Genomic DNA, 56,912 nt, shown 5'->3' on the forward strand with positions numbered 1-56,912 from the left:
CCCGCAGCAGAGCCACCTCGACGTGAAGGTCGACGACCTCGACGTGGGCGAGGCGGCCGTCCTGGCGATCGGCGCGACGGCGACGGGTTCGGGGACGGACACCTTCCGGGTGTACCTCGACCCGGCAGGGCACCCCTTCTGCCTCATCCGCCCGAACGACTGACCGGGTCGGTCGCGAGCCGGGCGTAGACGCAGAGGTCGTGGCGGACGCCGTCGATCGGGTACGCCTCTCGCAGGGTGCCCTCGAGGGTGAACCCGAGCCGTTCGGCAACAGCGCGGCTCGGCTGGTTGTCCGCAGCGGTCCGGATCTCGACACGGTGGACCCCGTCCGCGAACAGCTCCGCGACCAGCGCCCGGACGGCCCGGGTCATCACTCCGCGACCTCCCGCGCTCGACGCCAGCCAGTAGCCGACCTCGGCCTTCGCCGACGCGGGCGTGCACCGGGCGGCGAGCGCACCGACGACCGCCCCGTCGAGCACGATCGCCGTCGGGACACCGGAACCCTCGGCCCAGCCGGTGAGGCCCGGGGTGAGGTACGCACGGACGTCGTCGACCGTGAGACTCGGTCGAGCAAGCTCCTCCCACGGCCGCAGGTGGTCGAGGTCGTCCAGCACGAGGTCGCGGTAGGTCTCGGCCACGGAGTCGTCGGCGAGGACGAGCGTCACGTGCTCGTCGACGACGATCGGCAGCCGGACGGTCACGCTCCGGACTCCGACGGCGCCGTCGGTTCGGTGGCCGCCGTCGGCTCGGTGGCCAGACCGTCGACGACCTGGACGTGCGGTAGCCCCGCGAGGACGGCGCCGGGCAGGAACAGCTTCGCGCCACGGACTCCGGCGCCGATGACGACCTCGGGAGCGTGCTGCACGCGGGCGTCCACGAAGACCGGCCACGACGACGGGAGACCGATCGGGGTGATGCCGCCGTACTCCATCCCGGTCAGTTCGACGGCCTGGTCCATCGGGGCGAAGCTCGCCTTGCGGACGTCGAGGAGCTTCTTGACGACGCGGTTCACGTCGAGCCGGGTGTGCGCGAGCACGATGCACGCGGCGTAGCGGACGTCGTCCCCGCGCTTGCCCGCGACGACGATGCAGTTCGCGCCGCCTTCGACCGGGAAGCCGTAGGCCTCCGAGAACGCTGCCGTGTCCGCGAGGTCCGGGTCGATCGGGGCTGCTTCGATCCGCCCGAGGACGTCGGCGGGCAGCGCCACGAGGGCCTCGGCGACCGGGATCGCCAGCTGGCCGGAGGCGACGAGGGCCGGGACGCGCTGCAGTGTCGGCATGGCTCCACCCTAGGGACCGGGGCCAGACTGGCACCCATGACCGCGCTCCGCCCCGTCGACCTCGCCACCTGGCCCCGCCGCGAGCACTTCGAGCACTACCGCGACCGGGTGCCGTGCACGTGGGAGATGACGGTCGAGCTCGACGTCACCGACTTCGCGGAGACGGTCAGGCGGACCGACCGTCGCACGTACGCCTCACAGCTGTGGGCGATCGCGTCGGTGGTGAACCGGCACGCCGAGTTCCGCATGCAGCTCCTCGAGGACGGCTCCCCCGCGGTCTGGGACGTCGTGCACCCGATGTTCACTGTGTTCCACCCGGACACCGAGACGTTCTCCGTGTTGTTCGTGCCGTACGACGACGACCCGGCACGGTTCCACGAGGCCGCCGTCACGACGATGGAGCGGTACCGGGACGACCACCGGATGTTCCCCCAGGTGGACCGTCCGGAGAACGTGTTCGACGTCTCGACGTTGCCCGGGGCGTCCTTCACCGGGTTCGCGCTGCACGTCAAGGACGGCTTCGACCACCTGCTGCCGATCTTCACGATCGGCCGGTACCGGTACGTCGAGGGGCGGACCCTCATGCCGATCGCGGTGCAGGTCAACCACGCGGCCGTGGACGGGTTCCACGGGTCGCGCCTGTTCGCCGAGCTCCAGACGACCTTCGCCGAGGCCGGCTGGCTCCGCGGCTGAGGGCCGAGCAGCAGCACCGGCGCACGGGTGCAGGCCGACGCGCCACGCGCCTCCCGTCCGGACGTCGCGCCGACCGGCCGTTGCCCGGCGCGCCGTCCGGGCGTCGCGTCGACCGGCCGTTGCCCCGGCGCGCCGACGTGCCGACGGGCCGACACGCCTCCGGGCCGACGCGCCCGCGGTCGCGAAACCCCGTCGGCAGCGCATCGTCCGGTCACGAGACGTCGCTCCACGTCGCCGCGCGCGACAGTACGTGACCGGCCCCGGACAACCGCGCGGGGAGTCGTGACCGCCCTCGCATCACCAAGAGCGGCCCACATCACCGAGACACGACCCGCATCACCGAGACGCGGACCGCACCAGCGAGCAGCAGCCGCCGCTCAGGCCCGCTCGTCGATCGACCGCGCTCCCGGCACGGGCGGCGCCGGGTCGTCGGCGGCCTCGGCGTCGTCCGCCCGAGCCCACTTCACCGTCCACCGCACCAGCGGCTGCACCCGCTCCCAGGCGTCGACGATGTCCGAGAGCGGACTCGTGAGGGGCAGGTGCGTGAGCGCTGCGTAGTGCTGCATCCGGAGCAGGTCGATGCGCGGGTGGTCGGCGTCGTAGCCGCGCGGGGCGGTCTTGAGCGGCGGACCGGCGAGCTCGAACCCGGCGTCGACGAGGTCGTCGAGCACCCGCTGCAGCGCGGCGGCGGCCTGCGGGTGCTCGTCGATCGCGGTGCGCGCGGCGGTGAGCTGGGCACGGGAGGGGGTGTAGAGCCCGCCGCCGGCCTGGATACCGTCCGCACCGGCGCTGAGGTAGACCCCGCCCGCGGTCAGGCCGGTGTCCTCCCGGTAGGGCCGCTTGTCCGGGGTGAACCGGAGATCCCGGTGTTGCCGGAGCACGCGTCCGGAACCGTAGCGCTGTTCGGCTTCCTCGAGCAGGGACTCCATCGGCGCCTCGACGTGGCGCTCCCACTCCTCGCGGTGGTCCTCGAACCAGGACTTCTCGTTGTGCTCGGCGAGTCCGCGGAAGAACGTGGCGAGCGCTGGGGTGAAGGGCCGGTCGGTCATGCCGGCCAGTGAACCGCCGCCGGCTGCGTCCGACCTCGCCTCCCGGGGTACGCGGGCGCCCACCGCCCGGGCAGCCGTTCGGAGGACCGTTAACCGATGCACCATGACGAATCCACGCCACCGACCGACTTCACCGCCCTGGCGGTCTCCCGCGCCCTCGACAACGTCGCCGACGGCGGCAAGCCCTTCGCCTGTCTCATCGTCCGTGACGGCGAGGTCGTCGTCGAGGCCGTGAACCACGTCGCCCAGACCGGCGACCCCACCGCCCACGCCGAGATCCGCGCGATCCGCGCCGCGGCCGAGCAGGGCATCACCGACCTCGGCGGGTACGAGGTCGTCGTCACCGCGTACCCGTGCCCGATGTGTCTCGGCGCCCTCTACTACGCACAGCCCGACCGCGTGGTCTACGCGGCCTCGCGGGAGCAGGAGGGCGAACACTACGAGGACGGCAACCGCCTGATGACCCTCGCGACCTTCTACGACGAGTACGCCAAGCCCGTCGAGGAGCGCGCGCTGCGCGCCGAGCAGGGCAGCGTCGAGGACCCGACCGCGCCGTTCCGCGCATGGAGCGCCCGGCACGCGGACTGACGCTCCGGACGCGACCGTGTGACGGTCTGGAGGCTCGGGGCGGGCTCGCACCGTGCCTCCCGTCCGGCGGTGCCAAGGTGGGTCCATGACCTCCGAGCAGCACGCGCGCTCCTTCGGCAGCGCGGTCGACGCCTACGAGCACGGGCGGCCGGGGTACCCGGCCGCAGTGGCCGACTGGCTGGTCCCGACGGGTGCGGAGCGACTCGTCGACGTGGGTGCGGGCACCGGCAAGTTCACCCGCACGCTGCTCGGACGCGGCGCCGAGGTGGTCGCCGTCGAGCCGGACCCGGCGATGCGGGCGCGTCTGGCCGCGCTGCTGCCCGACGTCCGCGCGGTGGACGGCACGGGCGAGGCGATGCCCCTGCCGGACCGCACGGCGGACGCGGTGACCTTCGCGCAGTCGTGGCACTGGGTCGACCCGGAGGGCGGTGTCGCGGAGGCGACCCGGGTCCTCCGTCCCGGTGGTGTGCTCGGACTGGTCTGGAACGTGCGGGACGAGTCCTCGGACTGGGCGCAGCGGCTCGGGGACGTCATCACCCGGCCCGAGGCCCAGCGGATGGCGTACGACGACGAGTCGGCCGTCGGAGGCCCGTTCCGCACCCGGGAGCACCGCGTGTTCGAGTGGGTGCACGAACAGGACCGGTCGGCGTTCCTCGACATGGTCCTGTCGCGCAGCTACGTCATCGTGTTGCCGGACGCCGAACGGGCCGAGCTGCGCCGGGCCGTCGAGGAGCTGCTCGACAGCCACCCGGAGACCGCCGGCAACGAGACCGTCCGGGTGCCGTACCGCACGCACGTGCACCGCTACGGGCTCCGGACGTAGCGAGGCCGACCCGGGCGGTACGCTCGGACGATGCGCGCGACCGTGCGGGAGGTGGCCGCCCTCGCCGGGGTGTCACCGAAGACCGTCTCCAACGTCGTCAACGGTGGGGTTCCCGTACGTCCGGCGACCCGTGCGCGCGTGGAGCAGGCGGTCGCCGAGCTCGGGTACGTCCCGAACCTCTCCGCGCGTGGGCTGCGGAACGGCCGCTCCGGCGTCATCGCGCTGACGCTGCCGGAGATGCGGAACCCCTACGCCGCCGAGCTCACCGAGTGGTTCGTCGAACTCGCGCGCGACCACGGCTGGGTGGTGCAGCTCGACCAGACCGCGAACGACCCGGACCGCGAGCGCGACCTCGTGTCCCGGGCGCGGGCGCACCTCGTCGACGGCCTCGTCCTCAACCCGGTCACCCTGAGCGCGAGCGTGCTGGCGTCGACCGAGGGCCTCCCGCCGACCGTCGTGATCGGGGAGGTCGAGCCCGAGCACGTCGACCAGGTGCACGTGGCGAGCCGTGCCGCGGCCGAGGAGGCGACGGCGTACCTCATCGCGTCCGGACACCGGCGGATCGCGATCGTCGGTGCCGCTGCGGAGGTCCGTGCGACCGCGACGAGCGAGCTCCGGGAACGCGGGTACGGCGACGCACTCGAGGCCGCGGGGCTGCCGGTCGAAGCGGCGCTCCGCGTGCCCCTCGACGACTGGTCCACGGCGACCGCGGCCCGGACGTTCGCCGCCTGGCTGGACCGCCACGACCTGCCCGACGCGGTGTTCGCGTTCACCGACTCGATCGCGTTCGGCGTGCTGCACGTGCTCGCGGCGCGTGGTGTCCGCGTGCCGGAGGACGTCAGCGTCATGGGGTTCGACGACATCGCCGCGGCGGCGTTCGCGATCCCCGCGCTCACGACGGTGGCGTTCGACCGCAAGACCCTGGCGGGGGCGGCGCTGCGGCTGCTCGCCCGGCGGATCGACGACCGGTCGGCACCGCCGGAGACGTTCGTGGTTCCGCACGAGATCGTCGAGCGCGCGAGCGTCGCCCCACGCTGACGGCCGCTGACCGGTCGCTGACGGCCGCTGACCGGTCGCTGACCGGTCGCGGGACCGGTCGCTGACCGGTCGCGGGACCGGTCGCTGGTCGGTCGCGGGACCGGAGCCGCGTACGCTCCGCCGCATGACGAGCGACGACGCGACGATGCCGACCTTCGTGGCCACCGTGCTGCAGTCCCCGGAACCCCTGCGGCTCGCCCGGTTCTCCGGCGCGCTCACGGGCTGGACCGTGCCCGAGGACGACCCGACCTGGGCGCGGGTGTGGCCGGCGGACGGGGCCGGGCTGTCGGTGCAGTACGACCCCGAGTACGTCGCCCCGGTGTGGCCGAGCGAGTCCGGCACGCAGAACATGCAGCTGCACCTGGACTTCCAGGTGGAGGACCTGCCCGGCGCCGTCGAGCGTGCCGTCGGCCTCGGTGCGCGCGAGGCTGCGTACCAGCCGCAGGACGACGTGCGGGTGCTGCTCGATCTCGACGGACACCCGTTCTGCCTGTTCCTGCCCGGCGTCTGACGCGCCACCGTGCCGACGCGCCACCGTGTCGGCGCGCCACCGTGTCGGCGCGCCACCGTGTCGGCGCGCCACCGTGCCGGCGCGCCACCGTGCCACCGTGCCGACGCGCCGCCGCGCCAACGCGCCGCCGCGTGGCCGGCCCGGGCGGCCAGGGCGGCTCAGTCCGTCGCGGCGAGCACGGCCTCACGCGTCCGCGGGTCGCCGAGGATCCGGAAGTGTCCACCGACCGGGAGCCGGACGTTGGTGGCCCCGGGGAGCTCGCTGCCCTCCGGGATGAGCGTGTCGAAGACGCCGTACACGGACGTGATCCGCGCGTTCACCTCGAGCTCCCGCCCCATCGCGGCGAGCACCGGGTCCGCGGCGCGGAACGCCCGGAGGTGCGGCACCGGCGCCAACCGGGCGAGCGAGGACCCGCCGAACGGCGTCGAGACGGCGACCATCCGGTCGATGCGGCGGTCGGGGTCGAGCGACGCCATCGCGTACTTCCCGATCAGCCCGCCCTTGCTGTGCGTGACGAGCAGCACCCCGCGGAGGTCGTGCTCGTCGAGGTGTGCCACGACCTCCCGTGCGGACGCCGGCACCGGGCGCACGTTGTGGCGCAGGACGGGCAGGACGTGCACGGGGTGTCCACGGTCGTGCAGCGCGTCCATGAGCGGCCGCATGAAGTGCCACGTCTCGTACACCCCGGGGATCACCACGACGGGTGGCCGGTCGCCGTCGCGGTAGTCGTCCGCCGTGGTCGGACCGAGGCTCTGCACCTGCCAGCGCACCGCGTAGAGCCAGTCCCGCGCGGCCCACGCTGCGCGTGTGGCCAGTCCGACGGGAGGCACGGCGCCCGCGGTCGACGTCGGTCCGGCTCCCGGGGTGGTCGCGTCGGTCACCGCGTCCCCTCCGCTCCCCCGAGGCGTTCCAGGGTCTCGACGCGACGGAACTCGGTCACGAGGTCGGCGAACGCGACGGGCTGGTGTTCCTGGACGTGGTGGCCGCCGGGGAGTTCGACGAGTGCGCCCCGGTCGGCGTGCGCGGCGACCCGGGCAGACCACCCGTGGCGGGCGATCGGGTCCCGCGTGCCACGGACGACGAGGGCCGGGACCGCGAGGGCGGCGACGCGCTCGAGCATCGGGTAGCGGAGCATCGGGTCGAGCTCCCGGAGGTACTGGCGCACGCTGCGGAGGTAGTCGGTCAGCACGACGGCGTTCATCCGCGGTCCCTCGACGAGGCAGTCCCGGCCGAGGCAGAGCGCCTGGTGCGGGAGCGTGCGGCGGCGGTCGTCCACCACCGGCCCGACGAGCACGACGGAGGACACGACGTCCGGGTGACGGAGCGCAGCCTCGACGGCGACCTGCGTCCCCATCGACTGCCCGGCGACGACCAGCTCCCCCGCTCCCCGCGACCGCACGGCCTCGACCACGAGGTCGGCGAGGACCTCCGCGTCGAGCGCACGACCGGCGGCCGGCAGCCCGCCGAAGCCCGGCAGGTCCACCGACACGGTGCGGTGGACCCGGGCGAGGGCGCGCTGCGAGCGGTCGAACGAGCGGTGCGACATGCCGATGCCGTGCACGAGGACCACGGTCGGCGCGACCGGGTCGTGCAACCGCCCGGCGGGGGCCAGCGTCCGGAGCCGCACGGGCAGCCCACCGACCGACACCGTCTCGACCCGCGCACGCACGGGATGGACGCTACCCGCGGCTCCACAGTGCGGCTCCAGCCTCGTCATCACCCACGCATAGCCACGCGGTGTGCACTCGTCCCCATGAACGACACCACCCCGACGACCCCGTCGACCACGGCGCACCTGCCGACGCAGCAGGCAGCGCAGCCGCCGGCGCAGTACCCCGCCGCTCCGGGCGGCTGGGGTGCCGCCCCCGCCGCGGCCCCGAGCGGCTGGGACGACGCACCGGCCGCGGACCACACCCCCGCCACGGACCCCTCCGCCGCCGGTGGCCGCGGGGCTGCCGCGGACCCGTACGCCGCCGAGTGGAACACCGCGCAGCAGACGCCGACGCCCTGGTACGGCACGGCTGCCGGCCCCGGCGCGACGAAGCCCCGTCCGCCGTGGTTCTGGCCGGTCGTGGCCGGCGCGGTCGGGGTCGCCGCGCTCCTCGCGGGCGGCGGCATCGGGTACGCGATCGGCCACGGCATCAGCGGCCAGCAGACCCAGGGCACCTCGCAGTTCCCCGGCCGCGGCTCGAACGGCTTCCCCGGGTACGGCAGCGGCTCCGGCCAGTACCCCGGCGGCAGCACCCAGGGCGGGACCGGCACCCAGGGCGGGACCGGCACCGACGGCGGGTCTGGTAGCTGAGCCGCAGTCCCGCTACGCTCCGGCCATGCGGAAGGTCACCTCGGGTCTCCTCACCTCGGTCGACGGCGTCGTCGACGAGCCCTACAAGTTCCAGCACGACAGCTTCGACGAGGAACTCGGCGCGGGCATGACGGCGTTCATGTCCCGCACCGACACCGTGCTGCTCGGCCGGAACAGCTACCTGGAGTGGGCGGAGTGGTGGCCGGCGCACGCCGACGACCCGTTCGGCCAGTGGATCAACCCGATGCCGAAGTACGTGGCCTCGACCAGCCTCGTGGACGACCTGGCGTGGGAGAACAGCACCAGGATCACCGGCGACCTCGACGACTTCGTCCGCGACCTCAAGCAGCAGGACGGCGGCGACATCGCGGTCACGGGCAGCATCTCGGTCGTCCGACACCTGCTCTTCGCCGGGCTGCTCGACGAACTCCAGCTCATGATCCACCCCGTGATCGCCGGACCCGGTCGGCGGCTCTTCGAGACGACCGACCCGCCCACGCGGCTGACGCTGGTCAGCAGCACCGTGACGAGCAAGGGGAACGTCCTGAACACCTACGCGCGGCGAGACGCCTGACGGGGTCGACCCGCGCCTCCAGGCCGTGACGGTCAGCGGAGGGTGCGGAGCGCGCGTACCCTCGGAGGCGACCATCCGCCGTCCGAGGAAACCAGGGAGCACATGCCGCAGGACACCCGCCCACACGTCGTCATCGTCGGTGGAGGCTTCGCCGGCATCGCGGCCATGCGGGAGCTCGCGGACACCGACGTCCGGGTCACGCTCGTCGACCGCCACGTCTACAACATGTTCCAGCCCCTCATGTACCAGGTGGCGACCGGCGGGCTGAACGCCGGGGACGTGACGTACTTCCTGCGCAGCCTCCGGGCGAAGCAGTCCAACGCGGACTTCCGGCACGGCCTGCTCACGGGCATCCGTACCGACGAGCGCATCGCCGAGATGAGCGACGGGGAGCACCTGCACTACGACTGGCTCGTCCTCGCGAACGGCGTGAACACGAGCTACTTCGGCACCCCCGGCGCGTACGAGTACGCGTACTCGATGTACTCGCGGTCCCAGGCCCTGCGGATCCGGGACGAGCTGTTCACCCGGCTCGAGGAAGCAGCAGCCAACCAGGGCCCGGACGAGATCAAGATCGTGATCGTCGGCGGCGGGGCGACCGGCGTCGAGATGGCCGGCGCGCTCGCCGAGCTGCGGGACCAGGCGCTCGTCGGCGCCTACCCCGAGATCGAACGCGGCAACATCTCGATCACGCTCGTGCACCGGAGCGGGGAGCTCCTCAAGCCGTTCGCGCCCCGCCTGCGCCGGTACGCCGCGCGGATCCTCCGGAAGCGCGGGGTCGTGCTGCGGCTGAACACCGGCGTCGCCGAGGTCCGGCCGGACGGCGTCGTGACCGCCGACGGCGAGTTCATCCCGGCCTCGCAGGTCATCTGGGCCACCGGCGTCGCCGCACACAAGGAGGTCTCGGGCTGGGGCCTGCCGCAGACCCACGGCGGACGCATCCAGGTGAACGACGACCTCAGCGTGAAGGGGGTCGACCGGATCTTCTCCGCCGGCGACATCGCTGCGCAGGACGACGCGCTCGCCCAGCTCGCGCAGCCCGCGCTGCAGGGCGGTCGGCACGTGGCGAAGCAGATCAAGCGCCTGCTCCACGGGAAGTCGACCGAGCACTTCACGTACTTCGACAAGGGCACGATGGCGACGATCGGCACGAACGCCGCGGTCGCCCAGCTCCGCGGCGGGATCACGATGGTCGGCCCCGTGGCGTGGGCCGCGTGGGTGGCCGTGCACATCGCGTCGCTGCTCGGCAACGGCAACCGGCTGTCGACGCTGTCGCACTTCTTCGTGCGGTACCTGTGGTTCATGCGGAAGCGGGCGATCCCGATCGTCGGCGACGTCCGGCCCGTGCGGCCGAACGGGGACCGCGAGCCCGAGCCCTGGCAGATGCAGAAGGCCGAGTAGGCGGGCGCGGCGGGCGCGGTGTCGGCCGGTCGGCGTTGGCCGTCGCTGGCCGTCGCTGGCCGTCGCTGGCCGTCGCTGGCCGTCGCGATACGACCCTGCCGCTGTCGTACGACAGCGGCAGGGTCGTTCCGTGCCCGCCGGGACGGCCCGCGCGTGCAACTGACGACAGGGCCGTCGTCGTACGACGACGGCCCTGACGTCCCGCAGCGGCGCACCCGCCCGACGGTCCGCCAGCGGCGCGACCCCACACCGGACGGGAGGCACGGTGCCGACCCGCCCCGCGCCTCCCGTCCGGGCAGGACGACTTCCTCGCCATGTTCGCCGTGCCGATCGAACGGGCCCCGGCCGACACCGCCCCGTTCGACCTGGTGCGCTCGGCACTCCACGCCGCGGGCACGTACTTCGACCGTGACGAGCGACCGTTCTCGCGGGCCCGACAGACGATCATCGAGGCCGACCCCGCCCTCCAGGAACGGGAACTCGGCAAGCTCGCGACCCTGAAGATCCACCTGGGTGCCCTGCTACGCGACCGCGGCGTGCCCGAACCCGCCGCGACGATCGCGGCCGAGACCGCCGTGACGGTCTTCCACCTGACGTTCCAGCGGTGGATCGCGCCGGGCGAGGAGCGCTCGTTCGAGGACATCGCCGCCGAGCGGCTCGACGCCCTGGCATCCCTCGTGCACCCCGTTCGTTGAGCGTCCTCATACCTCGGGCGAGCATCCTGTAACGATCAGGTCACGGTCCGCGCGCGGTCCGGGCAGCAGAACGATCTCGCAGGAGGCGACGTGGCGACCACCACGATCTCGCCGGAGCGGACCCGCAGCACCTCCGCACCGGCCAGCACCGACGGCAGCCACGTAGGCACCGAGCAGCGCGGCATGCGTGGCGGCGGCACGACCCCACCGCCGCCGCTGACGAACCGCGCCCCGGCGCTCGACGGCCTCCGCACGATCGCGATCCTCGCCGTGATCCTCTACCACCTGCACGTCGCCCACTTCGACGGGGGCTTCATCGGTGTGACGGTGTTCTTCGTGCTCTCCGGCTTCCTCATCACGACGCTGCTGCTCGGCGAGCACCGGAACACCGGACGCATCCGCCTCGGCGCGTTCTGGGGCAAGCGCGTGCTGCGGCTCTACCCGGCGCTCATCGCGTTCGTGCTCGTGGGCCTCGCGCTCTGGAACTGGGTCGGCGACTACAAGGGCGCCACGTTCTCCGCGGGTGAGGCCGCGTTCATCGCGCTGAGCTACACGGGCAACCTGTTCCGTTCGTTCTGGGACACCACGCAGGGCGTCTTCGCGCACACGTGGAGCCTGTCGATGGAGGAGCAGTTCTACCTCGTCTGGCCGCCCGTGCTCGTGCTCCTCTTCGCGATCCGCTCGCGTCGCCGCTGGCTGATGGCCGGCCTCGGTGTCGTCATCGTCGGCGCGGCCGTCGCGTCGTACCTGAGCTACGAGAAGCCGAACGGCGGCGCGACACCCGACGTGTACTTCTCCCCCGTCCTCGGTGTCGTCCCCCTGGCCACCGGCTGCCTCCTCGCCCTGCTGCTCGACGACGGGCGGGTCCGCCGCGTCGCCGCGGGCATCGCCGGACGCGTCGCCACGTGGGCCGGTCTCGCGCTCCTCGTCGGCATCCTCCTCTGGATCGACGGCGACTGGACGCAGCACGCGTCGACCTTCGGCGTGGTCCTCCCGGTGACCGGCCTCGTGTCGGCCGTGCTGATCGGCGGGCTCGTGTCCGTCCGCACCCCGGTGTCGGCGACGCTCGCGTGGACGCCGGTGTCGTGGTTCGGCCGACGCGTGTCGTACTCGGCGTACCTCTGGCACCCGCTCGTCATCGCGCTCCTCGGCACCTTCGCGGTCGGCGCGTGGGGCAACGTCTGGCTCGTCGGCGCAGCACTCCTCGTGGCGGTCGGTGCCGCCTACGCCGTCGAGGTCCCGGTCGAGAAGGCCCGGAAGCGCATCCGCGAGGCCAAGCGGCTCGTCGCCGCCGACCGCGCCGCGCGCGAGCACGCGACGACCTAGGGACCGCACAGCGGCCGTCGGCCGTGACCGCGCACCGGACGGGAGGCCCGTGGCGGACCCGCCACGGGCCTCCCGTCCGTGTCGTGGTTGCGTCCGCGTCGCGGTTGCGTCCGGGTCGCGCGCGTTCCGCTGACCCGGTGCCCGCGGGGTCGACGATCCGTAGGCTCGCACCGTGACCACGGAGCGTGTCGACGTCCTCGTCGTCGGCGGCGGCCCCGTCGGCCTGTTCGTCGCGGCCCTGCTCGCCGACCGCGGGCTCGACGTCGTGGTCTGGGAACGCCGGACGGACCAGCCGAACGGATCGCGGGCGATCGGCATCCACCCGCCGTCCCTCGACGCCTTCGCGGCGATCGGCCTCGACCGGGCGGTCCTCGCGGAGGCCGTGCTCGTCCGGACGGGAGTCGCCCGGAGTCGCGGCCGGGTCCTCGGCTCGCTGTCCTTCGCCGGTGCGTCCCCCACGCACCCGTACGTGGCGACGCTCGACCAGCACCGCACGGAGGCACTGCTCCGCGACCGCCTGCCGACCGGGGTGCTGCGGACCGGCACGGAGCTGACCGGGCTGCGACAGGACGCGTCGGGCGTGCTCGCCGTGGGCACGGACGCGGACGGCAGCGCACGGTCTGTCGAGGCCGGGTTCGTCATCGGAGCCGACGGCGGCCGGAGCGTCGTCCGGTCGCTGCTCGGGATCGCGACGCACGGCCGGGACTACCGCCACCGGTACGTCATGGGCGACTTCGCCGATCCGGAGGACCCCACCGCACGATCGGCGGCGCTCGTCGACGTCGGGCCGGACGGGGTCGTCGAGTCGTTCCCGCTGCCGGGAGGACGACGGCGGTACGTGGCGTTCGTCCCGGCAGCGGACGGCGACGCCGTGGAGTGGTCGCCCGCCGACGCACTCGCGGCCCGACTCGCCACGATCGTCACCGAGCGGACCGGGGCGACGCCGGACCCGGCGACCTGCACGATGACGAGCGCGTTCGGGGTCCGCCGTCGCGAGGCGGCGCGGACCGGGGTCGGACGCGTCGTGCTCGTCGGGGACGCGGCGCACGAGATCAGTCCGATCGGCGGTCAGGGGATGAACCTCGGGTGGCTCGACGCGGTCGGGCTCGTCCCCGTCCTCGCGGACGCGCTGGCCGGCGGACGAGGGACCCAGGGGTCGCGGACGGCATGGGCACGGCACCGTGTGGCAGCGGCACGGCGGGCGGCCCGGCAGGCGGAGGTCAACATGGCGCTCGGCCTCCCGGCCGGGCGGCTCGCGTCGGCCGGCCGGGAGACGTTGCTCCGGACAGCGTTGGCGCTCCCCACGGCATCGGCGCTCGCGCGGCTCTACGCGATGCGGTGGGCCTGAGCGGCTGCTCGCGGTGCGGGGCCGGGGCCACGAGCGGGGCCGGAGCCGCTGGTGCGGCCGGCGCGACCGCGACTGGCGCGACCCGGGCGGCCGGCGCGACCAGGGCGGCCCGCGCGACCGTGACCGGCGCGGCCCGCGCGACCGCCGCTCCCTCGGGTCATGCGACGAGCCGGGTGCCCGCGACGGCGAGCTCGACGACGAGCACGAGCGATGCCGCGATGACGAGCCGGAAGAGCGTCCGGGTGGGACGACCGGCGAACACGAGCCGCACGCCGACCACAGCCGACACCGCCACGACGACCGTCCCCGCCACGGCCAGCACGACCGCGGACCCGCGTGCAGGACCTGGCCCGCCGAGCTGCCCGCCGAGCACGAGCGCCGCCGCGACGACGAGCGCCCCGAAGGCGAGGACCCCGGCCCCGCGCAGCCCCAGTCGGTGCGGGAAGCCCCGGACACCGGTCGCCGCGTCGTCGAGGAGGTCCGGCAGGACGTTCGTGCAGTGGATCGCGACGCCGAACACCGCGCCGGTCGCGATCGCCCACCACGCCGGCCACCACCCCGCACCCCCGGCCGACACCGCGACGACGGGCAGCAGCCCGAACGCGACGACGAACGGCACCACCGACCACACCGTCCGCTTCAGTCCCGCGTCGTACGCCCACCCGGCGCCGACGAGCACCACGTGCGCGATGCCGGCGACCGGTCCGAGCGGGACCGACAGGGCGACGGCCGCCGCCGCGGTGACCAGCGCCGCGCACCGGACGGTGCCGACGGCGATCCGCCCCTGCGCGACCGGCTTGTCCGTGCGGCCGACGGCACGGTCGCGGTCGGCGTCGATCCAGTCGTTGGCGAGTCCGATCGAGAGCTGCCCGACGACGACGGCGAGCGCGACGAGGACGACGAGCCACACCGGGTGCCCGACGGCCGCGGCGATCACGGTCGCGAGGACCGTCACCGTCACGGTCGGGCCGGGGTGCGACGACGCGAACAGCAGCCGCGCGGTCGAGGGGTGGCTCACCCCGCCGAGCGTACCGAGGGTCGACTGCGCGCCGCGCTACGACGACCGCGGAGCGCCCCGGACGCGAGCGCGATCCCGAGCAGGACGACGAGCCCGCCGACCGGTTCGTTCCACCGCAGCGGCTCGCCGAGCACGACGACCCCGAGCGCCACGCCGACGACCGGCGTCAGGTAGGTCACCGTCGAGGCCCGACCGGCGCCCCACGCCCCGACCAGTCGGGTGTTCCACGCGTAGGCGAGCCCGGTGCCCACCGCGCCGAGCGCGACCATCGCGGCCACGATCCTCCAGTCCAGCCGCACCGGACCGGTCGCGATGACCGGCGCGACCAGGAGCATGAGGACGGCGGCCAGCGTCAGCTGGACGGTGGCCACGGTCGTCGGGTCCTGTCCGCTGCCCACACCGAACCGGCGCAGCCAGGCGAGCCCGATGCCGTAGGACGCGGTCATGCCCAGCAGTGCGACCTGGCCGGGGACGGTGGCGAGGACGGCCGGGTCGCCGACGAGGTCCCACGGCCCGACGAGCACGAGGACGCCCACGATCCCGAGCGCGACGCCACCGAGCTGCCGACGGCTGAGGCGTTCCGACGGCACGAGGACCGCGAGGGCGAGGAGCGTCATGATCGGGGTCGTCGCGTTGTAGATGCTCGCGAGACCCGACGGCACCGTCTGCTCCGCCCAGGCCATGAGCGAGGACGGCACCGCGTTGAGGAACACCGCCACGACGAGCAGGTGTCCCCAGACCCGCGGCTCGCGGGGCCACTCCCGACGCGTCACGAGCAGCACCACGACGAGCGTCACCGCGCCGAGGACTGTGCGGACGGTGGCGACCTGCTGCGGCGCGAGACCCTCGAGTCCGATCTTCGCGAAGAAGAAGCTCGAGCCCCAGGTGAGGGCGACCAGGACGTAGAGGAGGGCGTTCACGAGGGCTAGCATCGACCACCACCGCACATGTGTCGAACGCATGTGCCTCATGCCGACATGAGGAGGACACATGACCGTCTCGATCCCCCAACTCCGGGCGTTCACCGCCACGGTCGACGCCGGTTCGTTCACCGGCGCGGCGGCCGTGCTCGGGATCGGGCAGTCCGCGGTGTCCCACGCGGTCGCGGGGCTCGAGCGCGAGGTCGGTGGCGCCGTCGTGCACCGGGGTGGCTCCGCCACCGCCACCCCGCTCGGGGAACGCCTGCTCGCGCACGCCCGCAGCGCGGTCGCCTCGATCGACGCCCTGGAGGCCGTGGTCACCCCCGCCACGGCGCGCGGCACCGTGCGACTCGCGGCGGTCCCCACCGTGTGCCAGGGGCTGCTCCCGCGGCTCCGCGAGCTCTGGGCCGTGACGCTGCCGGACGTCGACGTCCAGGTCTACGAGGGCGACGACGACGAGATGCCGGAGTGGCTCGAGGGCGGCACCGTCGACGCCGCCGTGCTCGTGGACCCGACGCCGGTGCCGACCGGGGCGGTCGTCGTCGCCCGGGACGAGATGGCCGCGGTCGTCCGGCGCGACCACCCGCTCGCGAGCCAGGAGGCGCTCACGCTCGACGACCTGCACGAGGACGGACTGGTCGCCGGCGGCGGCGGGTGCGAGGTGCAGATCCAGCGGCTGCACGAGCTCGACGGCCAGCCCTTCCGATGGGCACACCGCGTGCGCGAGATGAACACGATGTTCGGGATGATCCAGCGCGGCGAGGGCGTCTCGATCGTCCCGACCCTCGGGCGTGGGATGCTGCCGGACGACCTCGTGATGCTGCCGCTCGAACGACGGTTGACCCGGACGCTCGTGCTGAGCGGGCCGTCCTCGCGGCCGTGGCACCCGTTGGCGCAGGCGCTCGTCGACGCGGTGGGGTGACCGGGAGCACAGCCCGCGCGCTGTGACCGGAACCACGGTCGAGCGGCAGGATGGACCGATGGCCGAGACGTTCGTGAAGACCTTCACCGACCCCGACGAGGCGACCGCCGAGGCCGCCGGGCTCGCGTGGCTCGCCGAGGCCGAGGTCACCGGCGGCACCCGCACCGCCCGCGTCCTCGCGCACCCGGAGCCGCGGGTGCTGCACCTCGAGCAGATCAGCGACGGCGCCCCGACGACCGCGCAGGCCGAGCGCTTCGGCCGCTCGCTCGCCCACACGCACGCGGCCGGTGCGGCGCACTGGGGTGCACCCTCGCCGGGGTTCCCGTCCCCGGGCGCGCTGCGGATGGGACGGTCGCGGACCGCGTTCGTGTCGGCGGCGGACGCGCCCGACACCTGGGGCGAGTTCTTCGCGGAGTACCGGATCCGCGACTACGTGCACCGGATCGTCGACGCGGGCGGCTTCGACGGGTCCGAGGCGGCGGTCTTCGAGCGTGTGGCCGAGCGGCTCGAGGACGGCGAGTTCGGCTCGCCACAGCCCGGACTCGTCGGGGACGGCCCCGCGCGGCTGCACGGGGACCTCTGGGCGGGGAACGTCCTGTGGCCGACGCCCGGGCAGCCGGTGGACGGGACGACCCCGACCGGCGCGGTGCTCATCGACGCGAACCCGCACGGCGGACACGCGGAGACGGACCTGGCGCTGCTCGGACTCTTCGGGCTGCCGCGGCTCGAGACCGTCCTCGCGGCCTACGACGAGGAGTCGCCGCTCGCGGACGGCTGGCAGGAGCGGGTCGAGCTCCACCAGCTCGCGCCGCTGCTGCTGCACGTGTTCCTGTTCGGCGGCTCGTACACGGGCGCCGCGCTCCGGGCGGCCCGCCGGTACGCCTGACCGGACCTCGCAGCGGGGCTGCCGCGCGCACAACCAAAGTCGGCTCGCACCACGGAAGATCGCGGTGCGGATCGACTTTGGTTGTGCGACACCGCGTCGCCCGCGCCGGTCCGCGTTCGGCGCGCCCGCCCGACCTCGCGGCGGAGGTCTTAGGGAGCACCAAGGCAGCGCATCGGTCCGTTCGGGGAACGCCCGGGAACCTCATCGTCATGACCACGTTCCCGACCCCCGTGACCGACCGTCGCGAGCGCGCACACCCGGAGGGGGCCACCGCCTCCCGGGACCGCCGCCCGCCCCTCGCCCGACTCTTCCTGGGCGAGCGCGAGGACGCCCGCTGGCTCCGGCCGGCGTTCTGGGCGCTCCTCGCCCTGACCGCCGTCGTGTACCTCTGGGACCTCAGCATCTCCGGGTACGCGAACAGCTTCTACGCCGCCGCTGTGCAGGCCGGCACGAAGTCGTGGGAGGCGTTCTTCTTCGGCTCCCTCGACTCGTCGAACTTCATCACGGTCGACAAGCCGCCGGCCTCGCTGTGGGTGATGGTGCTGTCCGCGCGGCTGTTCGGCTTCTCGTCGTTCAGCCTGCTCCTGCCCCAGGCGCTCATGGCCGTCGGGTCGGTCGCGCTCGTGTGGGGCACCGTCCGCCGCACCCTCGCCCGGCTCGGCGCCACGACCGCGAACGTCGGAGCGCTGCTGGCGGGCTTCGTCGTGGCGGCCACCCCGGCGGCCGCGCTCATGTTCCGCTTCGACAACCCGGACGCGCTGCTCGTGCTGCTCATGACCGCCGGTGCGTACTGCACCGTGCGGGCGCTCCCGCGCGGCAGCTGGAAGTGGATCGCGCTCGCAGGGGTCGCCCTCGGGTTCGCGTTCCTGACGAAGATGCTGCAGGGACTCCTCGTCCTGCCGGCGTTCGGCCTCGTGTACCTCGTCGCCGCGCGGACGAGCTGGGGGAAGCGGGCGATCGGCCTCGGCATCGCGGCGGTGTCGCTCGTGGTCTCCGCCGGGTGGTGGGTCGTCGCCGTGTGGCTCTGGCCCGCGGAGTCGCGCCCGTACATCGGCGGCTCGACGAACAACACCGTGCTCGACCTCGTGTTCGGCTACAACGGCCTCGGCCGGATCTTCGGCGGCTCGGGCAACGGCGGCGGCGGGATGGGCGGCGGGACCGCCGGGTCGTCGTTCGGCGGCTCGACCGGACTGGACCGGCTCTTCTCCTCCGAGATGGGCCTCGAGATCTCGTGGCTCCTGCCCGCGGCGCTGCTCGCGCTCGTCCTCGGCCTCGTGCTCGTCGGACGCCGGCACCTCGGCGACCCGGTCCGTGTCGGCCTCGTGCTGTGGGGCGGGTGGCTCGTCGTCACCGGGCTCGTCTTCTCGTACATGTCCGGCACGATCCACCCGTACTACACGGTCGCCCTCGCCCCGGCGATCGCGGGACTCGTCGGCACCGGCGGTGCCCTGATGTGGAGCGAGCGAGGGCGCGTCACCGCACGGCTCGGCCTCGCGGGCATGATCGGCATCACCGCCTCCTGGGGCTTCTGCCTCCTCAACGAGAACCCGACGTGGCTCCCCTGGCTCCGGTGGGTCGTGCTGATCGGCGGACTCCTGTCCACCGCGGCGATCCTCGTCGGCAACGTGCCCACGCTCCGGAAGCTCGTCACCGTGGGCGTCCTCGCCGGCACGCTCTTCGGACTGACCGGGACGACCGCATACGCCCTCGCCACGACGACCGTCGCGCACTCCGGTTCGATCCCGAGCGTCGGCCCGTCCGGGAGCAGCTCCGGCGGGATGGGTGGCGGTACCGGCGGCGGTCAGCCGGGAGGCACGGGAGGCCCCGGCGGATCGGCCTCCGGTTCCGAGAGCGACAGCTCCGACTCCTCGGACAGCTCCCAGCAGGGCCCCGGCGGCACGCCGCCCGGCGGCACCTCGGGCGAGGCCCCCGAGGGCACGACGGGCGAGGCCCCGTCGATCCCGGACGGCACGTCCGGCGACCAGGACGGCACCGGCACCCAGGAGGGATCCGACGGGGCGACCTCCGACGGCGAGTCGGGGACGGGCCTCCGGGCCGGTGGCGGCGCGATGGGCGGCGGAGGCGCGTCGACGTCGTCGGCACTGCAGAAGCTGCTCGAAGCGACCGACACCACCTGGGCAGCCGCGGTCGACGGTTCGCAGTCCGCCGCGCAGCTCGAACTGGACACCGACACGACCGTGATGGCGATCGGTGGCTGGTCGAGCGACCCGACGCCGACGCTCGCCGAGTTCAAGGCGTACGTCGCCGAGGGCAAGATCGCGTACTACATCTCCTCCGGGACCGGAGGCGGGATGGGCGGCGGCTCCTCCACCGCCTCGGCGATCCAGGAGTGGGTCGCGGCGAACTACAGCAGCACGACGGTCGGCGGGTCGACGGTCTACGACCTGAGCGCCACGAAGTGATGCACGACGAGGGCGCGGATAGGCTCGCCGACATGGCCGGCACCCCGCTGCAGCGCACGGACGGCACCCCCGTCCGCGTCCTCGTCGTCGACGACGAACACGCCCTCGCGGACGCCGTCGCCCTCGCGTTCGAGGGCGACGGCTGGGCCGTGCGCGCCGTGCACCGCGGACGGGACGTGCTCTTCGCCGCGCGGGAGTTCCAGCCGGACGTCATCGTGCTCGACGTGATGCTGCCGGACATCGACGGCTTCGAGGTGCTCGAGCGCCTCCGGGACGCCCGGGACGACGTCCGCGTGCTCTTCCTCACCGCGCGGGACGCTCCGGAGGACCGACTCGCCGGACTCACGGGCGGCGGCGACGACTACCTGACGAAGCCCTTCGGGATCGCGGAGCTGCTCGTGCGGGCACGCATCCTGGCCCGGACCTCGGCTCGGGTCGCGGCAGCCGGACCCGCGGGGCTGGTCGTCGGCGACCTCCACCTCGACGAGGACGCCCGCACGGTCGTCCGGGGCGGTGCGGCGCTCGACCTCACCCCGACCGAGTACGAGCTGCTGCGGTACCTGGCGCGGAACGCGAACCGGGTACTGTCGCGGGAGCACATCCTCGCCAGTGTCTGGGGCATGGACTTCGGGGCGTCGTCGAACCTCGTCGACATGTACGTGTCGTACCTGCGGAAGAAGCTCGACGCCGGCCGCGAGCCGATGCTGCAGACCGTGCGCGGGGCCGGGTACGTGCTCCGCCCGACGTCGTGAGGCGGGTGGGGTCCGGGCGGGGCCGGGCAGGGGCCGAGGCCGGGGCCCGGGCGGGGGCCGAGGCCGGGGCCGGTCGGGTCGGGAGCGGCCGGGCGCCGTCGCTCCGGTGGCGGATCGTCGGGGCGGTGGCGCTGCTGCTCGTCGTGACCAACGTCGTGGTGGGGGCCGTGACCGTGGTGGCGTTCCGGGAGTACCTGGTCGGGCGGTTGGACGCGGAGCTGGCGACCGCCGCCGGTCGGGTGGTCGGCGACGGAGGCGCGCCGCCGTCCGGGTCGTCGGGGTCCGGGTCGTCGGGGTCCGGGTCGTCGGGGTCCGGGTCGTCGGGGTCCGGGTCGTCGGGGTCCGGGTCCGGGTCGTCGGGGTCCGGGTCGTCGGGGTCCGGGTCGTCGTCCGACGGGCCGGACCCGGACAACCGGTTCATCGGGGTGCCCGGGCAGGCGGCGGGCACCGTCGTGGCCGTGTTCCGGTCCGGGTCCACGGCGCTCGCCGGGTACACCGACAGCGAGGGCCGGCAACACGGCCTCACGACCGCCCAGCGACGCACCCTGGCCGCCATCGACCACGACGGCAGCCCGGTGACGGTCCGACTCGGTTCGCTCGGCAGCTACCGGGCGCAGGCGGTGGGCAACGGCGACGACGTGTACGTCACCGCGTTGCCGCTGGGATCCCTCGACGCGACGATCGTGCGACTCGCGGTCGTGTTCGGCGGCGTCACGCTGCTCGGGCTCGCGGTCGCGGCCTGGGCCCTCGCCCTGACGGTCCGCCGCGCGCTCCGACCGCTCGAGCGCGTCGCCGGGGTGGCGTCCGACGTCGCCGCCCTCGACCTCGAACGCGGGGACACCGACATCACCGCCCGGGTCGCGACGTCGGACCTCACCGCGAACCGTGAGGTCGGGCAGGTCGGCACCGCTCTGAACCGACTCCTCGGGCACGTCGGCCGCGCCCTGACCGTCCGACGGGAGGTCGAGGCGGGCATGCGCACCTTCGTCGCGGACGCCTCGCACGAGCTCCGCACGCCGATCGCCACCGTCCGCGCCTACGCCGAGCTCTCCGCGTCCTCGCACGACCTCCGAGCGGTGCACGCGAACGTCGATCGGATCGCGACCGAGGCCGTCCGGATGGGCGACCTCGTCGAGGAGCTCCTGCTGCTCGCGCGGCTCGACGCGCGGACCCTGGCCGGATCGGCGCCGCTCGTGGTCGAGGCGCTCGACCTGACCTCGATCGTGGTCGAGGCGACGATGGACGCACGCACCACGGCTCCCGGGCACCGCTGGACGCTCGAGGTCGACACCGAGCCGGTCACCGTCGACGGAGACGCCGGACAGCTGCGTCGCCTCGTGCGGAACCTCCTCGCCAACGCCGCCAGCCACACCCCGGACGGGACGGCCGTCGTGGTGTCCCTGCAGCGTGTCCGCGGGGACGGGCAGCAGATCGTGCGGCTGGTCGTCGCGAACGACGGGCCGCCCATCGACCCCGCGCTGCTGCCGACGCTCTTCGACCGCTTCACCCGGGGCGAGGCCTCGCGATCGCGGGAGCACGGCACGAGCGGCCTCGGGCTGGCGATCGTCCAGGCGGTCGCACAGGCGCACGGCGGGAGCGTCCGCGTGGTGTCCGGTCCGGGCCGGACGGCGTTCACGGTCGACCTCACGCACACCGCCCCGTCGGGTCCCTCGCCCGCGCAGTAGTCTGCCTGGACGAGGGAGGGCACCGTGCCGAACGACTACCGTCAGCTGCCGGGGCAGCCACGCGCCGAGGACTTCGTCGTCGAGGTCCCGGCGTTCGAGGACGACCGACCCCAGCCCGAGCCCGAGCCGCCCGCGGCAGCGCCGGAGCTCGTCGCCGCGACCCGGTTCGCCCAGTCGTCGCACGCGGCCCCGACGATCCGGCGGACGCAGTTGCGCGCCGGTCTGTGGATCGCGGGGGTGCCCATCGCCGTGCTCGTCGTGATCGGCGTGGTCCAGGTGGTCCTCGGCGCCACGGGTTGACCGTGGTCCTCGGCACCACGGGTTGACCTCGGGGCAGGCCGGTGCACCGATGCTCGGGCGCGGTCGCTCCAGGGGGCTTCGCGGCGGAGTGTCCCAGATGGGAGTGCACTGCGGCCGAGCGTCAGACGATCGTCCAACGTCGCGCCCGATCGCGTGCATCGGCACCGAGGCCGACGCAGGCTGGTTCCTGTCCGAGCAACACGACCTCCGGGTCACCGATGCGGAAGATGGGAAACGATCATGAACTCGTTCAAGCGCACGTCCCTCAAGCTCGCCACCGGCACCGCCATCACCGGCGCGGTCATCGCGGGCGCGTTCGTCGCCGCCCCGGCGCAGGCCGCGGAACCGGCGCCGAGCTCCTCGACGGCCGACGTCGGCGGGAGCGTGAACGTCAACCTCGACCCGGTCGCGATCGTCAACGCGATCGCCGACGCGGTCAACGACCAGAGCGACCGCGGCGGTGCCGTGCAGGCCGCGCTCGACGTCGGGTACTGGAACGCGGGGAACCCGGACCGCCTCACGGTCGCGGTCGTCAATAAGAACCAGGACATCACCGTCGAGGGCGACGTGGCCGACGCCCAGTCGATCGACATCAAGGGTGGCAACTACGTCATCTACTGGTTCAAGGGTGCCGGCAAGATCACCAACAACGGCGACGGCGGCTGGCTGAACTGGGGTGCGTTCGGGAACATCGAACGCATCGACAACGTCATCCACGTCAACGGCGGCTGACCCTCAGCCCCTGACGAGCACCCCCTGCGACCTCGGTCTCAGGGGGTGTCGTCGTCCGTGCGGGCAGCTGCGCCGAGCTCGGGCGGTCGTCGCGATCCCCCGGGGCCGTGGGCACGAGCGCGGATCCACCCCCGCACGAAGGCGACCGACACCAGGGCCGTCCGGTTCGGCGCCCTCCAGGTGCGCATCAGTCGCCCGAGGTGCCACGCGACGGCCTGACGGCTGTAGGACGTCTCGCTGGCGATCTGGTCGTTCGAGAGTCCCTGTGCGGCGAGCGCCAGCATCCGTTCCTCGGATTCGTCGAGCCCGGGCGCCCGAGCCACGAGCTCGATCTCGCCCGCATCGACCTCCGCCGGGGTGGTGCCCGCCACCCGTCCACGCTCCTGCGACCACGCCTCCGCCCAGCACGAGCCGAGCTCGTGGGCGACGAGGGACGCCCGGCTCATCGCGAGCATCGTGCGCGCCGCGCGGTCCGCCGGCCCCGCGTGGTCACGGACAGCCGTGTGCATCACGAGGGCGAAGACCCGGATCGCCGGCAGCGCCCCGCGGAGCACGACCGAGAGGTCCACCCGGGGGTCCTCGGCGCGGGCAGCAGCCACCCGCCGGAGCCGATCGAGGCTCCCCGGGTCGACCGGCTCACCACGTTCGACCGCGCGCAGGGCAGCGGGCAGGACGATCGGCACGATCTCGGTGTACCGCTCCCGGAGCCAGTCGTGCCCCTGGCGGCGGATGCCGTGCAGCGGGGGCTCGAGCAGGAGCGCCTCGAACTCCGCGCACCGCTCGTCGAGCGACAGACCCAACCGCTCACCGGGGAGCAGCATGGCCGGCCGCTGGGCGTCGTCGCGCTCGGTCGTCATCGTGGCTCGACCGTATCCGGACGACACCTGTCGTGTCCGGTCGTTCACCGGGAGTTCGTTCTTAGGGCCGCCACAGGGTCCTGCTGCGGTGCGCATGACCCCGCTGCCGAGTCTGATCGGCATGACGGAGACGAACCAGACCCTCGACATCGACATCGTCGTCCCCTGCTACAACGAGCAGGACACGCTCGCGACGCACGTCCGACGGCTGCACACCTTCTGCCGCACCTCGCTGCACCACACGTGGCGGATCACGATCGCGGACAACGCGTCGACCGACGACACCGCTCGCATCGCCGACGACCTGGCGGCCATGCTCCCGGAGGTCCGGGCGGTGCACCTGCCGCTCAAGGGACGCGGGCGGGCGCTCAAAGCGGTCTGGGGCGCGTCGGAGGCGCAGGTGCTCGTGTACGTGGACGAGGACCTGTCCACGGACCTCGCCGCCCTCGAACCGCTCGTCGCACCCCTGCTGTCGGGGCACTCCGACCTCGCGATCGGCACCCGACTCGCGGGCTCGTCGCGGGTGGTCCGCGGCGGGAAGCGCGAGTTCATCTCCCGCTCGTACAACCTGCTGCTCCGCACGACGATGGGGGTCGACTTCTCCGACGCGCAGTGCGGGTTCAAGGCCGTCACCCGCGAGGCCGCGCAGCACCTCCTGCCGCTCTGCGAGGACGACGCGTGGTTCTTCGACACCGAACTGCTCGTCCTGGCCGAGCACGCCGGACTCCGCGTGCACGAGGTCCCGGTCGACTGGGTCGACGACGTCAACTCGTCGGTGCACATCGCCTCGACCGCGACGGAGGACCTCAAGGGCATGTGGCGGGTGTCACGCGGGCTCGCCACCGGCCGCATCCCGATCGCGCCGGTCTACGACGCGATCGGCCGGCGCCCCTTCACCCCGCCGCACGTCGGGATCGTCGGGCAGGTCCTGCGCTTCGGCGCGATCGGGGTCCTGTCCACGATCGCGTTCGCGGTCCTGTACGCCCTGTTCCGGCCGGCGATCGGCGCGCAGACGGCGGACTTCCTCGCGCTCCTGCTCACCGCGATCGGGAACACCGCGCTCAACCGGCGCTTCACCTTCGGCGTGAAGGGCCGTGCGGGGGCGGGGATGCACCACGTGCAGGGGCTCGTCGTGTTCGGCATCGCGTGGGCGATCACGGCGGGGTCGCTCGTCGTCCTCCACGCCGCCACCCCGGGCGCCTCGCACGGCACGGAGATCGTCGTGCTCACGGGGGCGAACCTGCTCGCGACCCTGGTCCGGTTCGTGCTCTTCAAGGCCTGGGTGTTCCGCTCCCGGCGGCGTCCGGAGCTCATCCGGCCCGGCACGACCCCGGCGGCCGACGCGAGCACGGCCGCGGACACCGAGCCGATCCCGGTCGAGGAGCACCGCGCCGCCTGACGTCCCCGGTCCCACGCCCGAGCCCCTCGCACGGTGCGAGGGGCTCGCTCGACGGTGCGAGGTTCCACACACGGTGGGACGGTGACACCGTCCCACCGTGTGTGGAACCTCGCACCGTGCGGAGAACGCCGCGCGCCCACGCGCCACGCGCCGCGCGCCCACGCGCCGGGCCGGGCACGCCCGCCGGACCCGCGCCGCGCCTCCCGTCCGGCCGGTCTGTTGCGCCCGCGGTATACCAAGCCGTAGCATCGCCTCACCGCACCATCACCCCACAGGGCCCGGCCGTCACCCGACGGCATGCCCGCGGCGAGCGCTCCGAGGAAGCAGCGTGGCCGTCCGCTGCCTGTCGGCACACGCTCCACTGGACCCGCACGTGAACCACTCCCCCTTCGGTCTCCACGACCCTGCCCGCGAATCGAGCGACTGCGGCGTCGGCTTCATCACCCGCCTCGACGGGGTGCCGACGCACGACGTGATCCGCAAGGGCGACGCAGCGCTCTGCTCGATCCCCCACCGCGGCGGCAAGTCCGCCGAGGGTGTCGGGGACGGCGCCGGCGTGAGCATCGACCTGTCGGTGGAGTTCTTCAGCGCGATCACCGGCGAGACCCTGCGCGCCGGGCACTTCGGCGTCGCGAACTGCTTCGTGCCGCGCGACACCACCCCGTCCGGCGCCGACGCGCGGGCAGCCGCCCAGCAGGTCGTCACCGACGCGATCACGCACGAGGGCTTCGAGCTCCTCGTCGTCCGGGACGTCCCCGTGGACCACTCGGTGACGCGCCCCGAGGCCGAGCAGTACCAGCTGCCGATCGTGCAGTGGGTGTTCCGCGCGCCGTCGTCCTGGGAGCGCTCGGAGGTCGACGCCGCCGCGAACCGTGCGCTCCTCGCCGTCGAGCGCGTCTCCTACACCCAGGCCGCCGAGGCGCACGCGCCGCACGCCGCCCTGTACCCGCTGTCGCTCAGCGCCCGGACGCAGATCCTCAAGGGCCGGCTGAACTCGGGCGAGGTCATCTCGTACTTCCGCGACCTCACGGACCCGCGGCACTCGGTGCGGACGCTCTACTTCCACACGCGCTTCTCGACGAACACCGAGCCGCACCCGACGATGGCGCAGCCGTTCCGTCTCATGGCGCACAACGGCGAGCTCAACACGGACCGGAAGAACCGCCTCTCGGACGAAGCGCTGGCGCGCGCCCGCACCCGGAGCATCGTCCGGCCCCCGGGGCAGTCGGACTCGAGCCGTCTCGACCAGACCCTGCAGAGCCGCGTGTTCGACGACGGCCTGGACATCGTCGAGGCCGTGGTGTCGCTCATGCCGCCGGCGTGGGAGAACGACCGCACGCTCACGCCGGACGTCCGGGCCATGCTCGAGTTCTTCTCGCTCTACGAGGAGAAGAACGACGGCCCCGCGGCCGTGATCTTCAGCGACGGCGACGTCGTGGGTGCCCGACTCGACCGGCTCGGGCTCCGCCCGCTGCGCACCGTGCAGACGGACGAGTACCTCGTCGTGGCGTCCGAGGCCGGGCAGGTCGAGTTCGACGCCGCCGACGTCGTGCACCGCGGGCGGATCGAGGCCGGCGGCATGCTCGTCGTCGACCACCGCTCCGGCTCCCTCATGCGGACGCGCGAGGTGCTCGACGTGCTCGCGGAGCGCAAGCCCTACGCGGAGCTCCTCGAGGCCGCACGTGTCGACCTGGACGACCTGCCCGTGCCGGACTACCAGCGCGGCACGACGACCCTCGGCTACGACGGCGACCTGTCGCTGGCGGGCCGGTACGTGGCCTACTCGCTGAACCAGGAGAGCTTCCGGTTCATGCTCGACCCGATGCTCCAGAACGGGTCGGAGCGCATCTCGGCGATGGGCTACGGCAACGCCATCAACGCCCTCAGCGACACCGAGGGCGGCATGGCGAAGTACTTCTCGCAGCGCTTCGCGCAGGTGACGAACCCGCCGCTCGACTCGATCCGCGAGGCCGACGGCATGTCGATGCGTGTCGCCCTCGGCAGCAAGCCCGACGGGACCGGCAGCGGGGACGGTGCGCCGAGCCGGCAGATCGTGGTGCAGTCCCCCGTCCTCGGGCACCTCGACATGGTGCGCCTGCGGGACCAGGACATCGTGCCGCTCGAGCGCTTCGACATGCTCTACGTGCCGGTGCTCGGCGACGAGCAGGCGAACGCCGACGCGGTGCGGGCGGCGACCGAGCAGCTCGCCGACGCCGTCGCCGCGTTCGCCGAGCGTTCCGGCGGCATCGCGGTCCTCACCGACCGCAGCGTGTCCTCGACGCACGCCGCGCTGCCCGTCATCCTGGCGGTGGCCGCCGTCAACCAGCGGCTCATCGAGACCGGGCTGCGGCTGCGGGTCTCCGTCGTCGCCGAGTCCGGCCAGCTGCCGTCGTCCCACCACGTCGCCACGGCGCTCGGCTTCGGTGCCTCGGCCGTCTACAGCCTGAGCGCCCGCCTCCGCGCGGAGGAGAAGTACCCCGCCGAGGCTGCCCCGGCCGGTGAGCACACCGCGACCGACCTCGCCCTCAAGCGCTTCCGGAAGGCCGCTGAGAAGGCCCTCGCGAAGACGATGGGCCGCGTGGGCCTGTGCACGGCGGAGAGCTACATCGGCGGTGAGTTCTTCGAGCCGAACTACCTCGACACGAGCGACGACCTGTTCGCGCGGGTCTTCCCGCACATGGACGCCCCGGTCGGCGGCGTCGGATTCACCCGCATCGCACAGGCGGCGACGGACTGGCACGAGCGTGCCCGCAGCGTCGCGACCGAGGGCCAGGTGCCGCTCCTCGGCCTGTTCAAGGAGCGCTCGGACGGCGCCGGGCACTCGTTCGGTGTCGCGAGCGTCCGCGGCTTCGGCGGCATGACCGAGGAGCGCCCGGCCTTCGAGCGCTCCGGTGACTCGGACGCGCTGCGGCTGCTCACCCTCGGGCAGCTCGACGACTCGTTCGGCATCTCCGACGCGGCGTACCGGAACACCGGCTACGACCGGCTGAGCGACGCCGAGATCGACGGGCACCGCATCACGCCCGGCTACGTCTCGTTCCTGCAGACGACGCACGACGAGCGGTCGCGCCGTCCCGCCGCGCTCCGCGACGTGCTCGCGTTGCCCGCGGACGTCACCGGCATCGACGAGGCGGAGGACTTCGCGCGCGAACTCGGCCGCTTCGCGACCGTCGGCAACGCCAGCGTCACCGTGCGTGGGCTCTCCGGCTCGCGCGCGTCCTCCGAGGGAATGCCGGGAGGCACGGTGCGGTTCCGTCTGGAGCTCACCTCGACCGGTCCCACGGGTGCGCAGCGCCACCGTGCCCTCGCGGACGGGCTCGCCCTCCTGCACCCGGGCCTGGTCGACGTCGACTCCGTCGCCGACGACCGGGTGACGCTCCGCGCCACCGGCGCCGCAGCCGACCTGCTCGGCATCCTGCAGCAGGCACCGGCGAGCGTGGACGTGGCCGAGGTCCAGCCGGCGCACGAGATCACCCGCACGCTGGCCTCCGGCGCGATGAGCCACGGCGCCCTCGTCGCCACGGCGCACGAGGCCGTCGCGCACGGCACGAACATGGTCGGGGGCATGTCGAACTCCGGCGAGGGCGGCGAACACCACTCCCGCTACGGCACCATCCGCGGTTCGCGCATCAAGCAGTTCGCCTCGGGGCGCTTCGGCATCTGGGCGGGCTACCTCGCCGACCCGATGCTCGAGGAGCTCGAGATCAAGATCGGTCAGGGCGCGAAGCCCGGCGAGGGCGGTCAGCTGCCCGCGCCGAAGGTCACCGTCGACATCGCGGCGGCCCGCGGCGGCACGCCGGGCGTCGAGCTCATCTCGCCGCCGCCGCACCACGACACGTACTCGATCGAGGACCTCGCGCAGCTCATCCACGACTGCAAGGCCGCCCGGGTGCGGGTGGTCGTGAAGCTCGTGTCCTCCGAGGGCATCGGCACGATCGCGGTCGGTGTGGCCAAGGCCGGCGCCGACGTCATCAACGTCGCCGGGAACACCGGCGGCACGGGCGCCGCGGCCGTCACCAGCCTGAAGTACGCCGGGCGGTCGGCGGAGATCGGTGTGGCCGAGGTGCACCAGGCCCTCGTCGCGAACGGCCTGCGCCAGAAGGTCACGCTCCGCTGCTCGGGTGCGCACCAGACCGGGTCGGACGTCGTCACGAGCGCGCTGCTCGGCGGGGACTCGTTCGAGTTCGGCACGACCGCGCTCATGATGCTCGGCTGCGTGATGGCGAAGAACTGCAACGTGAAGTGCCCGGCGGGCCTCACCACGAACGCCGAGGCGTTCGAGGGCGACCCGCGTGCGCTCGCGCAGTACCTGCTCAACATCGCCCACGACGTGCGCCAGATCCTCGCCCGCCTCGGTCTGCGCTCCCTCCGCGAGGCCCGCGGTCGCACCGACCTGCTGCAGCTCCTCGACCACCCGGCGAGCGTCGGGCGGCTGGACGTCCGGAACCTGCTCGCGCAGGTGCCGGAGAAGGTCGTGACGGACCCGGAGTACCTCGAGAAGGACTTCCGGACCGACGACGCGCTCATCGACCAGGTCCGCACGGCCCTGGTCGAGGGCCACGAGCACGCCCTGACCGTCGACGGCGTCGTGCTCGGCAACGCCGACAAGTCGGTCGGCGGCCAGCTGGGCATCGACGTCGAGCGCCTGCTCAACCACGAGCTGCGCGGGGTCGACCTGTCCGCGCACCCGGCGATCGCGACGGACGACCGCGGTCGGCGTCGCCTCGTCGACGGTGCCGTGACGATCCGCACGAGCGGCTCCGCCGGCCAGTCCTACGGGGTCTTCACGAACGACGGCATCACGCTCGAGCACGTCGGGACCGCGAACGACGGTGTCGGCAAGAGCCAGTCCGGTGGCCGGATCGTCGTCCGGGCACCCGGCGGCGGCAGCGTCGAGCGGGGCGGCAACGTCCTCGTCGGCAACTTCGCACTGTTCGGCGCCACCGGTGGTCGCACGTTCGTCGAGGGCGAGGCGGGTGACCGGTTCGCCGTCCGCAACTCGGGCGCGACCGCCGTCGTCGAGGGCATCGGCGACTTCGGGTGCGAGTACATGACCGGCGGCGCGGTGTTCAACCTCGGCGCGTACGGCAAGGGGCTCGGCAACGGCATGTCCGGCGGGTTCCTGTACCAGTACGACCCGTCGGGCGCGGTCACCGAGCGCGCGAGCACCGACTCGCTCCTGGTCTTCCCGGTCACCGAGACCGACCGGGGCGCGTTCCACGAGGCCGCGGCCCGACTCCTGCTCGAGTGGCACCTCGAGGCCACGGGATCACCCCTCGCCGAGCGACTGCTCGCCGAGTGGGAGACCACCCGCCAGCACGTGTACGTCGGCATGCCGCGCGCGCTGCTGCTCAGCCAGGACGCCGACGAGATCCTCGCGGCCGCGACCCGGGCGGAGCTCCTCGACGAGCTCGCGAACTCGGTGGCGACCGACAAGCTGCGTGCGTTCAAGGTCGACTACCGCGACCAGCGCACCGTGCTCGGCGGCCGTGCCCCCGCGCTCGGCGACCAGGGCGAGGACATGTTCTCGCTGCTGTCGTCCTACACGGTGCTCGGGGTCGCGCAGGACGTGGCGCAGGGGCGTGTCCCGGGCGCCGGCTCCTCGGACCCGCGGGTGACGGAGGCGGTCCGGAACCTCATCCTGACCGAGGACTTCCAGGTCAAGCAGCGCGTCGTCAAGTACCTCCGCGGCACCTTCGACCGGTTCGCGGACGACGAGCTCGCGACCCTCATCGCCGTCAAGCGGCTCGACGACTCGAAGCGTGCGCTCGCGCAGCGGAACAACCGCAGCACGGACATGCCGGGCACCACGGGGTGGATCATGCACCAGAACGCCAAGAACGCCGGTCGTGTCCGGGCTGCCCGCTTCGACGAGCTGCTCGCGAACGCCGCGCTCGAGGACATCGCCGGCCGCGCACCGCAGGCCCCGACCGAGGTGGTGTCGGCATGAGCACGCTTCCCCCGACCGGTGCCCTGATCCCGGTCGACGCACCGTTCTCGGCGGCCCAGGAGTCCTGGCTCGCCGGGTTCATCGCGGGCATCGCCGCAGCGGGCAAGCGCGCCTCCGGTGGTGCCCCGACGACCACGGTCGACGTGCTCTTCGGCACGCAGACCGGCAACGCCGAGTTCCTCGCCGACGAGCTCGTCGTCGGTGCGAAGGCCCGGGGCCTCGGCGGCCGTGCGACGCCGCTCGACGCGGTCACGCCGGAGCAGCTCGCGGCGATGTCGAACGTGCTCGTCGTCACCTCGACCTACGGCGAGGGCGAGATGCCCGACAACGCCGGACTGTTCTGGGACGCGATCCAGGCGTCGACGGTGCCGCGGCTCGAGGGGCTGCACTACGCCGTCCTCGGCCTCGGGGACACCAGCTACGACGAGTTCTGCCAGGCCGGCAAGCTCCTCGACACCCGCTTCGAGCAGCTCGGCGCGACGCGCATCCACGAGCGCGTCGACTGCGACGTCGACTTCGAGGACCCCGCGGCGCTGTGGAGCGCGGCCGTGCTCGACCGGCTCGCCGCCGAGGCCGGAGCCCAGCCCGGTGCGGGCGGCCCAACCGCCGGGGTGACCGCCTCCGGGTCCGCAGCCGGCGGGGCGGGCGTGAGCCGTGCCTCCCGGCCGGGATCGCAGTGGAACAAGCGCAACCCGTACCGGGCCCCGCTCGTCGCGAACCGGCTGCTCTCCTCGCCGCGCAGCGCGAAGGAGATCCGTCACTTCGAGTTCGACCTCGGGGACTCGGGCATCGAGTACGCGGCCGGGGACGCCCTCGCCGTGGTGCCCCACAACGACCCGGCGCTCGTCGACCAGCTGCTGACGCACCTCGGCGCGGACGGCGGCACGGACGTCGACGGCCGGCCCCTCGGTGAGGTCCTGCGCCTCGACCGCGAGATCCGCACGCCGTCGAAGGACCTCGTGGCGGACCTCGTCCAGCGTGCTCCCGGGTCGGAGCTCGCGGCCGTCGTGTCGCACGGCGACAAGCACGAGCTCGACCGGTGGCTGTGGGGACGTGACGTCCTCGACCTGCTCCGCGACGCCGGGACCGCGGCACCGACGATGGAGCAGCTGCTGCCGAACCTCCGCGGACTGCAGGCGCGGCAGTACTCGATCTCGTCGAGCCCGCTCGCGCACGCCGGTCGCGTCCACCTCACGGTCGCGTCCGTCCGCTACGGCGACGTCCACCGGTCCCACGCCGGTGTCGCCTCGACGTACCTGGCCGACCGGGTGCAGGCCGACGGTGAGGTCGACGTGTACCTCCAGCCGAACGCCGCGTTCGGGGTGCCGGCCGACGGGGACGCGCCGATCGTGATGATCGGCCCGGGCACCGGCATCGCGCCGTTCCGCGGGTTCCTCCACGAGCGGGCCGCCGCCGGGGCGACCGGCCGCAACTGGCTGTTCTTCGGCGACCAGCACCGCGACACGGACTTCGTGTACGAGGACGAGCTGACCGACCTGCAGGACCGCGGTGTGCTGACCCGGCTCGACCTCGCGTTCTCGCGGGACCAGGCCGAGAAGGTGTACGTGCAGACCCGGATGCGGGAGCAGGCGGCCGAGCTGTACCGGTGGCTCGAGGACGGCGCGTTCGTGTACGTGTGCGGCGATGCCTCGCGGATGGCGAAGGACGTCGAGCAGGCGCTGCTCGACGTCATCGCCGGGCAGCTCGGGCGCGGGGCGGAGGACGCGGACGCGTACCTGGCCGACCTGCGGCGCGCGAAGCGGTACGTCCGCGACGTGTACTGAGGCGCGGGCGGTCACGGGTCGCGGCAGAGCCGAGTCTCGGCCACCCGGACACTTCTCGTGCTCCGCAGCGCGAGATCTGTCCGCCTGCCCGAGACTCGTGCTGCGGCCCGGACCTTGCGCCTGCGTCGCGCGCGGCGTAACGTACAACCAAATGGTTGTACGAACAGCACTCAGCGACGCCGAGGTCGACCGCGTGTTCCACGCGCTCGCCGACGCGACGCGACGCGACATCGTCCGGCGGACCCTCGCCGACGGTGCCACCGTCTCCGGACTCGCGGAGGCGTACGACATGTCGTTCGCCGCCGTGCAGAAGCACGTCACCGTCCTCGAGGGAGCAGGACTCGTGACCAAGGAACCACGCGGACGCGTCCGCATCGTGCGCGCCGATCCCGAGCAGCTCGACCGCGTGCGCGGGCTGCTCGAGGAGTACGGCCGGCTCTGGCGTGGCCGCATCGACCGACTCGACAGCCTGCTCGCCGGCGACGACGAGCACTGACGAACACCATCGAGACCACGAACACCACCGAGACCACGACCACCGAGACGACCACCACCACCAAGACGACCACCACCACCGAGACCACGACCACCGACCCGACGAGGGAGCGACCATGCCCGTCACCAGCGTCCACACCGACCCGGAAGCCCTGACGACCACGCTCGTCGCGGACTTCCCCGTCCCCGTCGAACGACTCTGGGGAGCCTTCACCGACCCCCGCCGTCTCGAACGGTTCTGGGGACCGCCGAGCTACCCGGCGACGTTCTCGGAGTTCGACCTCCGCCCCGGCGGCCGAGCCCGCTACGACATGACCGGCCCGGACGGGGAGGTCTACCGGTCCGTCTGGCTCGTGATCGCGGTGGACGCCCCCACCCGACTCGCGTTCGACGACTTGTTCGCGACCGAGGACGGCGAGGTCGACGCAGCGCAGCCGCCGAGCACGAGCGTCCTCGACTTCGAGCCGACCGAGTCCGGCTCCCGGGTGCGCATCACCACGACGTTCCCGACGGCCGAGGCGCTCGAGACCCTCCTCGCGATGGGCATGGAGCAGGGCTACGCCGAGGCGTTCGGCCAGCTCGACCGGGTGCTCGCCGACCTCCGCGAGTACGCGCTCGGCAGGGGTGTCGTCACCGAGGTCCTCGACGACACCCACGTGCGGTTCACCCGCGCGTTCGACGCCCCGCGGCACGCCGTCTGGCGGGCCCACACCGAGCCGGACCTGATGCGCCGGTGGCTGCTCGGCCCGGACGGCTGGGAGATGACCGTCTGCGAGAACGACCTCGTGGTGGGCGGACGCTTCCGGCAGGCCTGGGCCCCGGTCGGTGACACCGCCGGCGAGCCGTTCGGCTTCGAGGGCGAGAACACCCTCGTGCAGCCCGAGCGCCGGATCGTCAGCACCGAGGCGATGACCGGTGCCCCGTACCCGCCGAACACGAACGACCTGCAGCTCGCGGACGTCGACGGTGCGACGCTCCTGACCCTGCTCGTCACCTACCCGAGCGTCGAGCAGCGAGACGCGATCCTCGCCACCGGGATGACCGACGGCATGGAGGCGAGCTACCGGCGACTGGAGCGCGAGGTGCTCGCGACCGCCTGACCGGTCGCGTCACGGCGTGACCAGCAGACGGCCGGGAGGCCCGTGGCGGCGCCGTCACGCGCCTCCCGGCCGCCGTTGGGGTCGCGCTGGGCGCGGGCGCCGCCACGAGATTCGCCCTGAGCGACGACTCTCGCGCTCATCGGTACGAGATCAGTCGCTGATCACGAGACTCGGCGGCTCCGCCACGAGACGCGGCGCGCGGCGCGCGGCGCGCGTCAGTCCTGCGCGGTCGGCTCGTAGCGGCGGGCACCGCCGCGCACCCCGGCGAACCGGTACGGCGCCGTGGTGACCCGCGGTCGGTCGGTGTCCTCGCTCGTCGCGGCACCGGCGGCGTGGAGCTCCCGGTAGGCGTCCACCGTCAGCGGGACCCGGGCGTCGAGCACCGCGCGGACGCGGCCCTCCCGGCGGTGCGTGCGGTACCCCGCCCGGACGATGCCGGTGAGGAGCTCCCCGACGCTGCCGGACCCGTAGCTGAACATCGCGAGCCGCTGCCCGTCGAGCTCGTCGTCGAGGTCGAGCAGGGCCGCGAGCGCGATCCAGATCGACGCCGTGTAGGTGTTGCCGGTCTGCTTGTTGTACGTAAACCCGACGGCGAGCTCCGACTCGTCGAACGGCTGCCCGACGTGCTGGGCGAGCTTCCGGTGCGCCTTGATCGCCATCTTCGTGAAGGGCTGGTGGTGGACCCAGCGCGCGATGTCCTCGTAGCCGGGGCCGCCCTGCGCGACGAGGTCGTCCCACGCCCCGACGAACGCGTCGACGTACGCCGTGACCGACAGCCGCCCGTCGACGAGCGCGGTCGAGCGGTCGTTCGGCCGCCAGAAGTCGTCGACGTCGGCGGTGAAGACGCCGGCGGCCGGCTCGATCTCGATGAGGTCGGGGTCGGCGCTGATGAGGAGCGCCGCCGCTCCGGCACCCTGCGTGGGCTCGGCCGCGGTGTCGACGTCGTACCGCGCGACGTCCGCCGCGATGACGAGCACGCGCTCCTGCGGCGACCGGGCGACGATCCCGAGGGCGAGCTGCACGGCAGCAGTGCCGCCGTAGCAGGCCTGCTTCAGCTCGACCACCCGGACCGACTGCGGCAGCCCGAGCAGCCCGTGCACGAACACGCCGGCGGCCTTGGACTGGTCGACGCCGGACTCGGTGGCGAACAGCACGGTCCGGATGCCGTCGACGCCGTGGCGGTCGATGACCTCCTTCGCGGCTGCGGCGCCCATCGTGACGATGTCCTCGTCCGGCGCCGGCACGCTGAAGGCGTCCTGTCCGATGCCGACGTGGTACTTCGCGGGGTCCACGCCGAGGCGCTCTGCCAGGTCGTCGAGCTCGAGGACGTGGTGTCCGGTCGCGATCGCGATGTCGTGGATGCCGATGGCGGTCATGCTGCACCTCCTGCTGCCGCGCCACGTCGTTCCATCGCGACGTGCGCTGCCATGAGTTCTCCCGGGTTCGTCTGCGCCGCGAGCAGCGACAGCTCGCCGCACAGCACCGTCGCGGCGCACAGGGCTGCCAGGCGGCGGGCGTTCTCGCCGGGCGCGCGGTCCTCGCGGCAGCCGAGGCGGACGAGGGCGTCCTCGACGACGGGCAGGTCGCCGCCCTTGCCGTTGCCGACCGTGCCGACGATGAGGTGCGGGAGCGCGGTCGAGAAGTACAGGTCGTCGCCGCGCACCGAGGCCGTGGTGATGCCCTGGGAGCCCTCGACGATGTTCGCGGCGTCCTGGCCGGTGGCGAGGTAGAACCCGAGGAGCATGTTCGCGTAGTGCGCGTTCGCGGAGCGCAGCGCCCCGGCGATGGTGGAGCCGATGAGGTTCTTGGCGACGTTGAGCTCGGCGATCCGCTCGGGGGTGGACCGCAGGCGCTTCTCGACGACCTCGCCCGGGATCACGATCTCGGCGACGGTGTTCCGACCGCGACCGCGGATGCCGTTCACCGCGGTGGCCTTCTTGTCGGTGCAGAAGTTGCCCGAGATGCTGACGTACTGCAGACCCGGCTCCCACGCGAGGATCGCCGGCAGGAGCGTGTCCGCCGCCTGGGTGACCATGTTGTGCCCCGAGGCGTCGCCCGTGGTGAACGCGAAGCGCAGGAACAGCAGGTCGCCCACGATCTCGGGGTGCACCTCGATGAGCTTCGCGAACCGGCTCTGCCCGGCGACGAGCGCCTCGAGTTCGGCCTGCCGCGCGAGGATGCGTCCGGTGGCGGCGTGCGCGGCCGCTGCGCTCTCGGCGCGGACCACGACGGACCGGGTCATGCGTTCGTCGACGACGGTCGCGACGATGCCGCCCTCGACCATGCGCGAGATCCGGGCGCCACGGCCCACGGACGGCCAGAGCGGCGACTCGTACGTCGCGAGCGGCACCTCGTGCTCGCCCTCGACCGCGTTGCCGCTCACGCGGATCGGACCGACCCACTTGGTCGGGATCGGGGTGGTCAGGTCAGTCATCGAGGTCTCCTTCGGGCGCCTGCACCGCGACGCTGAGGTGCCTGATGTCGTGCGCCTCCCAGGCGCGGTGGATGGCGGTGAGGTCGGTGTCCGCCGGGACGAGCGCGATGCCGCAGTCACCGCCGCCGGCACCGGAGGGCTTGGCCGCGCCGCCGGCGGCCTCGACCACGTCGCACAGGGTGGCGAGCCGGTCGGTCTCGATCTGCGACCCGACGGACGCGCCGAGGCGCTGCAGCAGGACGCGGGCGCGACGGAGCGCGTCGAGCGTGCGCTCGGCGTCGCCGGTCTGGAGGCCCGTGGTGAGGTCGTCGACGCAGGCCCGGCTCTCGTCGAGGAACGCCTGGTACCCGCCGTTCCGGTGCTCGCGCACGACGCTGACGAGCTTCGTCGTCGACGCCGGCGAACCGGTCCAGCCGACGAGGAGCCGCAGGTCCGCGGGCGCCGGGAGGCGCTGCACGTCGAAGCCCGTCCACGCGTCGGTGTCGTCGAGGATGCCCGAGACGCTGCCGTCACCGCGGTCTGGCGAGGGCTGCAGCAGCGCGGCGAGTAGTTCGCGGTCCGGGGCGCTGTAGCGGAGCCAGCCGCCGAAGGTGCTCGCGGCGAGGTCGCCCCCGGAGGCCCGGGGGTTCACCCGGATGGTCGCCAGGAGCGCCACCCGGAAGCGGTCGCGCTGGCTGAGGCCGAGGCCGTAGAAGCGGTCGAGGGCGCCGACGGTCGCGACCGTGACGGCGGCGGAGGACCCCAGGCCGAACTTCCGGCCGCTCGCGTCGTCGAGCTGGCTCTGGATGCGGAGGTCGTGGAACCGCGGTGCGATCCCCCGTTCGGCCCGGAGCTTCTCGACGAGGTCGATGGTCGCCATCACGTAGTCGTACGGGTGGTGCTCCCGGTCGAGCGCGAGGCCGTCCTCGGCCCGGGTCCACGTCAGCGGCAGGTGGCCGTACTCCTCGGAGTGCACGCTGCCGGCGCCGCGGCCCTCGCTCACCCGGGCCGTGATGGCGCGGTCGAGCGCGATGAGCACGGACGGCTGCCCGGGCTCGACGACGGCGTACTCCCCCGCGACGAACAGCTTGCCGTGGGCGCGGAACTCGATCACTCGGCGGACTCCTCGGGTCGGACGACGCCCGGCCCGGGCGCCTCCGTGTCTTCGGAGCGGAGCAGGTGCGCGCCTGGTCCGGTGCCGGACTCGATGACGTCCCCGTACCCGGCGAGGGCGGCGGCCACCGCCCCGCGGTCCTCGGGCGTGGTGAGGACGACGACGTTCGGACCGGCGTCCGCGGTGGCCCACGCCTGCAGTCCGTCGGCCCGGAGTCCGGCGACGGCGTCGAACACCGCGACGCTGCGGGCGGTGAGGTACCGGATCGGCGGGAACGCGCCCTCGATCGTGGCGTGCATGCGGAGCGCGTTGCTCTCGGTGAGCTCGCCGATGCGGGTGAAGTCGCCCGCCGCACAGGCGGTCAGCACGTCGGTGACCGTCTCGGTCGTCGACGTCACCCACGCAGGGTAGAACGGCGACGTCGCGATGGTGCGGCGCATGGCCTCGCGGGAGCCGATCGGCTTCGGTCCGGCGTCGATCGTGACGACCACCATCGCCATCGGCGGCGCGGGCACGGGTTCCGCGTAGGAGCCCTGGTCGTCGCCGGCGTGCCAGACCGCGACGCCACCGGGGATCGACCGCGTGGCCGATCCGGAACCACGTCGGGCGAGCCGCGAGAGGTCGCGCGGGGAGAGGTCGAGTCCGTAGGCAGCGGCCGCGGCGGTGGCGAGCGCGGCGAAGCCGGAGGCGCTCGAGGCGAGGCCGGCGCCGGTCGGCACGGTGTTGTCACTGACGACGGCGGCGCGGTCGGTGGAGCCGGCGAGGTCGCGCACGAGGTCGAGGAACTGCGTGACCCGGACCAGCGCGCCGTCGGTCGTCGCGGCGCCGTTGAGCGTCAGGGTGTCCTCGGCGGCGCCGACCGTGACCGTCGTCGTCGTGGGGAAGACGTCGAGACCCATCGACACGCTGCCGGTCGCGGGCAGCGCGAGCGACGCGTCCGCCTTGCCCCAGTACTTGACGAGGGCGATGTTGGGGTGCGCGACGGCCGTTGCGGTGGTCATGCGCGGTCTCCGATCGTGGTGGTCCAGGTGGCTGCGGCGCCGGCGCCGCGGAGTGCGGCCGCGATCCGGTCCGCGTGGTCGTCGTCGGCGGCGAGGGCCAGGACGCAGCCGCCGCGACCGCCGCCCGTGAGCTTGGCGCCGAGTGCGTCCGCGGCGCGGGCCGCCTCGACGAGCCGGTCGAGGTCGCCGCTCGACACCCCGAGGTCGTCGAGCAGCCCGTGGGCGGCGTCCATGCTCGCACCGAGCGCCCGGGCGTCGCCGCGCTCGAGGGCGGCGCGGGCGGCGTGCGCGAGGACACCGATCCCGTCGATCGTCCCGCGGACGCCGACGGGGTCGCGCTCGAGGCGGTCCCGGACCGACGCGACGGCTTCCCGGGTGTGGCCGGGGACGCCGGTGTCGGCGACGACGAAGGTGAACCGGGCCCCGAGCGCGACGGGCTCGATCCGCCCGCCGTCGAACCAGACCGGCGCGTCGGCGACCACGCCGCGTGCGTCGAGTCCGGAGGGTCGTCCGTGGGCGATGCGCTCGCACTCCTGGACGAGCTCGTGGTGCGTGTCGGCGTCGAGGGTGTGGCCGAGGGCGTCGGCGACCGCGGCGGTGACCGCGGCGGCCACGGCGGCGCTCGACCCCATGCCCCGCGCGGTCGGGACGTCGCTCTCGACCCGGACGTGGAACCGTCGGTCGGTGACCCCGAAGTGGCGCAGCGTGGCGGTCACCGCGGTGACGGTCGGCAGGACCGCGGCGGGGGCGGTGTCGAGCGGACCCGTGTGGACCGCGGACTCGAGCAGGTGACCGGTCGCCGGGTCGGCGTCGGGGTGCGGCACGGCGGGTGCGGTGTCGATCGGCGTGACCGTCGCGACCACCCGGGCGTCGAGGACCGGCAGGACGAGTGCGGGTGCGCCGTGGACCACGGCGTGCTCCCCGATGAGGATCGTCTTGCCGTGGGAGGCGGCGCGTCCCGTGCGGCGGGTGTCGCCGGCTGCGGGTGCCGCGGAGTGGTCGAGGTGGTTGCTGGTCATCGTGGGTCACGTCAGCCTAACCGTCCGTGCCCATGCGCGTGCTCGACGCCCGCCGTACCCCGGCGGTGAGCGGGCTCCACGTCACGGCGCGAGCAGGCGTACGGTGACGATCAGCATGCTGACGATCTCAGGAGGCACCGCATGGTCACCCCGTCCACCACACCGACCCCGAGCCCCGACCGTCGCCGCTGGGCCGGTCTCGTCGTGATCAGCGTCGCCGTGTCGCTGATCATCGTCGACTCGACGATCGTGAACGTCGCGATCCCGAGCATCGTCCGCGACCTGGACATCGGCTCGACGGCCGTGCAGTGGGTGCAGGAGAGCTACACGCTCGTGTTCGCGGCACTCCTGCTCGTCTTCGGCTCGCTCGCCGACCGGCTCGGCCGACGACTGCTCATGGTGGTCGGGGTCACGGTGTTCGCCGCGGCCTCGGTCCTCGCCGCACTGGCCCCGAGCGGCGAGCTGCTCGTGCTGGCCCGGATCGTCCAGGGCGTCGGCGGTGCGATGGTCCTGCCGACGACGCTCTCACTCGTCAACGCCACCTTCACCGGACGGGAGCGCGGCATCGCGTTCGCGGTGTGGGGTTCGACGATCGGCGGCATGGTGGCCGTCGGTCCGCTGCTGGGCGGCTGGCTCACGACCGCGTTCTCGTGGCGCTGGGCCTTCGGCATCAACATCCCGCTCGGTGTCGCGATCGTCGCGTGCGCGCTCGTGTTCGTCCGGGAGTCCCGCGACGAGGTGCACGCCGGCCGGATCGACGTCGTCGGCGCCGTGCTCAGCGTGCTCGCGAGCGCGTCGCTCGTGTTCGGCCTCATCGAGGGCCGGACCTACGGCTGGTGGACCAACGCCGAGCGCCTGCGTGTCGGGGACTGGTCCTGGCCGGGCGCCCTCTCGCCGATCCCGTACGCGTTCGCCCTCACCGTCGTCGCGGGCCTGCTCTTCGTGGTGTGGACGCGGCGGCGGCAGCGTGCGGGACGGTCGACGCTCATCGCCCTCGACCTGTTCGGCATCGCGTCCTTCCGCGGCGGCTCCGTCGCAGCGCTGATCGTCTCGCTCGGCGAGTTCGGCATCATCCTGTCGCTCCCGCTCTGGCTGCAGAACGTCCTCGGCTACTCCGCACTGCAGACCGGCTTCGTCCTGCTCGCCCTCGCCGTCGGGTCCTTCGTCGCGAGCGGGTTCGCCGCCACCGCCGGCCAGCGGATCGGCGCGCTGCCCATCGTCCGGCTCGGCATCGCCGCCGAGATCGTCGGGGTCGCCGCGGTCGGGTTCGTGGTGTCGTCGTCGACCCCGTGGTGGGCGATCGTGCCGTGCCTGTTCGTGTACGGCTTCGGCGTCGGGCTCGCCACCGCGCAGCTCACCGGCGTCGTCCTGCAGGACGTCCCCGTCGAACGGAGCGGGGAGGCCTCCGGCGCCCAGAGCACCGCCCGGCAGATCGGGTCCGCCCTGGGGATCGCGGTGCTCGGCACGGTGCTGTTCACGTCGACGAGCGCGCTCGTGGAGCACCGCCTCGAGGACACCGGCACCCCCGCGGCGACCGCCTCCCGGGTGGCCGACGCCGTCGTGACGTCCTCCGGCGGCGCCATCGCCGGGCTCCGCGCGCAGGACCCGGCGGTCGCGGACACCGCGGCGGAGGCGTTCAGCGACGGCACCCGGGCGGCAGCGTTCTCGGCGGCCGGGTTCCTCGTGCTCGGCCTGGCCGCGACGCTCCGACTCCGGCGCCCGGAGTCCGAGACGTCGGCCACGCCGACGACGGACCGGCCGGTCGCGGCCGGCTGACCGGCCCGCGGCTCCGGACGCTGAGACGGGGCGGACGGGAGGCACGGGGCCGGCCCGCACCGTGCCTCCCGTCCGCCCCGTGCAGATGTCGGTTCCCGCTGCAGCCGTTCGCAACTCGGTTGTGCACAACGTTGTTGTGTGCAACACTCGGAGCATGCCGGTGACCGACGAGATGGTGTGCTTCTCGCTCTACGCGGCGTCCCGGGCGACGACCCAGGCGTACCGCGCCCTGCTCGAACCGTGGGGACTGACCTACCCGCAGTACCTGGTGCTCGTCACCCTCTGGATCGAGGGCGACCAGACCGTGTCGTCCCTCGGCGACCACCTCCGACTCGACTCGGGCACCCTCTCGCCGCTGTTGCGCCGGATGGAGCAGACCGACCTCGTGCGTCGTGAGCGCCGGAGCACCGACGAGCGCGTCGTCAGCGTGACGCTCGGCGAGCGGGGCCGCTCGATCCGGCCCGAGCTGGCGCACGTCCCGGCCCGCATCGCCCAGGGCATGGGCCTGTCCGACGAGCAGGCCGCACTCGAGCTCATCTCCACGCTCCAGCGCCTCACCGCCACCATGCACGCTGCCGCGGAGCCCCAGCAGGCCGCCGCGCAGCACCACTGACCCCACGAAGGAAGGAACCACATGGAAGCCCTCTACACCGCCGAGGCCCTCTCCACCGGTGCCGGCCGCGACGGCCGCGTCGCGACCAGCGACGGCTCGTTCGCGCTCGACCTCGCGATCCCGAAGGAGATGGGCGGCTCCGGAGCCGGCACGAACCCCGAGCAGCTCTTCGCCGCCGGGTACGCCGCCTGCTTCCACTCCGCGCTCCAGGGCGTCGCCCGCGCGCAGAAGGTGAAGATCGCCGACTCGTCCGTCGGCGGCCGCGTCCAGATCGGCCCGAACGGCAACGGCGGCTACCAGCTCGCCGTCCTGCTCGAGGTCGTGCTGCCCGGGCTCGAGCACGACCAGGCCCAGGCTCTCGCGGACGCCGCGCACCAGGTCTGCCCGTACTCGAACGCGACCCGCGGCAACATCGACGTCACCATCACCGTCTCGGAGGACTGAGCATGACCGACACCATCCCCACCACCATGCGCGCCGTCGTCCACCACGAGTTCGGCGAGCCCGCCGACGTGCTGACCACCGAGGAGCGCCCGGTCCCGACCCCCGGCGCCGGCGAGGTCCTCGTCCGCACCGTCCTCTCCCCCATCCACAACCACGACCTGTGGACGATCCGCGGCACCTACGGCTTCAAGCCCGAGCTGCCCGCAGCCTCCGGCACCGAGGCACTCGGCGTCGTCGAGGCCCTCGGCGACGGCGTCACGAACCTGTCCGTCGGCCAGCGCGTCGCCGGCGGCACCTTCGGCGTGTGGGCCGAGCACTACACCGCGAACGCGGCCGGCCTCGTGCCGGTGCCGGACGCCATGTCCGACGAGGCCGCGGCACAGCTCGTGTCGATGCCGTTCAGCGCGATCAGCCTGCTGCACTCGCTCGACCTGCACGAGGGCGACTGGCTCATCCAGAACGCCGCGAACGGCGCCGTCGGGCGCATGGTCGCGCAGCTCGGCAAGGCCCGGGGCATCAACGTGATCGGGCTCGTCCGCCGCGCTGCCGGTGTCGAGGAGCTCCGCGAGCAGGGCATCGACCGCATCGTGGCCACCGACGCCGACGACTGGCAGGACCAGGTCCGCGCGATCACGGGCGGCGCACCGATCATCGCGGGCGTGGAGTCCGTCGGTGGCAAGGCCGCCGGTGACCTCGCCTCCGTCATGGGCGAGAACGGCACCCTCGTCGTGTTCGGCGCGATGGCCTCCCCCACGCTCGAGATCCCGTCGGGCAAGGTCATCTTCGGCCAGCTCACGGTCAAGGGCTTCTGGGGCGCCGTCGTCAGCAAGACGATGGACGCGCCGCTCAAGCAGCAGCTCTTCGGCGAGCTCATCACCCGCGTACTCGACGGGTCGCTGACGCTCCCCGTCTCCGAGGTCTTCCCGTTCGAGGAGGCCCGCGCGGCTGCGCGCGCCAGCGACACCGCGGGCCGCGTCGGCAAGGTGCTCCTGCGCCCGTAGCGGGCCCAGCAGACGGACTGGAGGCTCGTGGCGGATCCGCCACGAGCCTCCAGTCCGTCACCGAGCGGGAACCAGAGCCCGCAGCGCGTCCGCCTGCCCGAGCCACCCGACCGGGCGGCCGTCCTCGTCGACGACCGGGAGTCCGGCGGTGTCCGACGCGTCCACCACGTCCTGCACGACGGTGTCGAGCCCGGCGTCGCTGCGGACCGGGACGACGTCGGACAGCACGTCCGTCACCGGGCGGGCCGCGAACTCCACGTCCGTGAGCACCGCGTCCCCGGCGGACCGCGCGGACACGACTCCGGCGAAGCGTCCGTCGGCGTCCAGGACGACGACGGGCGCGCCGCCCCCGGACTCCAGGGCTGCGAGCGCGTCGGCCGCGCTCGCAGCCCTGGACACCACCGGGCCGAGCGGCCGTGCTGCTCCTCCGGCGGTCCGGCCGGAGGGACGTCGGACCGCGAGCGCGGAGTCGGTCAGGTCGACGCCGCGGCGACTGAGCTTGAGCGTGTAGACGGTGTCGCGTGAGAGGACCTTCGACACCGCGGTCGCGATGACGACCGCCACGACGACGGGCAGCACCAGGGCGTAGTCCCCGGTCAGCTCGAAGAGCATGATGCCCGCCGTGATCGGTGCCCTCGTCGACCCGGCGAAGACGGCCCCCATCCCCACGACCGCGAACGCCCCGACCTGCCCGTGCAGGGCCGGGTCGACCGTCGCCGCGACCTCGCCGAACGCTGCACCGACCATCGCGCCGATGAACAGCGACGGCGCGAAGACCCCGCCGGAGCCGCCGATGCCGAGGGTCAGCGACGTGGCGAGGACCTTGCCGACGACGAGCACGGCGAGGAAGGCGAGCGCGTACTGCCCGGCCACGCCGTGCTCCAACACCGGGTAGCCGACGCCGTACATCTGCGGCAGCGCGAGCAGGAGCAGACCGAGGAGCACACCGCCGACCGCGGGCCGGAGCCACTCGGGGCCACGGGTCGCCTTCCAGAGCAGGTCGCAGGCGTCCTCGACGAGGTACAGCACCCGCGTGAAGCCGATGCCCACCGCCCCGGCGACGAGCCCGAGCAACGCGAACAGGAGGTACTCCGGCGGCGTGACCCCAGCGATGGCGGGCAGGTGCAGGAACGCCGAGTCGCCGAAGACCGCGCGCCCGACGAGCGCGGCCGTCACGCTCGCGATCGCCACCGCGCCGAAGGACGTCGGGGTGAAGTCGCGGAGGAGCAGTTCGAGGGCGAAGAAGATCCCCGCGACCGGGGCGTTGAACGTCGCCGAGATGCCGCCGGCCGCACCGCACGCGACGAGCGTCTTCACACGGACCTCGGGCATCCGGGCCCACCGGCCGATCGTCGAGCCCAGCGCCGAGCCGATCTGGATGATGGGTCCCTCACGGCCGACCGAGCCGCCGGCGCCGATGCAGATCGCGCTCGCGAGGGCCTTCACGACGGCGACGCTGCCACGGATCCGGCCGCCGTTCCGGTCCAGCGCGAACATCACCTCGGGGACGCCGTGGCCGCGGGCCTCACGGGCGAAGCGGTGGATGAGCGGGCCGTAGAGGAGCCCGCCGACGACCGGCGCGACGACCACGAAGCCGGCGCCGAGCCACGGGACCCACGGGTTCGCCGGGTGCCCGGTGGTGGCGGAGTAGTCCGCGTGCCCGCTGAAGACCCGGGTGGCGTGCATGATGAGCCATCGGAAGACGACGGCGGCGACCCCGGCTCCGGCGCCGACGACGAGTGCCGGGAGCGCCAGGCGGACGGCGGCTCCGCCGAAGCGGGTCCCGGCGACGCGGACGTGGGAACGGGCAGGAGCGGATGTCGACACGGTCCTCCATCAGTTGTACGGACACAACGATTGTACGCGTACAACTCTGCGGCGTCGAGTGACGGAGATCAGCCCCCGAACGCGGAGACCTCCTCGGGCAGCGGCTCGTCCATCGCCCTGCGGAGCGCCCGCATGCCCGCGATCACCGCCGGTCGGTCCGGTTCGGGCACCCGCTCGAGGACCTGGGCGAGCTCCCGACTGCGCCGCTCGCTGACCTCGTCGACGAGCGCCCGACCCTGCTCGGTCGCGGCGATGAGCACCTCGCGCCGGTTCGTCGAGCCCGGTCGACGCTCCACCCAGCCGCCGGACACCAGTCGGTCAACGTTCCGCGTGAGCGTCGACGGGCCCACCGCCAGACGTTCGGCAAGGTCACCGGCACGAGTCGGGCCGAGCGTCGTGACGAGGACGATGAGGCGGAACTGCGGCACCGTGACGTGCTCCAGCGCCGACGTCAGCGACCTCGCGACGACGCCGAGCAGTCCACGGGATGCTGCGAGGACTTCATCGAGGTCGGCCATGCTGCCCATCCTCGCAGCCCGTCACATCGCATCCTTGATGCCGCGGCGGACCAGCCAGGCGTTCACCGGGTACGCGCACACGAAGCCGGCCACCATCGCGAGCTGCATCGCCACCCAGAACTCCGGGGAGAAGACACTCGCCCGGCCGCCGAACAGCGCCGGGAACACGGCGAGCTGCCAGACCGCCATGAGCCCGTACATGCCGATCTGCCACGCGACGATGCTGAGCGTGTCGGCCTTCAGGGCCGCGACGAGTCCGGCGCGGACGCCGAGGCCGCGCATCGGGGCGATGGCGAAGTACTGGAAGCCGATGCCGAGCAGGTACGCGAGCACGAAGTCCACGACCCACCCGGCGACCATGCGGTCCTGGTACAGCGAGCCGAGCCCGACCAGGGTCCCGATCGCGGGGAACCAGGCGAGGCCGAACTCGCCGAGCAGGTCACCGAGTGCACAGCCGGCGCCGCAGTGGCTGGTGTCGATCGCGGTGCCCGCCCAACGCCCGTGGTCGGCCGCTGTGGCCCGGCCCCGGCGGAGGTAGAAGACGAGCCAGACGACACTGCCGAACAGCATCGTGAGCGGCCACACGAGCGCCATGACCCGCATCTGCGGCGGGTGCCGGACGACGTCGAACGCGACGAACACCGCGCAGGCGACCGCGACGGCCAGGAGCACCGCGCAGAGCGCGGTGAGCGGGGACGGGAAGGCAGGCGCACCCAGCTCGACCACGCGACACCTCCGGACTTGTACGGCTACAACGACGGACCGAGCCTACGGTCGGGCCGATCCGCCGTTCCCAGCCGGGTGGGCGACGGACGGGAGGCGCGGTGCCAGCTGGCACCGCGCCTCCCGTCGGTGGGTTGCTCCGTCGAGCGGGATCAGGCGCGCGCCCGCTTCTTGTCGACCACGAAGATGTTGCCGGTGGTGACGCCCTCCTCGACCTCCTCGAGGGTGCGACCGCGGCTCTCGGGCACGAACTTCCAGATGAAGAGCAGGGCGAGGAGCCCGACGACCGCGAAGCCGAAGAAGGTGCCGGTGATCCCGGTCGCGGCGACGATCGAGGGGAAGTACAGCCCGAGGAACGCGTTCGCGATCCAGAGGCAGAACACCGCGATGCCCATGCCGAGCGCCCTGATCTGCGTCGGGAAGATCTCGGACAGGATCACCCAGGTGGCGATGTTGAGGAAGGTCTGCATCGACCCGACGAACGCGACGACGAGGAACAGGATCACCCACGGACGCGCCGGGTTGCCCTCGACCAGGGTCATCGACGCGATGCCGATGAGGAAGTGGCAGAGCGTGGTCAGCGAGTACCCGAGGATGAGCGTCGTGCGCCGGTTGATGCGCTCCATGTTGCGGATGGCGATGAAGCCGCCGATCACCGCGATGACCCCGGGAGCGATGTTGGCGATGAGGGCCGCCTGCTCCTGGAAGCCCGACTCGACGAGCACGGTCTGGCCGTAGTACATGATCGAGTTGATCCCGGTGAGCTGCTGGGCGACGCCGATGCCCGCGCCGACGAGCACGATCCGGACGAGCCACTTGTTGCCGAGGAGGACGCGCCAGCCACTCTCGCGCTGCACCTCGGCCTCGACGGCGTTCGTCCGCTCGATGTCCGCGAGCTCGGCCCTCGCGCGCTCCTCGGACCGGATCTGCCGGAGCACCTCGAGGGCCTCGTCGCCCCGCCCCGCCGAGGCCAGCCACCGCGGCGACTCCGGGACCCGGAGCATGCCGACGAAGAGCGCGATCGCGGGCAGCGCACAGACGGCGAGCATGACGCGCCAGACGCCGTCGCCCTCACCCCAGAGGCTGCCGATGGCCGCGTTCACGACGAAGGCCGCGAGCTGCCCGATGACGATCATGAGCTCGTTGCGGCCGGACAGCGACCCGCGGATCTCGTAGGGCGCGAGTTCGGCGAGGAACACCGGCACCACGGTCGAGGCGCCACCGACCGCCAGGCCGAGGAGCACCCGTCCGACGACCATGACGCCGAAGCTCGGTGCCGCGACGCACACGACCGTGCCGACGAAGAAGGTCACGGCGAGCAGGATGATCGTCTTCCGACGTCCCCATCCGTCGGCGATGCGACCGCCGAGCATCGCCCCGATCGCCGCGCCGAACAGGAGCGAGCTCGTGACGACGCCCTCGGTGAGGTTCGTCAGACCGAGCTCGGTCCGCATGGGGCGCAGCGCACCGTTGATCACGCCGGTGTCGTAGCCGAAGAGCAGGCCGCCGAAGGTGGCGACGAGTGCCAGCACGCCCAGGCGGCGGCGGTGCGGACCCGTCCCGACCGGGGGCAGGGTGGCGTTCGGTGCGGTCTGCTCGATGTCGACCATCCGGTGACTCCTTCGTCCGTGATCGCGCTTCATCGCGTGCAGCGATCGTAACTCCGATCCATGTCCTGTCAATCGGTCATGGTGTCATCATCGAGGACGTCGCCCAGCGAGGCCATCCCCGCGCCGTGGTCCGTGTACCGACGAACCGTCCGGCGTGCCGCAGCGCTCGCAGCGCCGGCGAGCTTCGGGTCACGACGGGCTGCGTCGGCGACCCGCCCGGCGTGCCCGGCGGTGGAGAGCAACACGTTCGCGAGGGCCCGCGTCCCGCCCTGCTCCGGCACGCCGGCGATCGACCAAGCGGAGCGGACCTGCTCGTCCGGGGTGACCCCGCGACGGGTGCCCATCCGGTGCCAGTCGGACAGTGCGCCCTCGGTGCGGTCGGCGGCCCGGTCGGCCTCGCCCGCGCGGCGGCGAGCGGCGTCACGGGCGGCGTCGTCGGTCAGGGCATCGCGCCCGGCGATCGACTCGGCACGGGCGCGCGCGGCAGCGTCGTCACCGCCGGACTCCGCGATGCGGGCGGCGTGGGCAGCCGCGGCGGCGGCGAGGATCTCCGAACGGTCCATGCCGACGACGCTAACGCCTGCGGGCGACAGCGCACGACCGGTTCGCGTGCACGGACTCCCCCGAATAGCATCGCGCGGGAGGGGGAACACGATGGGGACTGCACCGAGGACCGTCGCCACACTGGGGCTCGTGACGATCGGGATCGTCGCGCTGAGCGGCTGCAGCCTGCTCCGCAGCCCGGACCCGGTACCGCCGCCGACGCGATCGGATCGGTCCGGGAGCCCTTCAGCGACCCCGACGCCCACTCCCGACGAGTCGTCGGCCGAGGCACTGCTCGAGGCATCGGCGCACCCACGCACGCCGACCCCCGTACCGACCGAGGCGGCCGCGCCCGCACCGACGCTGAGCCGCATCGCCGCCGGGACGGTCGTCGCGGAAGGGGACGTCGCGTCACCGCTCGGCAGCGTCCACTTCCACTTCCGCATGGTGTCCGACGGCGACGACACGTTCTCGGCGCAGTACTCCGGCTTCACGTCGACGCTGCCGGTCCCGGTGTCGGTGTCCCTGTTCGAGCGGCCGCGGGCGGTCGGCGACGGGCTCACCTACACGGGCGTGGGCGATCACCCACTCGGCAGCGCGACCGCGGCCCCGGGAACCTCGGCGACCGTGCCGCTCGACGGCTCCGGTGTCGATCCGTCCGGGCTCACCACCCTCGTGACGTACTCCTCCGCGGGGCCCGACTCCGCGGAGCCGATCGAGCTCGGCCCCGGCAAGGTCCTCGCGGTGACGACGGTCCGCTGGTCGGTCCCGGCGCGGACGACCAACGTGCGCCCGGTCGACGGCGGCGCACGGGCGAACGCCGCCGGGCAGGTCACGGCGACGACGCCGAGCGGTGTGCCGACGTCGTACGTCGTGGCGCCGGACGACCTCATCGGGGACGTCGCGGCACGCTTCAGCATCAGCGTCCGCGCGCTCGTCTGGCTGAACGAGGGCGTGCAGGTGTTCGGCGACGACCAGTACCTCTACGAGGGCACGACCCTCAACCTCGACCCCCTCGCGCGCTGACGCGCGGCCGTCACGGCGCCCGAGGCTCAGATCGCAGGGCCCGAGACTCGTGCCCAGCGACACTCCTCGGCACGCGCGCCCAGAGAACTGTCGCTCACCCCGAGTCTCGGTCCAGGTCCGACCCGCTTGCGCCCGCGCGCGCCGCGCGCATGGACGGACGGGAGGCCCGTGGCGGATCCGCCACGGGCCTCCCGTCCGTCAGGTGGGAGCGTGCGCTACCCGCGCAGCTCCAGGTACTTCGCGATGAGCGCCTTGGTCGAGGCGTCCTGCGCGTCGAGCGCCTCCTGGTCGCCCTCGACGGCCGGCGTGACCTGCAGCGCCAGCTGCTTGCCGAGCTCCACACCCCACTGGTCGAACGAGTCGATGCCCCAGATCGTGCCCTCGGTGAACACGATGTGCTCGTACAGGGCGATGAGCTGCCCGAGGACGCTCGGGGTGAGCTCCGGCGCCAGGATCGACGCCGTCGGCTTGTTGCCCGGGAACGTGCGCGCCGCGACGATGCCCTCGTCGGTCGTGCCCTCGGCACGGACCTCGTCGGCGGTCTTGCCGAACGCGAGCGCCTTGGTCTGCGCGAAGAAGTTCGCGAGGAACAGCGTGTGCACGTCGGTGCCGGGCGCGACGCCCTTGCCGTCGCCGGTCTCGTCGGTCAGCGGACGCGGCGGGTTGGCGATGGTGATGAAGTCCGCCGGGACGAGGTTCGTGCCCTGGTGGATGAGCTGGTAGAACGCGTGCTGGCCGTTCGTGCCGGGCTCACCCCAGAAGACCTCGCCGGTGGACGTCGTGACCGGGCTGCCGTCCCAGCGGACGCGCTTGCCGTTCGACTCCATCGTGAGCTGCTGCAGGTACGCCGGGAAGCGGTGCAGGTACTGCGTGTACGGCAGCACCGCGTGGCTCTGGGCACCGAGGAAGTTCGAGTACCAGACGTTGAGCAGCCCCATGAGGACCGGGACGTTCTGCTCGAGGGGCGTCGTGCGGACGTGCTCGTCGACGGCGTGGAACCCGGCGAGGAACTGCTCCCAGTGCTCCTTGCCGATCGCGACGACCACCGCGGTGCCGATGGCGGAGTCGACGGAGTAGCGGCCGCCCACCCAGTCCCAGAAGCCGAACGCGTTCTCGGGGTCGATGCCGAACGCGGCGACCTTGTCGAGTGCGGTCGAGACGGCGACGAAGTGCTTCGCGACCGCGTTCGTCTTGTCCTCGTCGGAGCCATCGGCGAGCCCGAGGCGCTCCCAGAGCCACTGCCGGGCGAGGCGCGCGTTCGTCAGGGTCTCGAGGGTTCCGAAGGTCTTCGACGCCACGATGAAGAGCGTGGTCTCGGGGTCGAGGTCCGCCGTCTTCTCGTAGATGTCGGCCGGGTCGATGTTCGAGACGAAGCGGGCTTCGAGGCCGGGCTGGACGTACGGCTTGAGGGCTTCGTAGACCATGACCGGGCCGAGGTCCGACCCACCGATGCCGATGTTGACGACGGTCTCGATGCGCTTGCCGGTGACACCGGTCCACGCGCCGGAGCGGATCTGCTCGGCGAACGCGTACACCTTGTCGAGCGTGGCGTGCACGTCGGCGTCGACGTCCTGCCCGTCGACGACGAGCGACGGCTCGATGCCCGCCGGGCGGCGGAGCGCGGTGTGCAGGACGGCGCGGTCCTCGGTGACGTTGATGTGCTCGCCGGCGAGCATCGACCGGAAGCGCTCGGCGACGCCGGTGTCCCGCGCGACCTGCAGCAGGTTCGTCAGGACGTCCTCGGTCACGAGGCCCTTCGACAGGTCGACGGTGAGGTCCGCGGCCTGGAACGTGTACTTCGCTGCACGACCGGGGTCGCTGTCGAACCACCCGCGCAGGTCCGGGGTGAAGCCGTCGGCGATGGCGGCGAGCTTCTTCCAGCCGTCGGTCGATGTGGGGTCGACGGGAGCGGAATCGGTCACGAGGGGTCCTCCTGGATCACGTGGGTACACGGTCCGCGGGTCACCGCGCCGTTGCGTCGCGGACCAGGTCCGAGCGTAGTGCCGTCGCGCTCGGCCCGCGCACAGTCCGCGTTCGCCGTGGACGGAGGCGCGGTCCGGGTGGGCGGACCGGCGTCGGTCAGGCGAGCAGCGCCTCCAGGACGTCCGCGACGGGACCGGCGGACGCGGCCCGCCAGGCACGACCCGCCCACAGGTGGAGGTGCTGCGCGTCGCCGCTCGCGGCGGCGTCGGTCCGGAGCGGCCGGGTCAGGTGGTGGAGCGCGGGGTAGCCGAGCGGCGCGTCCGGGTGCGCCCGCGTGAAGGCGTTCGCGAGGCTCCGCGCCGGACGGCCGGTGAACGCCCGGGTCAGGACCGTCCGGTCGAACGCGGCGTCCGCGAGCGCAGCCCGGTGGGTGGCGTTCGTGCCCGCCTCGTCCGTCCGGAGCACCGCCGTGCCCACCGAGACGGCGGACGCCCCGGCCGTGAGCTGCTCGCGGACGTCGGCCGCGCTGCCGATCCCGCCGGCGGCGACGACCGGCAGGTCGGTCGCAGCTGCCACCCGGCGCACGAGCTCGGCGAGCGGGATCGGTGCCGGCGTGCTCGTCGGGTCGAGCACCGCGGAGTGGCCGCCGGCCGCCTCCCCCTGCACGAGCAGGACGTCGATGCCGCGCTCGGCCGCGGCCCGGGCGTCGGCCGGGTCCGTGACCGACTGCACCGTGACGGTGCCGCGGCTGCGCAAGGCCGCGACCACGGCGGCGTCGGGCAGCCCGAACGTGAACGACACGAACGGCACCGGGTCGTCGAGGAGCGCTGCGATCTTGTCCGCCCAGGCGTCGTCGTCCTCGTGCTTCGGCGGTAGCGGGCGACCGGCCTCGTGTTCGAGCTCGGCGCGGTAGGCCTCGTACACGTCGTCGGCGATCCGCACGGGGTTCGGCGCGAAGAGGTTCACGCCGAACGACTCCGTCCCCGCGGCGCGGACGGCACGGACCTGCGCCGCGAGCCCCTCGACGTCCTGGTACCCCGCCGCGAGCTGGGCGAGGTGCCCGGCGCGGGCCGCCGCCGCGACGAGGCCGGGTGTGCTCGGGCCACCGGCCATCGGAGCGACGTGGACGGGTGCCGCGGCACCGAGGACACCGGGCAGGGGACGCATGCGCCCATCCTGCACCGTCCTGCCGCCTGCACAGCCCCACCGGAGCCGACCGCCGTGCTGCCGGCTGCCCCTCAGTCGAGCGGCCGGAACCGCCGCAGCCGCAGGCTGTTCGTCACCACGAACACCGACGAGAACGCCATCGCTGCCCCGGCCAGCACCGGGTTCAGCAGCCCGGCCATCGCGAGCGGCACCGCGGCCACGTTGTACGCGAACGCCCAGAACAGGTTGCCCTTGATCGTACGGAGCGTGGCTCGCGACAGCCGGACGGCATCGGCGACCACCGTCAGCCGCCCGCTCACCACGGTGATGTCACTCGCCGCGATCGCCGCATCGGTGCCGGATCCCATCGCGATGCCGAGGTCCGCTGCCGCGAGCGCCGCGGCGTCGTTCACCCCGTCGCCGACCATCGCCACGACGTGTCCGTCCCGCTGGAGCCGACGGACGACCTCGAGCTTCGACGCCGGTGTCGCCCGGGCGTGCACCTCCTCGATCCCGACCGCATCGGCGACGACCCGAGCGGCACCATCGTTGTCGCCCGTGAGGAGCACCGGCCGCAGCCCGAGCGCCCGGAAGCGGCCGACCGCCGCCGCGGACTCGTCCTTGACCGTGTCACCGACGACGACGATCCCGACCACGAGCCCGTCGCGCGCGACGGCCACGGCGGTGCTGCCCTCGGCCTCGGCTCGTTCGACCGCGGTCCGCAGGCCGTCCGACAGGTCGACGGCCCAGGCGTCCCGGAGCCAGTCCGACCGGCCGACGACGACCGCCGCGGCCGCGCGGGCGTCCGCGCTGGACACCATGGCCTGGACACCGGCCCCTGGAGTGGCGGCGAAGCCCTCGGCGGGCGGCACGACGAGGGAACGCGACCGGGCGTCCACGACGACGGCGCGCGCGACCGGGTGCTCGGAGCCCTCCTCGACCGCTGCAGCGAGGGCGAGGACCGTGTCGGGGTCGACGCCGGCGGCCGGTACGACGGACCGCACGGCCATCGTCCCCGTGGTCACCGTGCCGGTCTTGTCGAGCACGATCGTGTCGACCGTCCGGGTGCGTTCGAGCACCTCGGGTCCGCCGATCAGGATGCCGAGCTGCGACCCCCGGCCGGTCCCGACGAGCAGCGCGGTGGGCGTCGCGAGCCCGAGGGCGCACGGGCAGGCGATGATGAGCGTCGCGACCGCCGCGGTGAACGCAGCCGTCACGGAACCACCGACCACGAGCCAGCCGACGAACGCCAGCAGCGCGAGCCCGATGACGATCGGGACGAAGACGCCGGACACCCGGTCGGCCAGCCGCTGGACGTCGGCCTTGCCGGTCTGGGCCTCCTCGACGAGCCTGCCCATCCGGGCGAGTTCGGTGTCGGCGCCGACCGCGGTGACGGTCACCTCGAGCCGGCCGCCGACGTTCACGGTCGCACCGGTGACGTGGTCGCCCGCACGGACCTCCACGGGGACGGACTCGCCCGTGAGCATGCTGAGGTCGACCGCCGAGGACCCGGCGCGCACGACGCCGTCGCTCGGGATCCGCTCCCCCGGGCGCACGACGACCACGTCGCCGACCACGAGCGAGGCCACCGGCACCCGCGTCTCGGAGCCGTCCCGGAGCACGGCGGCGTCCTTCGCGCCGAGTTCGAGCAGTGCTCGGAGGGCGGCGCTCGACTCACGCTTGGCGCGGGCCTCCGCGTACCGGCCGGCGAGCACGAACACGGTGACGGCCGTCGCGACCTCGAGGTAGAGCTCGGTGCCCTCGGGATCGGTCGCGAACCACGAGAAGGTCATGTGCATGCCGGGCACGCCGGCGTCCCCGAGGAACAGGGAGTACAGCGACCAGGTGAAGGCCGCGCCGACCCCGACGCTCACGAGGGTGTCCATCGTCGCGGCGCCGTGCCGGGCGTTCACCCACGCGGCACGGTGGAACGGCAGCGCACCCCACACCGCGACGGGCGCAGCGAGGGCCAGGGCCGCCCACTGCCAGTTCGGGAACTGCAGGACCGGCACCATCGACAACACCACGACGGGGACGGCGAGGACCGCCGACACGAGCAGGCGCTGCCGGAGCAGACGGGTCTCGTCACCCTCCGTCGACGCAGGCCCGGCGCTCGACGGCGGCACCGGCACGGCCGCCCCGTACCCGGCCGACTCCACGGTCGCGATGAGTCGCTCGACGTCGACGTCCGCGTCGTCCCCCACCCGCACCTGCGCCTTCTCGGTCGCGTAGTTCACGGTGGCGGTGACCCCGGGCAGCTTGCCGAGCTTGCGCTCGATGCGGTTCGCGCACGAGGCGCAGGTCATCCCGGTGATGTCGAGCTCGACGTCGCTCACGGCCGCACGACCTCGTACCCCGCCTCCGCGATCGCGCCGTCGAGGACGTCGGCGTCCACGGGCTCGTCGGAGGTGACGGTCACGGCGGACGAGCCGCCGGGCACGAGGTCGACGGCGACGCTCTGGACGGCGTCGATCTCGGACAGCTCCTCGGTCACGCTCATCACGCAGTGCTCGCAGGTCATGCCGGTGACGAGCAGGGTCTCGGTGGTCATGCTGGTTCCTCCATCGGGTGGTGGTGTCGGTTCAGGAGCGGACGAGGCGGGCGATCGCGTCGCTCGCTTCGCGCACCTTCTGGTCGGCGGCGTCGCCGCCCTCGGCGACGGCCTCCGCGACGCAGTGCTTGAGGTGGTCCTCGAGCAGGGAGAGCGCGACCCGTTCGAGTGCGCGGTTCGCCGCGGAGATCTGCGTGAGGACGTCGATGCAGTAGGTCTCGTCCTCGACCATGCGTGCGATGCCGCGCACCTGGCCCTCGGCGCGGCGGAGCCGCTTGAGCAGGTCGTCCTTGTCGCCGATGTAGCCGACGTGTGCGTGGGTCTCCTCGTGCATCGTGCCTCCGTCCTCGTGAACATGGTACCCCCCTGGGGTATTCCACGTCACTGGTTGCGTTCTGACGACACCCAGACTGGGCCCACACCGCCGGTTCCGGAGCGTCGCGCCAGCGGCGTTCCGGCCGTGCCGGTGGGGAGAGGCGCGGATCGCGCTCCCGCGCCCGCTGCGGTCCGGTAGGTTCTCGACTCGTGCAGCGTCTCTCCCCCGGTCAGCGTTGGGTCATCGGCCTCGGCGTCTTCGCGTTGGTGCTCCTCGTCGTCGGGCTCGTCGCGGTCGGGGTCGGTTCGGCGAACCTGCACGCGACCTGCCGGGAGGACGGGTTCGACACCCCGTGCCCGGGCGACGCCTCCGGGATCGTCTGGGGCGGCGTCCTCGCCGTGATCGGGCTGCTCCACCTCGGGTTGACCGGGCTCGCCGGCGCACTCGTGTGGACCTCGACGCCGGCCATCGCACCGCGCGGACCGCGCCCCGGGCGTC

53 protein-coding genes (2 of these 53 only partly in view) are annotated in these 56,912 nt (G+C 73.2%); 30 read left to right on the plus strand and 23 right to left on the minus strand.

Annotated elements, in window-relative coordinates:
* A protein-coding gene (locus MON03_RS13210; RefSeq protein ID WP_031274178.1) for a VOC family protein crosses the window boundary here: on the plus strand, window positions 1-163 show its 3' portion. Its footprint begins 206 nt before the window's first position; only the last 163 of its 369 coding nucleotides appear in the window; its start codon lies off the left edge, out of view; the stop codon is at window positions 161-163.
* Here MON03_RS13210 and MON03_RS13215 read toward each other — a convergent pair.
* Entirely contained in the window at window positions 144-701 is a 558-nt protein-coding gene (locus MON03_RS13215) for a GNAT family N-acetyltransferase (protein ID WP_242088858.1), read from the minus strand. The two genes, MON03_RS13210 and MON03_RS13215, sit on opposite strands and share 20 nt — an antisense overlap.
* A complete protein-coding gene (locus MON03_RS13220) occupies window positions 698-1,279 on the minus strand; it encodes a YbaK/EbsC family protein (RefSeq protein WP_242088860.1) in 582 nt (193 codons plus the stop codon). Before MON03_RS13220 ends, MON03_RS13215 begins: the two co-directional genes overlap by 4 nt.
* 36 nt (window positions 1,280-1,315) lie before the next feature.
* On the opposite strand from MON03_RS13220, the gene MON03_RS13225 reads away from it, so the two are divergent.
* The gene (locus MON03_RS13225) at window positions 1,316-1,972 is read left to right on the plus strand and encodes a CatA-like O-acetyltransferase (RefSeq protein WP_242088862.1); all 657 of its coding nucleotides are present in this window, start codon (window positions 1,316-1,318) and stop codon (window positions 1,970-1,972) included.
* Window positions 1,973-2,349: 377 nt separating this feature from the next.
* On the opposite strand, the gene MON03_RS13230 is transcribed toward MON03_RS13225, so the two are convergent.
* Window positions 2,350-3,021, minus strand: a complete 672-nt coding sequence (locus tag MON03_RS13230) for a DUF2461 domain-containing protein (RefSeq protein ID WP_242088864.1) — start codon at window positions 3,019-3,021, stop codon at window positions 2,350-2,352.
* Window positions 3,022-3,117: 96 nt separating this feature from the next.
* On the opposite strand from MON03_RS13230, the gene MON03_RS13235 reads away from it, so the two are divergent.
* The 4 genes from MON03_RS13235 to MON03_RS13250 all read left to right on the plus strand — a co-directional run bounded on the left by MON03_RS13235 (window position 3,118) and on the right by MON03_RS13250 (window position 5,981).
* Window positions 3,118-3,609 carry a nucleoside deaminase gene (locus tag MON03_RS13235; protein WP_022904780.1) on the plus strand — a complete coding sequence of 164 codons (492 nt, stop codon included), beginning with the start codon at window positions 3,118-3,120 and terminating at the stop codon, window positions 3,607-3,609.
* An 85-nt stretch (window positions 3,610-3,694) separates the two neighbouring features.
* A complete protein-coding gene (locus tag MON03_RS13240; protein ID WP_242088866.1) occupies window positions 3,695-4,432 on the plus strand; it encodes a class I SAM-dependent methyltransferase in 738 nt (245 codons plus the stop codon).
* 30 nt (window positions 4,433-4,462) lie between these two features.
* Window positions 4,463-5,470 carry a LacI family DNA-binding transcriptional regulator gene (locus tag MON03_RS13245; protein WP_242088869.1) on the plus strand — a complete coding sequence of 336 codons (1,008 nt, stop codon included), beginning with the start codon at window positions 4,463-4,465 and terminating at the stop codon, window positions 5,468-5,470.
* Window positions 5,471-5,594: 124 nt separating this feature from the next.
* Entirely contained in the window at window positions 5,595-5,981 is a 387-nt protein-coding gene (locus MON03_RS13250; protein ID WP_242088871.1) for a VOC family protein, read from the plus strand.
* Window positions 5,982-6,139: 158 nt separating this feature from the next.
* On the opposite strand, the gene MON03_RS13255 is transcribed toward MON03_RS13250, so the two are convergent.
* A complete protein-coding gene (locus MON03_RS13255; RefSeq protein WP_350355055.1) occupies window positions 6,140-6,862 on the minus strand; it encodes an esterase/lipase family protein in 723 nt (240 codons plus the stop codon).
* A complete protein-coding gene (locus MON03_RS13260) occupies window positions 6,859-7,650 on the minus strand; it encodes an alpha/beta fold hydrolase (RefSeq protein WP_242088873.1) in 792 nt (263 codons plus the stop codon). Before MON03_RS13260 ends, MON03_RS13255 begins: the two co-directional genes overlap by 4 nt.
* An 84-nt stretch (window positions 7,651-7,734) precedes the next feature.
* Here MON03_RS13260 and MON03_RS13265 point away from each other — a divergent pair, with 84 nt between their 5' ends.
* The 6 genes from MON03_RS13265 (at window position 7,735) to MON03_RS13290 (ending at window position 13,627) form a co-directional block, all read left to right on the plus strand.
* Window positions 7,735-8,283: a hypothetical protein gene (locus MON03_RS13265; protein ID WP_242088875.1), complete on the plus strand. Its 549-nt coding sequence runs from the start codon at window positions 7,735-7,737 to the stop codon at window positions 8,281-8,283.
* Window positions 8,284-8,308: 25 nt separating this feature from the next.
* Complete coding sequence (locus MON03_RS13270; protein WP_242088877.1) at window positions 8,309-8,857, plus strand: dihydrofolate reductase family protein; 549 nt, start codon at window positions 8,309-8,311, stop codon at window positions 8,855-8,857.
* Window positions 8,858-8,959: 102 nt separating this feature from the next.
* On the plus strand, window positions 8,960-10,258 hold the full coding sequence (locus tag MON03_RS13275; RefSeq protein WP_022904772.1) for an NAD(P)/FAD-dependent oxidoreductase: 1,299 nt from the start codon (window positions 8,960-8,962) through the stop codon (window positions 10,256-10,258).
* 323 nt (window positions 10,259-10,581) lie between these two features.
* Window positions 10,582-10,953, plus strand: coding sequence for an acyl-CoA-like ligand-binding transcription factor (locus MON03_RS13280; RefSeq protein WP_242088879.1), 372 nt, complete (start codon window positions 10,582-10,584; stop codon window positions 10,951-10,953).
* A 90-nt stretch (window positions 10,954-11,043) separates the two neighbouring features.
* Entirely contained in the window at window positions 11,044-12,279 is a 1,236-nt protein-coding gene (locus MON03_RS13285; RefSeq protein WP_242088881.1) for an acyltransferase family protein, read from the plus strand.
* Between the two features lie 172 nt (window positions 12,280-12,451).
* Window positions 12,452-13,627 (plus strand): FAD-dependent oxidoreductase, encoded by a 1,176-nt coding sequence (locus MON03_RS13290; RefSeq protein ID WP_242088883.1) that lies wholly within the window; start codon window positions 12,452-12,454, stop codon window positions 13,625-13,627.
* Window positions 13,628-13,784: 157 nt separating this feature from the next.
* Here the strand turns inward: MON03_RS13290 and MON03_RS13295 are convergent, their stop codons facing one another.
* Both MON03_RS13295 and MON03_RS13300 read right to left on the minus strand, forming a co-directional pair.
* Window positions 13,785-14,645: a UbiA family prenyltransferase gene (locus MON03_RS13295; protein ID WP_242088884.1), complete on the minus strand. Its 861-nt coding sequence runs from the start codon at window positions 14,643-14,645 to the stop codon at window positions 13,785-13,787.
* A complete protein-coding gene (locus MON03_RS13300) occupies window positions 14,642-15,565 on the minus strand; it encodes a DMT family transporter (RefSeq protein WP_242088886.1) in 924 nt (307 codons plus the stop codon). The genes MON03_RS13295 and MON03_RS13300 overlap by 4 nt, the downstream gene beginning before the upstream one ends.
* A 70-nt stretch (window positions 15,566-15,635) precedes the next feature.
* Between MON03_RS13300 and MON03_RS13305 the strand changes: the two genes are divergently transcribed.
* From MON03_RS13305 to MON03_RS13335, 7 genes are all read left to right on the plus strand, one after another.
* On the plus strand, window positions 15,636-16,487 hold the full coding sequence (locus MON03_RS13305) for a LysR family transcriptional regulator (protein ID WP_022905029.1): 852 nt from the start codon (window positions 15,636-15,638) through the stop codon (window positions 16,485-16,487).
* Between the two features lie 58 nt (window positions 16,488-16,545).
* Window positions 16,546-17,373, plus strand: coding sequence for a fructosamine kinase family protein (locus MON03_RS13310; protein WP_242088888.1), 828 nt, complete (start codon window positions 16,546-16,548; stop codon window positions 17,371-17,373).
* Window positions 17,374-17,582: 209 nt separating this feature from the next.
* Window positions 17,583-19,796 carry an ArnT family glycosyltransferase gene (locus MON03_RS13315; protein WP_242088890.1) on the plus strand — a complete coding sequence of 738 codons (2,214 nt, stop codon included), beginning with the start codon at window positions 17,583-17,585 and terminating at the stop codon, window positions 19,794-19,796.
* 32 nt (window positions 19,797-19,828) lie between these two features.
* The gene (locus MON03_RS13320) at window positions 19,829-20,548 is read left to right on the plus strand and encodes a response regulator transcription factor (RefSeq protein WP_275577958.1); all 720 of its coding nucleotides are present in this window, start codon (window positions 19,829-19,831) and stop codon (window positions 20,546-20,548) included.
* Window positions 20,549-20,673: 125 nt separating this feature from the next.
* On the plus strand, window positions 20,674-22,233 hold the full coding sequence (locus MON03_RS13325) for a sensor histidine kinase (RefSeq protein WP_242088892.1): 1,560 nt from the start codon (window positions 20,674-20,676) through the stop codon (window positions 22,231-22,233).
* Between the two features lie 24 nt (window positions 22,234-22,257).
* The gene (locus MON03_RS13330; RefSeq protein ID WP_175328026.1) at window positions 22,258-22,533 is read left to right on the plus strand and encodes a hypothetical protein; all 276 of its coding nucleotides are present in this window, start codon (window positions 22,258-22,260) and stop codon (window positions 22,531-22,533) included.
* 240 nt (window positions 22,534-22,773) lie between these two features.
* Window positions 22,774-23,265, plus strand: a complete 492-nt coding sequence (locus tag MON03_RS13335) for a hypothetical protein (RefSeq protein WP_242088894.1) — start codon at window positions 22,774-22,776, stop codon at window positions 23,263-23,265.
* Between the two features lie 38 nt (window positions 23,266-23,303).
* Here the strand turns inward: MON03_RS13335 and MON03_RS13340 are convergent, their stop codons facing one another.
* Window positions 23,304-24,122 (minus strand): helix-turn-helix transcriptional regulator, encoded by an 819-nt coding sequence (locus MON03_RS13340; RefSeq protein ID WP_242088895.1) that lies wholly within the window; start codon window positions 24,120-24,122, stop codon window positions 23,304-23,306.
* Window positions 24,123-24,243: 121 nt separating this feature from the next.
* Here MON03_RS13340 and MON03_RS13345 point away from each other — a divergent pair, with 121 nt between their 5' ends.
* From MON03_RS13345 to MON03_RS13365, 5 genes are all read left to right on the plus strand, one after another.
* Window positions 24,244-25,521 (plus strand): bifunctional glycosyltransferase family 2/GtrA family protein, encoded by a 1,278-nt coding sequence (locus MON03_RS13345; protein ID WP_242088898.1) that lies wholly within the window; start codon window positions 24,244-24,246, stop codon window positions 25,519-25,521.
* 373 nt (window positions 25,522-25,894) lie between these two features.
* Window positions 25,895-31,471: a glutamate synthase-related protein gene (locus MON03_RS13350; RefSeq protein ID WP_242088899.1), complete on the plus strand. Its 5,577-nt coding sequence runs from the start codon at window positions 25,895-25,897 to the stop codon at window positions 31,469-31,471.
* Window positions 31,468-33,255: a sulfite reductase subunit alpha gene (locus tag MON03_RS13355; RefSeq protein ID WP_242088901.1), complete on the plus strand. Its 1,788-nt coding sequence runs from the start codon at window positions 31,468-31,470 to the stop codon at window positions 33,253-33,255. Before MON03_RS13350 ends, MON03_RS13355 begins: the two co-directional genes overlap by 4 nt.
* A gap of 151 nt (window positions 33,256-33,406) precedes the next feature.
* Window positions 33,407-33,751 carry an ArsR/SmtB family transcription factor gene (locus tag MON03_RS13360; protein WP_242088903.1) on the plus strand — a complete coding sequence of 115 codons (345 nt, stop codon included), beginning with the start codon at window positions 33,407-33,409 and terminating at the stop codon, window positions 33,749-33,751.
* 115 nt (window positions 33,752-33,866) lie between these two features.
* On the plus strand, window positions 33,867-34,850 hold the full coding sequence (locus tag MON03_RS13365; RefSeq protein WP_242088905.1) for an SRPBCC family protein: 984 nt from the start codon (window positions 33,867-33,869) through the stop codon (window positions 34,848-34,850).
* Between the two features lie 215 nt (window positions 34,851-35,065).
* Here MON03_RS13365 and MON03_RS13370 read toward each other — a convergent pair whose 3' ends face one another.
* The 5 genes from MON03_RS13370 to mvk are packed head-to-tail and all read right to left on the minus strand — an operon-like array spanning window position 35,066 to window position 40,397.
* Window positions 35,066-36,226 carry a hydroxymethylglutaryl-CoA synthase gene (locus MON03_RS13370; protein ID WP_242088908.1) on the minus strand — a complete coding sequence of 387 codons (1,161 nt, stop codon included), beginning with the start codon at window positions 36,224-36,226 and terminating at the stop codon, window positions 35,066-35,068.
* Window positions 36,223-37,284, minus strand: coding sequence for a hydroxymethylglutaryl-coenzyme A reductase family protein (locus tag MON03_RS13375; protein ID WP_022904547.1), 1,062 nt, complete (start codon window positions 37,282-37,284; stop codon window positions 36,223-36,225). Before MON03_RS13375 ends, MON03_RS13370 begins: the two co-directional genes overlap by 4 nt.
* Complete coding sequence (locus tag MON03_RS13380) at window positions 37,277-38,377, minus strand: phosphomevalonate kinase (protein ID WP_175328018.1); 1,101 nt, start codon at window positions 38,375-38,377, stop codon at window positions 37,277-37,279. Before MON03_RS13380 ends, MON03_RS13375 begins: the two co-directional genes overlap by 8 nt.
* Window positions 38,374-39,378 carry a diphosphomevalonate decarboxylase gene (mvaD, locus tag MON03_RS13385; protein WP_022904545.1) on the minus strand — a complete coding sequence of 335 codons (1,005 nt, stop codon included), beginning with the start codon at window positions 39,376-39,378 and terminating at the stop codon, window positions 38,374-38,376. The genes MON03_RS13380 and mvaD overlap by 4 nt, the downstream gene beginning before the upstream one ends.
* Window positions 39,375-40,397 carry a mevalonate kinase gene (mvk, locus tag MON03_RS13390; RefSeq protein ID WP_242088911.1) on the minus strand — a complete coding sequence of 341 codons (1,023 nt, stop codon included), beginning with the start codon at window positions 40,395-40,397 and terminating at the stop codon, window positions 39,375-39,377. The genes mvaD and mvk overlap by 4 nt, the downstream gene beginning before the upstream one ends.
* Window positions 40,398-40,538: 141 nt before the next feature.
* On the opposite strand from mvk, the gene MON03_RS13395 reads away from it, so the two are divergent.
* The 4 genes from MON03_RS13395 (at window position 40,539) to MON03_RS13410 (ending at window position 44,231) form a co-directional block, all read left to right on the plus strand.
* Window positions 40,539-42,173 carry a DHA2 family efflux MFS transporter permease subunit gene (locus MON03_RS13395; RefSeq protein WP_175328016.1) on the plus strand — a complete coding sequence of 545 codons (1,635 nt, stop codon included), beginning with the start codon at window positions 40,539-40,541 and terminating at the stop codon, window positions 42,171-42,173.
* 154 nt (window positions 42,174-42,327) lie between these two features.
* Window positions 42,328-42,786 (plus strand): MarR family winged helix-turn-helix transcriptional regulator, encoded by a 459-nt coding sequence (locus MON03_RS13400; protein WP_022903023.1) that lies wholly within the window; start codon window positions 42,328-42,330, stop codon window positions 42,784-42,786.
* A gap of 21 nt (window positions 42,787-42,807) precedes the next feature.
* The gene (locus tag MON03_RS13405; protein ID WP_022903022.1) at window positions 42,808-43,230 is read left to right on the plus strand and encodes an organic hydroperoxide resistance protein; all 423 of its coding nucleotides are present in this window, start codon (window positions 42,808-42,810) and stop codon (window positions 43,228-43,230) included.
* A gap of 26 nt (window positions 43,231-43,256) precedes the next feature.
* Complete coding sequence (locus MON03_RS13410) at window positions 43,257-44,231, plus strand: zinc-binding dehydrogenase (protein ID WP_242091472.1); 975 nt, start codon at window positions 43,257-43,259, stop codon at window positions 44,229-44,231.
* Between the two features lie 57 nt (window positions 44,232-44,288).
* Here the strand turns inward: MON03_RS13410 and MON03_RS13415 are convergent, their stop codons facing one another.
* The 5 genes from MON03_RS13415 to MON03_RS13435 form a co-directional block, all read right to left on the minus strand.
* Entirely contained in the window at window positions 44,289-46,058 is a 1,770-nt protein-coding gene (locus MON03_RS13415; RefSeq protein WP_242088913.1) for a chloride channel protein, read from the minus strand.
* A 68-nt stretch (window positions 46,059-46,126) separates the two neighbouring features.
* Window positions 46,127-46,576, minus strand: coding sequence for a MarR family winged helix-turn-helix transcriptional regulator (locus MON03_RS13420; protein ID WP_175328014.1), 450 nt, complete (start codon window positions 46,574-46,576; stop codon window positions 46,127-46,129).
* A 21-nt stretch (window positions 46,577-46,597) separates the two neighbouring features.
* Window positions 46,598-47,302: a DUF4396 domain-containing protein gene (locus MON03_RS13425; protein ID WP_022903018.1), complete on the minus strand. Its 705-nt coding sequence runs from the start codon at window positions 47,300-47,302 to the stop codon at window positions 46,598-46,600.
* 149 nt (window positions 47,303-47,451) lie between these two features.
* Window positions 47,452-48,909, minus strand: a complete 1,458-nt coding sequence (locus MON03_RS13430) for a sugar porter family MFS transporter (protein ID WP_175328013.1) — start codon at window positions 48,907-48,909, stop codon at window positions 47,452-47,454.
* 68 nt (window positions 48,910-48,977) lie between these two features.
* Complete coding sequence (locus tag MON03_RS13435) at window positions 48,978-49,472, minus strand: hypothetical protein (protein WP_175328012.1); 495 nt, start codon at window positions 49,470-49,472, stop codon at window positions 48,978-48,980.
* A gap of 130 nt (window positions 49,473-49,602) precedes the next feature.
* On the opposite strand from MON03_RS13435, the gene MON03_RS13440 reads away from it, so the two are divergent.
* Window positions 49,603-50,478, plus strand: coding sequence for a LysM domain-containing protein (locus MON03_RS13440; RefSeq protein WP_242088915.1), 876 nt, complete (start codon window positions 49,603-49,605; stop codon window positions 50,476-50,478).
* A gap of 215 nt (window positions 50,479-50,693) precedes the next feature.
* Here the strand turns inward: MON03_RS13440 and pgi are convergent, their stop codons facing one another.
* The 5 genes from pgi to MON03_RS13465 form a co-directional block, all read right to left on the minus strand.
* Window positions 50,694-52,400 (minus strand): glucose-6-phosphate isomerase, encoded by a 1,707-nt coding sequence (gene pgi, locus MON03_RS13445; RefSeq protein WP_022903014.1) that lies wholly within the window; start codon window positions 52,398-52,400, stop codon window positions 50,694-50,696.
* Between the two features lie 157 nt (window positions 52,401-52,557).
* Window positions 52,558-53,568 carry a nitronate monooxygenase gene (locus tag MON03_RS13450; protein WP_022903013.1) on the minus strand — a complete coding sequence of 337 codons (1,011 nt, stop codon included), beginning with the start codon at window positions 53,566-53,568 and terminating at the stop codon, window positions 52,558-52,560.
* A gap of 71 nt (window positions 53,569-53,639) precedes the next feature.
* Entirely contained in the window at window positions 53,640-55,853 is a 2,214-nt protein-coding gene (locus tag MON03_RS13455; RefSeq protein ID WP_242091473.1) for a heavy metal translocating P-type ATPase, read from the minus strand.
* A gap of 26 nt (window positions 55,854-55,879) precedes the next feature.
* A complete protein-coding gene (locus tag MON03_RS13460) occupies window positions 55,880-56,098 on the minus strand; it encodes a heavy-metal-associated domain-containing protein (protein WP_022903011.1) in 219 nt (72 codons plus the stop codon).
* Between the two features lie 31 nt (window positions 56,099-56,129).
* Window positions 56,130-56,432 carry a metal-sensitive transcriptional regulator gene (locus MON03_RS13465; RefSeq protein WP_022903010.1) on the minus strand — a complete coding sequence of 101 codons (303 nt, stop codon included), beginning with the start codon at window positions 56,430-56,432 and terminating at the stop codon, window positions 56,130-56,132.
* A 191-nt stretch (window positions 56,433-56,623) separates the two neighbouring features.
* Between MON03_RS13465 and MON03_RS13470 the strand changes: the two genes are divergently transcribed.
* Window positions 56,624-56,912 carry the 5' portion of a hypothetical protein gene (locus MON03_RS13470; RefSeq protein ID WP_022903009.1) on the plus strand. 287 nt of this gene lie beyond the right edge of the window, so the window shows 289 of its 576 coding nt (coding positions 1-289); it begins with the start codon at window positions 56,624-56,626; its stop codon lies beyond the right edge, outside the window.

Origin of the sequence: Curtobacterium sp. DN_7.5 (genome assembly GCF_022655355.1) — a bacterium.
GTDB classification, from domain to species: Bacteria; Actinomycetota; Actinomycetes; order Actinomycetales; family Microbacteriaceae; genus Curtobacterium; species Curtobacterium luteum.

What these genes read in the sequence shown, in the direction of transcription:
- MON03_RS13220 (WP_242088860.1), bottom strand. Translation starts at nt 1,279, where the DNA reads ATGCCGACACTGCAGCGCGTCCCGGCCCTCGTCGCCTCCGGCCAGCTG.
- MON03_RS13225 (WP_242088862.1), top strand. Translation starts at nt 1,316, where the DNA reads ATGACCGCGCTCCGCCCCGTCGACCTCGCCACCTGGCCCCGCCGCGAG.
- MON03_RS13230 (WP_242088864.1), bottom strand. Translation starts at nt 3,021, where the DNA reads ATGACCGACCGGCCCTTCACCCCAGCGCTCGCCACGTTCTTCCGCGGA.
- MON03_RS13235 (WP_022904780.1), top strand. Translation starts at nt 3,118, where the DNA reads ATGCACCATGACGAATCCACGCCACCGACCGACTTCACCGCCCTGGCG.
- MON03_RS13240 (WP_242088866.1), top strand. Translation starts at nt 3,695, where the DNA reads ATGACCTCCGAGCAGCACGCGCGCTCCTTCGGCAGCGCGGTCGACGCC.
- MON03_RS13245 (WP_242088869.1), top strand. Translation starts at nt 4,463, where the DNA reads ATGCGCGCGACCGTGCGGGAGGTGGCCGCCCTCGCCGGGGTGTCACCG.
- MON03_RS13250 (WP_242088871.1), top strand. Translation starts at nt 5,595, where the DNA reads ATGACGAGCGACGACGCGACGATGCCGACCTTCGTGGCCACCGTGCTG.
- MON03_RS13265 (WP_242088875.1), top strand. Translation starts at nt 7,735, where the DNA reads ATGAACGACACCACCCCGACGACCCCGTCGACCACGGCGCACCTGCCG.
- MON03_RS13270 (WP_242088877.1), top strand. Translation starts at nt 8,309, where the DNA reads ATGCGGAAGGTCACCTCGGGTCTCCTCACCTCGGTCGACGGCGTCGTC.
- MON03_RS13275 (WP_022904772.1), top strand. Translation starts at nt 8,960, where the DNA reads ATGCCGCAGGACACCCGCCCACACGTCGTCATCGTCGGTGGAGGCTTC.
- MON03_RS13305 (WP_022905029.1), top strand. Translation starts at nt 15,636, where the DNA reads ATGACCGTCTCGATCCCCCAACTCCGGGCGTTCACCGCCACGGTCGAC.
- MON03_RS13310 (WP_242088888.1), top strand. Translation starts at nt 16,546, where the DNA reads ATGGCCGAGACGTTCGTGAAGACCTTCACCGACCCCGACGAGGCGACC.
- MON03_RS13315 (WP_242088890.1), top strand. Translation starts at nt 17,583, where the DNA reads ATGACCACGTTCCCGACCCCCGTGACCGACCGTCGCGAGCGCGCACAC.
- MON03_RS13320 (WP_275577958.1), top strand. Translation starts at nt 19,829, where the DNA reads ATGGCCGGCACCCCGCTGCAGCGCACGGACGGCACCCCCGTCCGCGTC.
- MON03_RS13335 (WP_242088894.1), top strand. Translation starts at nt 22,774, where the DNA reads ATGAACTCGTTCAAGCGCACGTCCCTCAAGCTCGCCACCGGCACCGCC.
- MON03_RS13340 (WP_242088895.1), bottom strand. Translation starts at nt 24,122, where the DNA reads ATGACGACCGAGCGCGACGACGCCCAGCGGCCGGCCATGCTGCTCCCC.
- MON03_RS13345 (WP_242088898.1), top strand. Translation starts at nt 24,244, where the DNA reads ATGACGGAGACGAACCAGACCCTCGACATCGACATCGTCGTCCCCTGC.
- MON03_RS13355 (WP_242088901.1), top strand. Translation starts at nt 31,468, where the DNA reads ATGAGCACGCTTCCCCCGACCGGTGCCCTGATCCCGGTCGACGCACCG.
- MON03_RS13360 (WP_242088903.1), top strand. Translation starts at nt 33,407, where the DNA reads ATGGTTGTACGAACAGCACTCAGCGACGCCGAGGTCGACCGCGTGTTC.
- MON03_RS13365 (WP_242088905.1), top strand. Translation starts at nt 33,867, where the DNA reads ATGCCCGTCACCAGCGTCCACACCGACCCGGAAGCCCTGACGACCACG.
- MON03_RS13370 (WP_242088908.1), bottom strand. Translation starts at nt 36,226, where the DNA reads ATGACCGCCATCGGCATCCACGACATCGCGATCGCGACCGGACACCAC.
- MON03_RS13375 (WP_022904547.1), bottom strand. Translation starts at nt 37,284, where the DNA reads ATGACTGACCTGACCACCCCGATCCCGACCAAGTGGGTCGGTCCGATC.
- mvaD (WP_022904545.1), bottom strand. Translation starts at nt 39,378, where the DNA reads ATGACCACCGCAACGGCCGTCGCGCACCCCAACATCGCCCTCGTCAAG.
- mvk (WP_242088911.1), bottom strand. Translation starts at nt 40,397, where the DNA reads ATGACCAGCAACCACCTCGACCACTCCGCGGCACCCGCAGCCGGCGAC.
- MON03_RS13395 (WP_175328016.1), top strand. Translation starts at nt 40,539, where the DNA reads ATGGTCACCCCGTCCACCACACCGACCCCGAGCCCCGACCGTCGCCGC.
- MON03_RS13400 (WP_022903023.1), top strand. Translation starts at nt 42,328, where the DNA reads ATGCCGGTGACCGACGAGATGGTGTGCTTCTCGCTCTACGCGGCGTCC.
- MON03_RS13405 (WP_022903022.1), top strand. Translation starts at nt 42,808, where the DNA reads ATGGAAGCCCTCTACACCGCCGAGGCCCTCTCCACCGGTGCCGGCCGC.
- MON03_RS13410 (WP_242091472.1), top strand. Translation starts at nt 43,257, where the DNA reads ATGCGCGCCGTCGTCCACCACGAGTTCGGCGAGCCCGCCGACGTGCTG.
- MON03_RS13420 (WP_175328014.1), bottom strand. Translation starts at nt 46,576, where the DNA reads ATGGCCGACCTCGATGAAGTCCTCGCAGCATCCCGTGGACTGCTCGGC.
- MON03_RS13430 (WP_175328013.1), bottom strand. Translation starts at nt 48,909, where the DNA reads ATGGTCGACATCGAGCAGACCGCACCGAACGCCACCCTGCCCCCGGTC.
- MON03_RS13435 (WP_175328012.1), bottom strand. Translation starts at nt 49,472, where the DNA reads ATGGACCGTTCGGAGATCCTCGCCGCCGCCGCGGCTGCCCACGCCGCC.
- MON03_RS13450 (WP_022903013.1), bottom strand. Translation starts at nt 53,568, where the DNA reads ATGCGTCCCCTGCCCGGTGTCCTCGGTGCCGCGGCACCCGTCCACGTC.
- MON03_RS13455 (WP_242091473.1), bottom strand. Translation starts at nt 55,853, where the DNA reads ATGACCTGCGCCTCGTGCGCGAACCGCATCGAGCGCAAGCTCGGCAAG.
- MON03_RS13460 (WP_022903011.1), bottom strand. Translation starts at nt 56,098, where the DNA reads ATGACCACCGAGACCCTGCTCGTCACCGGCATGACCTGCGAGCACTGC.
- MON03_RS13465 (WP_022903010.1), bottom strand. Translation starts at nt 56,432, where the DNA reads ATGCACGAGGAGACCCACGCACACGTCGGCTACATCGGCGACAAGGAC.